Source organism: Mycobacterium sp. E787 (assembly GCF_001668725.1).
In the GTDB taxonomy this organism is placed as follows: domain Bacteria; phylum Actinomycetota; class Actinomycetes; order Mycobacteriales; family Mycobacteriaceae; genus Mycobacterium.
In genome coordinates this window covers 57,672-115,342 of sequence record NZ_LZKL01000007.1, presented here as the reverse complement: position 1 = coordinate 115,342, position 57,671 = coordinate 57,672, and the positions used below count along the sequence as shown (strand labels likewise).

Genomic DNA, 57,671 nt, shown 5'->3' with positions numbered 1-57,671 from the left:
CGATCTGCGGACCGGTGAACACGTCGAACAACTGCAGGTCCTCGAGCAGTTCGCCGGCCCCCTCGCGGACGGCGTCCGCGACCGTCTGAGCGGGGACGTGCGCGGCCACCACCAGGCTGACGTCCTGGAAGACGGCCGGAAACGGCGACACCCTGGGCGCCGGCAGCGCGTCGACGATCGGGATCGCATCGAGATTGAGCTCCATCGCGCACGTGCCCTTGGGTAGGCCCGACCGCTCGATCACGGCCGGATGCAGCTGCCCGGCGTGACCGACGCAGGTCTGTCCCACCAGCACCTCGGCGCACCGGCCCGGATGCCAGGGCAGCCGTTGGGCCGCACGGAGACGAACGTCAATCCCGCTGGCGCGCGCCACGATTCGCACCGCCTCGAAAGCGTCGGCGGCTTCGGCCCGGCGGCCGGGGCCCCAGGGCCCGCGTGGTTCGCGCAGGCCGGTCAGCACCGCGGCCACGTGCTGCGGTTGCCGCGGCAGGGACGCGTCCAACATCGCGATCTCGGTGTCGGTCGGCCGGCGGTGGACCGGGATGAGCTCGACGGCGCGGGTCTCCTCAGTGGGCTGAACCACCTGCGCCAGCGCGAACAGTGCCGCGTCGACAAGCCCTCGGGACACATTGCGGCCCAAGGCTTCCAGCAACGCGGGCAGCAAGGTTGTGGCCAGCGCCGGGCGGTCGGCTTCCAGCGGGTTGAGCACGTGCGTGGCCGCGCGCCGCGGGTCGTCGGCGGGCAGGCCCCAGAGGTCGAAGACGCCGGCGGGCAGGAAGGGCGTCGGCAGGATCTCGACATAACCCGACTGCGCCAGCGACTTGCCGATGGCGCGCCGCCGCTTCTGCGCCGCCGTGAGTCCGCGGCCGGCGGGCGCCGCCGGCAGGACCGACGGGATGGCCTCCAGCCCTTCGAGCCGCATCACCTCCTCGACCAGGTCCGCGGGCTGCAGCAGATCGGGCCGCCAGCTCGGCGGTATCACGGTCAACGCGTCGCCGTCGTCCACCACGGCGGCGCCGATCTGCGCCAGCCGCCGCGCGGTCGTGCCCGGGGGGTAGGACACCCCGGCGAACCGGTCGGGCAGGTCGGCTGCGATGCGGATCGGCGGTAGCGACCAGTCGTCGCGCGGCGGATCGCCGCGCCAGTCGGTCAGCGTCGGCGACACCGCTCCCCCGGCGATCTCGGCGAGCAACGCGGCGCAGCGGTCCAGCGCGGCCACCGAAATGGCCGGGTCCACCGCACGCTCGTAGCGGCGGGCGGCCTCGCTGGGCAGGTGCAACCTGCGCTGGGTGCGCGACACCCCGGCCGGATCCCACACCGCGGCCTCCAACAGGACGTCGGTGGAATCGGCGCGCACCTCGGTGCTGGCCGCGCCCATCACGCCGCCGATCGCCGCGGTGGCCACGTCGTCGACGATGAGCACGTCGGCCGGATCCAGCCGGCGCTCGACGTCGTCCAGCGTCACGACGGTTTCGCCGGGCCGGGCGAACCGCACCCGCAAACCCCCGGTGATGCGGTTGCGGTCGTGGGCGTGCATCGGGTGGCCGAGCTCGAGCATCACGTAGTTGGTGACGTCCACCGCCGGCGACGTCGCGCGGATGCCGGCCAGCAGCAGCCGGCGCTGCAGCCACCACGGTGACACGGCGGCGGGGTCGATTCCGGTGACCGGGCGCAGCGCGAACCGGCGCACGCCCGTCTCGGCGTCCACGGTCAGCGGCCAGGCCTCGCCCTCGACGGGCAGCGGCTTGACGTCCGCGGGATCGACGAAGTTCAAGTCATAGGCGCACGCGATCTCGCGAGCCAGCCCCCGCACCGACATGCAGTAGCCGCGGTCCGGGGTGATGGCCAGATGGAACACCACGTCGTCGAGGCCCAGGACGCCGGCGGCCTCGGTGCCCGGCGCTGCGGTCGCAGGCGGCAGCACCAGGATCCCGGAATGCTCTGCGCCCAAACCGAGTTCGGCCGCCGAGCAGATCATCCCATCGGAGGTGCGGCCGTAGGTCTTGCGGGCGGTGATGGCGAATCCGCCGGGCAGCGTGGTGCCCGGCAGCGCAACCACGACCAGCTCGCCGACGACGAAGTTGGTTGCCCCGCAGACGATTTCGCGGGGCTTATCCTCGCCGACGTCGACCAGGCAGGCCCGGATCGGCTTCTTGAATTCGGTGAGTTCCTCGATCGCGGTGACGCGCCCGACGGTCAGCGGCCCGTCGACCGGGCCCAGGGTGACCACTTCTTCGACCTCATGGCCGATGCGCACCAGCGTCTGCTCGACATCGGCGGGACCGGCGTCCCAGCCCGGGGCGCCGGCCGTGACGACCTCGCGGAGCCAACTGTAGGGAAGGCGCATCAGGCACTCACCCCGAACGGCAACGAGAACCGGACGTCGCCCTCGACCATGTCGCGCATGTCCGGGATCCCGTTGCGGAACTGCAGCGTGCGCTCCAGGCCCATGCCGAACGCGAAGCCCGAGTACACCTCGGGGTCGATTCCCGCGGCCCGCAACACGTTGGGGTGCACCATGCCGCAGCCGCCCCACTCCACCCAGTCGGCGCCGCCCTTCTTGTTGGCAAACCACACGTCGACCTCGGCGGAGGGTTCGGTGAACGGGAAGAAGTGGGGCCGGATCCGGGTGCGAGCGGTGGGCCCGAACTCGGCGCGCGCGAACGCGTCGAGGGTTCCCCGCAGGTGCGCCATCGACAGGCCCCGGTCTACGGCCAGGCCCTCGACCTGGTGGAAGACGGGGGTGTGGGTGGCATCGAGTTCGTCGGTGCGGAACGTGCGGCCGATCGAGATGATGTAGACCGGCAGCTCCCGCTCCAGCAGGGTGCGCACCTGCACCGGCGATGTGTGGGTGCGCAGCAGCTGGCGGGAATCCTCCGGTGCGATGTAGAAGGTGTCCTGCTCGCTACGGGCGGGGTGGTCGGCGGGGAAGTTGAGGGCATCGAAGTTGAACTGCTCGGTTTCGACCTCGGGGCCGTCCGCCAGCTCCCATCCCATCGCGACGAAGGTGTCGGCGATGTGCTCGGCCAAGATCGTGATCGGGTGTCGGGCACCGGGCGGCTGCCGGGTCGACGGCAACGTGACATCGATGCCCTCGGCGACCAGGACGGCGGCGTCGCGCTCGGCGCGCAGCACCGCCAGCCGTCCGTCGTAGGCGCGCTGGGCCTCGGCGCGTGCGGTGTTGACGCGCTTGCCGGCATCGGCGCGCTCGTCCTTGGGGACGCCGCCCAGCGCCTGCCGCGCCAACGCCAGCGGCGAACGGTCACCGAGGTGCTCGGTCTTGACCCGCGCCAGCGCGTCCAGATCGCCGGCGTCGTCGATGGCCCGCCGGGCGGCGGCGACCGCCTTGGCCAACGCTTCCGGCGACAGGTCGACGGGTTGATCGCCCACGCGGCGGCACTCTCCTTGCTGACGAGGCTGTTCCGAACGGCTGGATTCGCCCAGCGCAAGTGCCGATCATAAGCGATTCGGCGCACGACGCTCGGCGCGTGCTTCGGGAGTTGAGCGACGAGTCGCTAGCCGGCGACGACCGGTTGCGGGCCGGTCAGCCCGTCGTCCATCACCGGCACGACGGGCAGCGCGGCGCGTCCGGTGACGAACTGGAAGATCTTGTGGGCCGCCAGCGCGCCGAACACACCGAACACCGGCGCGGCGGCCATGGTGCCCCAGTGGTGCGCCAGCATCAGAAATCCGAACCCGGACGACGCCGCCAGCATCAGGCACCGCACCGGCGTCCACCGGATGGGCTGCCGGAACCGCGCGGACACCAGCACACCCAGCACAACGGCCACGGTGTGACCCGCATCGGTGAAATCGCCGCCGATGATCGCGGAGGACAGGCCCGCCGCCACCCACCAGCCGACCCACGCGGCGCGCCAGCGTTGCGGGATCACCGCCGTCATCGCGCCGAGCACCGCGAGCGCGCCATAGCTCATCCCGACATCGCTGGCCCGGGTGATCGACGCCGGCATCCAGCCGAACTCCACCGCCGCGGCCAGCGCGGCGGCGACCACCAGCGTCGCGCCGATGTGGCCGACGAGGAACGCCACCACCAGCCGGATGGTGCGCAGATGCAGCTCCGCCAACGCGAGCAGGCAGGTCAGAAACGGCAGCCAGAAATACAGCGGTCCGGCGTCGACGACCAGCGCGCTGCCCAGCAAGGTGCCGATGTGACCGTGGGCCAGGTTGTGCAGGTTGGTGCTGGCGCGCTGAACAAGCACGTCATGCGCGTGCGGGCCGAGCGCCAGGATGGCGCAGCTGATGGCGAACAGCAGCGCCACATACCCCACCGTGAACTGGACCCGGGCGAGCCGGGAAAGGATGCCCCCAATCATTGGGATCCATTATGCGGGCTAATTTGTTTCGGCAGTGTGATCAAAGGCTGTTAACTCCTTAAGAGTCTTCAGGCGGTATATCCCCAGGTCGGCGGGGACGCCAGCGGTCTTGCCCGCGAACACGGGCCTGCGCGCACGCTTGGCGACGATGCCCAACGCGTCCAGCTCGGTCTGCGGTATCAGGTCCAACGTCGAGCTCGACACCATGATTCCACCCTTGGTGGCGCGTTCCATGACCCGCGCGGCGATGTTGACGTCGACGCCGAGCCAGTCCGCGGCCATCCGCTGGGGACGGCCGGTGTGGATCCCGACCCGCATCCGCGGGGTGTAGCCGGCGACCTCGACCGATTTCAGCGCCTCCTTGGCGGTCAGCACCGCCCGCAGCGCCACGGTCGGATCCCGGAACACGGCCATCAGCCCGTCGCCCATGCGTTTCACGATGTGGCCACCGGCGTCCAGGAGCGGCGGCTCGACGGCCCGCGCCACCTGCCTCAGCAGCACCAGGGCCGCGTCGTCGCCCGCGTGCAACGACCACGTCGAGAAGCCCACCAGGTCGGTGAACACCAGCGTCACCTCGGGGTTTGCCGGCCGCCGGGAAACCGCCTCGGTCAGCGCCTGCCACACCTGCAGCACGCCGAGGCTGACTTCGCGCGAAACCGCGTCCCGGTCCCCCAGCAGCCGGTCGGCGGCTCGCGCCGCGGCGCGCGGACCGCCCTCGCCCGCGGTCGACAGCGGGTCACCGAACTCCGGATCGCCCGGCAACAGCCGTCGCGCGCGCCGCACGAACGAGACCACCCCGGGGCTGTGGTTGGTGCTGCGGAGCCACCGCGCGGGTGACCGCCTGCCCTCGTCGGGCGACGCCACCGCAGTGAGTGCCTGTTCGGACTCGCCGGACTCCGTGTCCCGATGCCCAACGTCCACGTGGCCAGGGTATGCGGTACACGCGGGCCGGGCAGCCCCGGTGACGGCGGATGCCGCAGGTTACGGGTTGGGGTTCCAGGTCACGTTGGGGAAGACCGGGCCCAAAAAGCCGGTCCCCGGCAACGATATTTCCAAACCGTTGAAGTTGTACGCCAGGCTGGTGAATCCGAAGGGGAAGAAGCTTCCGGTCGCATCGACGGTGGTCCAACCGAACGGCCAGGACTCAAAGATGTGCCCGAAGTAGGTGCCGTCGCCGGCAATGCCCGAGATCGCGTTGCCCGACGCGAGCACGGGCGAACCAAACGGCGTGTTGAGGTTGACGCCGACAGTTCCGGTTACGGCAAAGCCACCGTCGGCAAAGGCGACCTGGCCGAAACCCCCCGTCACGTCAAAGGGGCCGACCGGAAAGTTGAAATTGGACCCCTGGAAACTGGGCGTGATCGTGTCGGCGGCATTGGCGGCGGCCCCCTGGCCGGTGCCCAACACGGAGTGGCCGAGCAGCGCCTGCGCCGGCGTATTCACCGCGTTGATCAGTGTTTGCCGTGCATTCGCCAACTCGGTGTTGACGTACTGCGCGGCCCCGCCATTCAACAAATTCACGAACTCATCGTGAAACGTCGCCGCCTTGGCGCTGAGTGCTTGAAATTGCTGGCCGTGCGAACCCAGCAGCGCCGAAATCGCCGACGAGACCTCGTCAGCGGCCGGCGCCGCGATCGCGGTGGTCTGGCTGGCCGCGGCCGCATTCGCGTCGCGCAGCGCCGTCCCCAAGTTCTGCAAATTCCCACTCGCCGCGGACACGATTTCAGGCATTACGGTCACTGACGACATTGGCGTGCCTCCCTGGTCGAATTTCCACAAAACCGACCGCCGAATGAGCGGCGAGAAGCAAAGCCTAACAGTCGCCCAGCGGTCTGAAAATGCGCAATCTCACTGCGTCCGCGCCGCTTGTCGAAACGGCGTCGGGTGCGCCAGCGACGAGCGCGGTAACGCAAAAGTTGCGACTCGACAACGTCCCCCGGCGCGGCCGCCGAAATTCTAGACAACGCGCGTTGTCAGAGCTTATCGTGAGCGCAGTGACGCGCAGTGAGGCGCAGGAGGCCGAGATGACTGCGATAGCAACGACATCCGCCGATCCGCTAGGACCGGACTCGCTCACATGGAAGTACTTCGGCGACCTCCGCACCGGAATGATGGGCGTCTGGATCGGCGCGATCCAGAACATGTATCCCGAACTGGGCGCCGGCGTGGAGGAGCATTCCATCCTGCTGCGCGAGCCCCTGCAGCGCGTGGCCCGGTCGGTGTACCCGATCATGGGCGTGGTCTACGACGGCGACCGCGCGGCCCAGACCGGCCAGCAGATCAAGGGCTACCACCGCACCATCAAGGGCGTCGACGCCGCGGGCCGGCGGTATCACGCCCTGAACCCGGAGACCTTCTACTGGGCGCACGCCACGTTCTTCATGCTCATCATCAAGGTGGCCGATTACTTCTGCGGGGGCCTCACCGAGGCCGAGAAGCGGCAGCTCTTCGACGAGCACGTCCAGTGGTACCGGATGTACGGCATGAGCATGCGGCCGGTCCCCCGGTCGTGGGAGGAATTCCAGGAGTACTGGGACCGGGTCTGCCGCGACGAGCTGGAGATCAACCAGGCGACGCTGGACATCTTCAGGATCCGGATTCCCAAACCCAGGTTCGTGCTGATGCCGACGCCGGTCTGGGACCAGTTGTTCAGGCCGCTGGTGGCGGGCCAGCGCTGGATCGCGGCGGGGTTGTTCGAGCCCGCGGTGCGAGAGAAGGCGGGACTGCACTGGACGGCGGGCGACGAGGTGTTGCTGCGCCTGTTCGGCAAGGCCGTCGAGCTGGCCTTCCTGGCGGTTCCCGACGAGATCCGGCTGCACCCGCGGGCGCTGGCCGCCTATCGTCGCGCCGAGGGCCGGCTGCCCAGCGACGCCCCGCTGGTGGAGGCGCCGGCGTTCACGGGGCCGCCGCGCGACCGCCGCGGGCTGCCGATGCACTACTTCCCCCCGCGCTCCCACCCGATCAGCCGCTCCGCGCTCCGATCCCCGCTCGACCCGGCGAAAGCGCTCATGGAGCGCGCCGGCTCGCTGGTGCACGGCACGCTCTCGCTGGCGGGTCTGCGCCCGGCCCGGGGCCGCGTCAGGGCCGCCTGAGCAGACCCAGAGCCTGCGCGCTCTGATACAGGCAGATCGCCGCGGCGGCGGCGACGTTCAGGCTCTCGGCGCCCCCGGACATCGGGATGCACACGCGCTCATCCGCTGTCGCCGCGATGTCCGCCGCCAACCCGTGCGCCTCGGCGCCGAACAACCAGGCCGTCGGCGCGGTCAGGCAAACCTCGTCGAGGCGGGTCGCCCCGTCGATCGTGCCGGCCAGCACCCGCAGCCCGGCGGCGCGCAAGGCGGCGACGGCGGCGGGGACGTCGGGCGCGGCCGCGACCGGGACGGAGAAGATGCTGCCCGCCGACGCGCGCAGGCACTTGCCGTTGAACGGGTCGACGCTGTGCCCACCGAGGATCACCGCGCCCGCGCCCATGGCGTCCGCGATCCGGATCAGCGTGCCCGCGTTGCCCGGCTCACCGATCTCGACGGGCACCACGACCAACCGCGGCGGGCCCGCGAGCACGTCCTCGAGCCGGGTCACCGGCATGTCGCACACCGCGACCAACCCGGACGGGGTCACGGTGTCCGACAGCGCCTTCGCGGCCCGCTCGGTGACCAGATGGACCGGGCACTCCTGGGCGGCCAGCAGGGCGGCGTGCCGCTGCGCCGCGGCTTCGGTGACGAACACATCGCGCACCAACCCGCGCGCCGCCGCCGCCCCGACCAGGTTGGGACCCTCGGCGAGGAATCGTCCCGCCCGCCGGCGGCCGACGTGCCGATGCAGTTTGACCGCCGCGGCCACCCGGGCCGAGCGTTCGGTGAGCGCCGACGGCATCGCCGTGCGTTAAGCGGCTTCTCCCGAATCCGACGGGGCGTTGACGTCGTCGGGCAGGGCCGCCCGGGCGACCTCGACCAGCGCGGTGAACGCCGCCGGATCGGTGATCGCGATGTCGGCGAGGTTCTTGCGGTCCACCTCGACGCCGGCGGCCTTGAGGCCCTGGATCAGCCGGTTATAGGTGATGTCGTTGGCGCGGGCGGCCGCGTTGATGCGCGAGATCCACAACTTGCGGAACTCGCCCTTGCGCGCACGGCGGTCGCGGTAGGCGTAGTTCAGCGAATGCAGCTGCTGCTCTTTGGCTTTGCGGTAGAGCCGGGATCGCTGGCCGCGATAGCCTTTCGAGGCCTTCAGGACGCTGCGCCTCTTCTTGTGGGCGTTGACCGCCCGCTTCACGCGTGCCATTGGATGTTCCTACTCTCGTTCAGGCAGTGAATGTTTCAGGGTCTGGAGCGGCCACTCAGCCGTTGAGCAGCTTGTTGACGCGCTTGGTGTCGTTGGCTGCCACCACGGTGCGGCCGTCGAGCCGCCGGGTGCGCTTGGTGGGCTTGTGCTCGAGCAGGTGGCGCCGATTCGCCTTCTGGCGCACGATCTTTCCGCTTCCGGTGCGCCTGAACCGCTTGGAGGCCCCGCTGTGTGTCTTGGCCTTGGGCATGTTTCCTCTACTACTTTCTCGGACGGGTCTCTCGTCCTGGCTCGTACTGCTTGTCCTGCTCGTGCTGTCAGGTCAGTTGGGCGACGGATTCGTCTCCGCCGCTGCGTCGGAGTCCGCCGCCGCACTGCCCGCCGGTCCCTCGGGATGCCGCGCCCTGGCGCGCGTCTTCGCGCCGCGGTGCGGTGCCAGCACCATCGTCATGTTGCGGCCGTCCTGCTTGGCGGACGTCTCGACGAATCCGTAATCGGCGACGTCGGCGCCCAGCCGCTGCAGCAATCGGTAGCCCAGCTCGGGCCGCGACTGCTCACGTCCACGGAACATGATGGTGACCTTGACCTTCGATCCCGCCTCCAGAAAGCGGATCACGTGGCCCTTCTTGGTCTCGTAATCGTGATCGTCGATTTTGGGTCGCAGCTTTTGTTCTTTGACGACGGTCTGCTGCTGGTTCCGGCGGGATTCGCGCGCCTTTTGCGCCGCCTCGTACTTGAACTTGCCGTAATCCATGATTTTGCAGACCGGCGGCCTGGCGTTCGGGGCAACTTCGACGAGATCGAGATCGGCGTCCGCGGCGACGCGCAGTGCGTCTTCGATGCGCACTATGCCTACCTGCTCCCCTCCCGGGCCGATCAATCGGACTTCAGGTACGCGGATGCGCTCGTTGACGCGGGTCTCAGTGCTGATGGGGCCTCCCTTGTTGGGCTTCTGGTTCTCCGGTGGCGGCCACCGCCCACGCCCGTCGGAGATTCAGCGGCGGAAACACCACACCACCAGCAAAAAAGCCCCGCACACGCAGGGCCCAATGCCGACCGATCACGGCTTGAACGCGTCAAGCCGACCGCGTTATCCGCGGAACGGGCATCGACGATGCCCGTGACCGGACCGTGTCGCCGGGGACGGGCGCAAGACCTGTCTCGTGGCTAGCGGTGGGAGTGGGACTCCACTTACTGTTCCCCGGCGTTCACCGGGATGGTCGCAGCCCATAGTTTAGCAGCCATCTGGCGTCTTCCAGCACGTCCGCGGACGGCGCGCACGCGCGCGGGGTGCGAAGCTCCGGCAAACCGGGTAACTCCCCCCGGTGGCTCTTGGCGCTTCGTCAGGATTTTCATGGTTTGAAGGCATATCCTCGCGGTCTGTGACTGTAGCTACGTCCCGCTTCGGCCCGCGTTCGGGCAGCCAGCCGAACTCCCGGTATCGGTGGGTACCGGCGGCCGCGGGCTGGACGGTCGGCATCATCGCCACCCTGTCGCTGGTCGCGAGCGTGTCGCCGCTGGTCCGGTGGTTGATCAAGGTCCCGCGCGAATTCATCAACGACTATCTGTTCAACTTCCCCGACACCAGCATCGCGTGGTCGTTCGTGCTGGCGTTGCTGGCCGCGGCCCTGACCGCGCGCAAACGCATCGCCTGGGTGCTGCTGCTCGGCAACATGATCCTCGCCGCCGCGCTGAACGCCGCCGACATCGCCGCGGGGGACAACACCCCGGCCGAGTCCTTCGGCGAGAACCTCGGTTTCGCCGTGCACATCGTGGCGATCGTGCTGCTGCTCCTGTCCTATCGCCAGTTCTGGGCCAAGGTCCGCAGGGCCGCACTGTTCAAGGCGGCCGCGGTCCTGGTCACCGGGTGGGTGATCGGCATCCTGGTCTCCTGGGGTCTGGTCGAGATGTTCCCGGGCACCCTGGCGCCGGACTCCCGCTTCTGGTACGTGGTCAACCGGGTCGTCGGGTTCTCCATCGTCGACCCCGACGCCTTCACCGGACGCCCGCACGTCCTGCTCAACGCCGTCTTCGGGCTGTTGGGCGCGCTCGCACTGATCGCGGCGACGATCGTGCTGTTCCAGTCGCAGCGCGCCGACAACGCGCTCACCGGCGAGGACGAATCGGCGATCCGCGGGCTGCTCGAGCTGTACGGCAAGAACGACTCCCTGGGCTACTTCGCCACCCGCCGCGACAAGTCGGTGGTGTTCGCGCACAGCGGCCGGGCCGCCGTCACCTACCGCGTCGAGGTCGGCGTCTGCCTGGCCAGCGGCGACCCGGTGGGCGATCCGAGGGCGTGGCCGCAGGCCATCGACGCGTGGCTGGGGCTGTGCCAAACCTACGGCTGGGCGCCCGGGGTGATGGGCGCGAGTTCCCAGGGCGCCCAGGCCTATCGCGAGGCCGGCCTCAACGCCCTGGAGTTGGGCGACGAGGCCATCCTGCGGGCGGCCGACTTCAAGCTGTCCGGCCCCGACATGCGCGGGGTGCGCCAGGCGGTGACGCGGGCCCGCAGGGCCGGGCTGACGGTGCGCATCCGTCGGCACCGCGACATCTCCGCCGACGAGATGGCCGACACCATTGCGCGCGCCGACGCCTGGCGCGACACCCAGACCGAACGCGGCTTTTCGATGGCGCTCGGCCGGCTCGGCGATCCCGCCGACGGCGACTGCCTGCTGGTCGAGGCGCTGGACCGCGACGGCCAGGTGGTCGCGATGCTGTCGCTGGTTCCCTGGGGAAGCACCGGCGTCTCGCTCGACCTGATGCGCCGTTCCCCGCAATCTCCCAACGGCACGATCGAGCTGATGGTCAGCGAGCTCGCCCTGAACGCGGAAACCCTTGGCATCATCAGGATTTCGCTGAACTTCGCCATGTTCCGGTCCGCGTTCGAACAGGGCGCCCAACTCGGTGCCGGACCGGTCGCCCGGTTGTGGCGCGGATTCCTGCTGTTCTTCTCGCGGTGGTGGCAGCTGGAGACGCTGTACCGCTCCAACATGAAGTACCAACCCGATTGGGTTCCGCGCTACGCCTGCTACGAGGACGCCCGGCTGATCCCGCGGGTCGGCGTCGCCTCGGCCCTCGCCGAGGGATTCCTCGTGTTCCCATTCAGCCGGCGCAGGACGCACACCGGGCATCACCCCGCCGTGCCGGCCAGGCTGGCCGAGTCCGGGCTGTTGCATCACGACGGGTCGGCGCCCGACGTCAGCGGGCTGCAGCGCGGGGCCACCGCCGCGGAGGAAGAGGAGTCGAGGTCCCGCCTTCCCGAGCAGGTGCGGGTGCGTCTGGCCAAGCTGAAAATCTTGCAGCGCAACGGCGTTGACGCCTACCCGGTGGGATCCCCGCCCAGCCACACGATCGCCGGCGCGCTGGATGCCGACGACCAGGAGACCGTGTCGGTGGCCGGGCGCATCTTGCGGATACGCGACTACGGCGGCGTGCTGTTCGCCCAGGTGCGGGACTGGTCGGGCGAAATGCAGGTGTTGCTGGACAATTCGCACCTGGAGCACGGCCGCACCGCCGACTTCACCGCAGCGATCGATCTCGGTGACCTGGTCGAGATGACGGGGCACATGGGCTACAGCAAGAACGGCACCCGCTCGCTGATCGTGCGTGACTGGCGGATGATCGGTAAGTGCTTGCGGCCGTTGCCCAATAAGTGGAAGGGGCTGACCGACCCCGAGGCACGGGTACGCACGCGATATGTCGACCTGGCCGTCAACCCGGAGTCGCGCGACCTGATCACGGCCCGCAGCAGCGTGTTGCGCTCGATCCGGGAAACGTTGTTCGCCAACGGATTCATCGAGGTCGAGACGCCGATCCTGCAGCAGATCCACGGTGGGGCCACGGCGCGGCCGTTCGTCACCCACATCAACACCTATGACATGGACCTGTTCCTGCGCATCGCGCCGGAGCTGTACCTGAAGCGGCTGTGCGTCGGCGGCGTGGAGCGCGTGTTCGAGTTGGGCCGCGCGTTCCGCAACGAGGGCGTCGACTTCAGCCATAATCCCGAGTTCACCCTGCTGGAGGCCTACCAGGCACACGCCGACTACAAGACGTGGATCGACGGAGCGCGCGAGCTCATCCAGAACGCGGCGCAGGCCGCCAACGGCGAGCAGACCGTGCTGCGGCCCGGCGCCGACGGGCGCCTCGAGCATGTCGACATCTCCGGCGTCTGGCCGGTGAAGACGGTGTACGACGCGGTATCGGAAGCGCTCGGCGAGCATGTTCATCCCGAAACCTCGCTGGCCGCCCTGCGAAAACTCTCCGACGCCGTGCACATTCCCTATCGGGCTCATTGGGATGCCGGCGCCGTCGTGTTGGAGCTCTACGAACACCTGGTGGAGGACAAGACCGAGCAACCGACCTTCTACATCGACTTCCCCACCTCGGTATCGCCGTTGACCCGGCCGCACCGCAGCCAGCCCGGCGTCGCCGAGCGGTGGGATCTCGTCGCGTGGGGCGTCGAACTCGGGACGGCCTACAGCGAGCTGACCGATCCGGTGGAGCAGCGGCGCCGCCTGCAGGAGCAGTCGCTGTTGGCCGCCGGCGGCGACCCCGAGGCGATGGAACTCGACGAAGACTTCCTGCAAGCCATGGAATACGCCATGCCGCCCACCGGCGGGATGGGCATGGGCGTCGATCGGCTCGTCATGCTCATAACCGGCCGCAGCATCCGCGAGACGCTGCCGTTCCCGCTGGCCAAGCCGCACTGAACGATCCCCGAACCCCGGTCGGCCGCGTCGCCGACATCGACCGATAATGTTCCGGGGACGTTAACAATCCATCACAATGAGTCACGTGACCGCCACCGCGCCCTCAGCGCCCCTCGGGACGGCACAGATGCTGGCGAGTGGTCACACCTCCCTGATGCACGGCTGGCTGCCCACGACGATCCAGGTCGGTGCCGCGGTGGTGCTGGCGCTGGCCGTCGGCTGGCGGTCACGGCGCTGGCGGACCGTCTGGCTGCCGCTGGCCGGCGCGGTCGGCGGTGCCGCCGCCTATGTGACGCACTGGTACATCGTCGACCGCGGCCTGGCGGACGAACCGGCGCCGCCGGCGCTGTGGTTGTGGATCGCGCTGGCCGGGCTGGCCTCGGCCGTGCTGATTCTGGGCTGGCGCGGGGCCGGGCCGTGGCGGCGCGGCGCGACCCTGCTCGCGGTGCCGCTGTGTCTGCTCTGCGCGGCGCTGACGCTCAACCTGTGGGTCGGCTACTTCCCGACCGTGCAGGCGGCGTGGAACCAACTCACTTCCGGCCCCTTGCCCGACCAGGCCGACCGGGCCACCATCGCCGCGATGGCCGCCAAGCGGGCCCGCCCACCGCACGGCAGCCTGGTCCCCGTGGTGATCCCTTCGGCCGCATCGCATTTCAAGCACCGCGGCGAATTGGTGTACCTACCGCCCGAATGGTTCACCAGGGGGTACCACCCGCTTGCGGGGGACAGCCCGCCGCCTGCGTTGCCGACCGTGATGATGATCGGCGGGCAGTTCAACACGCCCGCGGACTGGACGCGGGCGGGCAACGCCGTCAAGACCATCGACGACTTCGCGGCCACACACGCCGGCAAGGCGCCGGTGCTGGTGTTCGTCGACTCCGGAGGGGCCTTCAACAACGACACCGAATGCGTCAACGGCGTTCGCGGCAACGCGGCCGACCATCTCACCAAGGACGTTGTCCCGTATATGGTCTCGACTTTCGGTGTCAGCCCCGACCGGTCCAACTGGGGAGTCGCGGGCTGGTCGATGGGCGGGACGTGCGCTGTGGACCTGACCGTCATGCATCCCGACATGTTCAGCGCGTTCGTCGACATCGCCGGTGACTTCTACCCCAACGCGGGGACCAAGGCGCAGACCGTCGCCCGGCTGTTCGGCGGAAACGCCGAGGCGTGGGCGGCGTTCGACCCGACCACGGTGATCAACCGGCACGGCCGGTACCGCGACGTGGCCGGCTGGTTCGCGATCTCGTCGGACGGGCCGCCGGCAGCGCGCCGCGACGTGTCGGTAACCGACGCGGGCGCAATGCGTCTCGTCAGCCGTGACGCCGCGGCCAACCCGGGCAACCAGACGGCGGCCGCCTACTCGCTGTGCGCGCTCGGCCACGCCAACGGCATCGACTGCGCCGTGCTGCCCCAGCCGGGCAAGCACGACTGGCCGTTCGCGGACCGGGCTTTCGCGGCCGCGCTGCCGTGGCTGGCCGGCCGGCTCGGCACCCCCGGGGTGAAGCGGATCCCGTTGCCGGCCGTTTCCGCCCCGCCCGCGGTGCCCGGCCAGGCGGTGGTCCCGGCCGAGCGTTCCAACACCGCAAGCAGGTAGCGGGCCGTCGCTACGCGTCGCCCGCTCCCCCGCCCCACATCGAAAAACGCTGGGCAATACCGGCTTCTGGTAAGTCGATATGCCGGTATCGCACCACGATGTGGGTATATTGTCGGGCCGTGGAACTCGGCCGGCTGTTTCCGTTCGATCCGCCTCCTCCGATCGAGCCGACGTCCAAGGAACGGATCCGCGACGCCGCGCTGAGCTGCTTTGCCGATCGCGGCATCGCCGCCACGTCGCTACGCAGGATCGCCGAGACCGCGGAGGTGTCGATCGGGCTGGTCCAGCACCACTTTCGCACCAAGGCCACGCTGACCGCGGCCGTCGATCAGTACGTGCTGCAGGTGGTCGGTGAGGCCCTCGCCCCCACGGCGCTGCCCGACCCGCCGTCCGACGGGCTCAGCGAGGCCGGGCGCCGGCTGACCGCCCTGATGGTCGAACGCCCGGACGTGATGACCTATCTCGGGCGCGCGCTCGCGGAGGGCGGCGCGTTCGGGTCGATCATCTTCAGCGGTCTGGTGGGCATCAGCGCGGCCCAGCGCGAACATTTCGTCGCGCAGGGCAATACGCAACCAGACCTCGACCCGGATTGGGCGGCGATCAACGTTGTCATCCTGCGCGTCGGCGCCGTCATTCTGCATCCCTACATCGAGCTCTACTTGGGCAAATCGTTCTTCAGCGAGGCGCAGCTGCGACGCTGGGACGCCTCGGTCACCGGCCTTCTCCGGCACGGCCTGTTCCTCGACGAAGAGCAGCCCCCGAACGGCGACACCACCGGATGACGCCGCGCTCGGCGACCGCGTTATCGCCAACGTCACATTTTCCGTCCGGGCGCAACATCTGAGCAGCCGGACCACCGATCAGGTGCTATACACGAAACACCATGGACGAGCACGAGAAAACCGCGTACACCGCGCAGATTCTCGACCCCGATGAGCCCGACGACAGTTCGTTGTTGCAACGGCTCCGAGCCGACCCCACGGTGGAATTCCTCGACCACCGGGACACCCAGCTGGCCAACCTGCGCAGCCTACGGCCGGCCCCGGATGCCGCGCTCCTCGCGGAAGGCGGCCGCTGGGCGTACTACCCGTGGCGGCGCGCGGCGGTGGCGGTGCTCGGCCCGCGCGGATACCGCGCCGTTCGCCTGGACCGCAACCGCAACAACATCACGCCGCCCGAACAGGACCGGCTCGGCCGGCTGCGCATCGGCGTCGCCGGGCTCAGCGTCGGCCATGTCATCGCGCACACGCTGGCCGCCCAGGGATTGTGTGGCGGCCTTCGCCTGGCCGACTTCGACCACCTCGAACTGTCGAACCTGAATCGGGTGCCCGCCAGCGTGTTCGACATCGGCGTCAACAAGGCCTGTGTGGCCGCGCGCAGGATCGCCGAACTCGACCCGTACCTGCCGGTCGAGGTCGTCGACGCGGGACTGACTTTCGAGACCGTCGACACGTTCCTGGACGGCCTCGACATCGTGATCGAGGAATGCGATGCGCTCGACATGAAGGCCGTGCTGCGGGTCGGCGCCCGCGCCCGCCGCATCCCCGTGCTGATGGCCACCAGTGATCGCGGGCTCGTCGATGTGGAACGTTTCGACCACGAGCCGCAGCGACCGATTCTGCACGGCCTGCTCGGCGACCTCGACATCGCCTTGCTTCCCGGCATGAGCAGCCGCGAAAAGGTGCCGCACGTCCTGCGTCACCTTGAGGCCGAACGGCTTTCGCCGCGGACGGCCGCGTCGCTGGTCGAGATCGACCGCACGGTGTCGACCTGGCCCCAACTGGCCTCCGACGTCGTGCTGGGCGCGTCGGCGTTGGCGGAGGGCGTGCGCAGGATCGGGCTCGGCGAGGAGCTGCGCTCGGGCCGCACGCGCATCGACATCGCGGCGGCGCTCGACCAACTCGACGAACCCGACATGGCCCGCGGCCGTCCCGCACCGGCGGATCAGCCGGAGACGGCACAGCTGCCCGGGATACCCGGGCTCGTCGCCGCCGCCGCGATCCGCGCCCCCTCCGGGGGAAACGTGCAGCCCTGGACCGTTCGAGCCGGACCGGCCGAGGTCACCATCGACATTGCCGCGCAACACACTTCGACCATGGACGTCGCATTTCGTGCCAGCGCCGTCGCGGTCGGCGCCGCGCTCCTCAACGCCAGGATCGCCGCGGCGGCGCAGCACACCCTGGGACCGGCCACGCTCACCGAGCACGTCGATGGATCGCCATTGCGCGCCACCCTGAAACTGACCGACGGCACCGACCCCACCCTTGCCGACCTCTATCAGCCGATGCTCGAGCGCTGCACCAACCGCCGCCACGGCAGCCCCGAGCCGATCGACACCACGACCATCGAGGCGCTCACCGCCGCGGCCCAACGCGAAGGAGCCCGGCTGCGCCTGATCACCGAGCGGGGCGACATGGGCCATGCGGCAACGATTCTCGCCGCATCCGACCGGATCCGTTACCTGACTCCGCACCTGCACCAAGAGATGGTCTCTGAACTGCGCTGGCCGGGCGACGCCGACCCCGACACCGGTATCGAGGTGCGCGGCCTCGAACTCGATCCCGGGGATCTGGCACTCCTCGAGATCCTGCGCCGCACGGACGTCATGGCGCACCTCGCCCGATGGGACGCGGGCAGTGCGCTGGGTGAGGACGCACGCGACCGGGTACTGGCCAGTTCGGCGCTGGCCGTCGTCAGTGTGCCCGGACAGGAGCTGCGCGACTACGCCGCGGGAGGCGCGGCAGTCGAGCTGGTCTGGATCATCGCCCAGCAACGCGGGCTATCCATCCAGCCGGTCTCGCCGGTGTTCCTCTACGCGCGCAACCGGGCAGACTTCGACGAGCTGTCCCCCCGGTTCGCCGATCAGCTAACACAGTTGCAGCACGACTTCCGCGACCTGGCCGACATACCGCCCGACGAATCGATCGTGCTGGTATTACGGTTAACGGTCGCGCCACCAGCGTCGGTGCCGAGCCGCCGCAGCTTTGATCGGGTTCGGATGCTGAGTTGAGCGAATCATTGCTAGACGCGCTATGCAATGCGGACACCACGCACCAGTTACCGCTACGGTAAGGGGCAATGTCGGGCACTCTGGACCACCTGGTCACCGCCGCGGCCGCCGAATTGATGGCGGCCTCCGCGGCTGATTCCGCCACGATCAGCCAGCGGGTGCTCGGCTACCTGGTGAGCGAGTTGGGCGTGGACTTCAGCTTCCTGCGTCACAACGATCACACGATCCACGCCACGGTGCTGGTGGCCGAGTGGCCGCCGCGCAACGCCGACCCCGACCCGATCGGTGTGGTGTATTTCGCCGACGCCGACTCCGTCTTCGCACAAGCCGAAAATCTCAAAGTGCCCGAAGTCGTGCGTCCCGAGCCGGCCACCGCCGACTACCAACGCAACATCGACGAGGGCACCGGGTGGGGCGCTGTCTCCCTTGCCGCCGTGCCGCTGCTGTCCGGTGACGTGACGACCGGCACCCTGGCCTTCGGCAAGGTCGGCGACCGCGAATGGCTGCCGGAGGAGCTCAACGCGCTGCAGGCGATCGCCGCGCTCTTCGCTCAACTGCAGGCCCGCATCGTCGCCGAGGAGCAACTGCACTACCTCGCCGAGCACGACGACCTCACCGGGCTGCTGAACCGCCGGGCCCTCATCGCCTACCTCGACAAGCGGCTGGCCGAGGGCCAGCCGGGCGCCGTGTCGGTGGTGTTCCTCGCTCTGGACCGGTTCAAGGTGATCAACGAACGCCTCGGTCAGGATGCGGGCGACCGATTCATCGTGGCCTTCGCCGCGCTGCTGCGCGAGGCGGTCGACGTTCCCTCCGTGATCGCCCGCTTCGGCGGTGACGAGTTCGTCGTCGTCCCGGCCGCCTCGATGGACGTCGAAGCCGCCGAGGCGTTCGCTCAATCGATACACGCGCGGGTGCACCGTCAGGTCGTGATCGACGGCGAGATGCTGAGCCGCACCGTCAGCATCGGCGTCGCATCCGGTCTGCCCGGATCGGAAAGCACGTCGGATCTGCTGCGCCGGGTCGATCAGGCCACCCGCTCGGCGAAAAGCTCGGGCGGCAACAGGGTTTCGATCTTCAGTCCCGAGATGTCGCGAACGGACATGATCCGCAACGACATCGAGCTGTACCTGGAAGGGATAATCGACAGCGACAGCGACGCCTTGGTGCTGCATTACCTCCCGGAGTTCGACATGCGCACCGGCGAGATTCTCGGCGCCGAGGCGCTGATTCGTTGGCAACACCCGACACTTGGGCTGTTGATGCCGGACTCGTTCATCCAGGTGGTGGAATCGATCAACCTGGGTGCGAAGCTCGGCCGCCTGGTAATCCATTCGGCGTGCGCCCAATTCGGGCTCTGGCAATCACGCGGCGTCGGGCGCGGCGCCGTGCTGCGCATCAATGTCTCGCCCGTGCAGCTCGTGACGGAGGGCATCGTCGATACGGTCGCGACAACCCTGGAAGAGTTCGATCTCGATCCCAGCACCATATGCCTCGAGATCACCGAAAGCGTGGTGGTCCAGGACATCGACGCCACCCGGAAGACGCTGTTCGGGCTGAAGGACATCGGGGTACAGATCGCCATCGACGACTTCGGCACCGGCTACAGTGTGCTGACGTATCTGAAGTCTCTCCCCGTCGACGCACTCAAGATCGACAAGGGGTTTGTCCGCAATCTCGACACCAACGCCGGGGACCTGGCAATCGTGCGGTCGACGCTTGCGCTCGCCGACGCCTTCGGGCTCGAAGTCGTCGCCGAAGGCGTCGAAACCGTAGCCGCGGCCAAGACGTTGCTCGACCTGGGTTGCTTTCGGGCGCAAGGGTTTCTGCTGTCCCGCCCGCTGGACAGCGCGGCGATGGAGTCGCTGCTCGGCAAGGGCGTCATACCGATGGACTTCTCCAGCGCGACCGTTGCGCCGCAGACCCAACAGCCGGGGAGAAAGGGCGTTGGCTAGACCCGCAGCCGGTCGACGTCTAAGAGCGGCGTTGAAACAGGTAGTAGTACGTCGGGGTCTTCTCGTCGAGCTCCCGCTCGTCCCCGGTCGACAACAGCGTCCAGCCGGCAGCGAAGCGCCGCTCCATCTCGGGGCGGTCGATGCCCGGCACGCCGAACCTTCCGCCGGGAGGGAACGCGACGATGTACAGCCGCGCGTCGGGTGCCGCCACGGCGCTGACCTCGCGGACGTACGCCTCGCGGTCGGCGCCGCTCATGTTGTGGATGCAGCCGTTGTCGACGATCAGCTGGAAACCGCTACCGATCCCCTCGTGACTCAACCGCGTGACGTCGGCACGGGCGAAGTTGACCGATGCCCCGGCCGCGCGGGCCTTGGCGCGCGCCTTATCGAGCGGCTTCGCGACATAGTCCACCCCGGTGACCTTCCACCCGTGCTGGGCGAGGTAGACGGCGCAGTCGCCGGTACCGCACCCGACGTCGAGGGCCGAGCCGGTGGGCAGCGCCGGTGTGTTCGGGGTTCCCTCGATCAGATCCCGCAGGCCCTGCCCGATCGCATGGCCCTCCCAGGGTGTGAAGCCGATCCGGTAGAAGAGGCGAAATCGCGTGTGTCGAGAGGCCATAGCCGCAATCATGGCATTCCCGGCGACGCGCCACTCCCCGGCCCCGAAGTCCGAGACCGCATGCGCGAACGGGCTCGTCGAGAAGGGGTCGCCGGCCGATGTCACGCCTGAAGGCGTGGTGGAACGAGCCCGACCAGTACGACTGGACCACGACGTTCCTGCGCCGGCGCGGGATGTTGGGCCGGGCCCGAATGACCATGGCTCTCATCGCCGGATCGTCGGCCTTGGCGCCGCTGACCGTGTTGCCGAGCCAACACCACCCCAGCACGGCCGAGGTGGTCACCGGCGGACTGGCCGCCGCGTTCACCGTCGGCGTGACCTTGTTGTGGTTGACGCGCTGGCCGACGCGCCGGCAGTCGCAGGCCGGTGTCGCGATCGGCGCGCTGTGCGTCGCCGGGTGGAGCCTCGCGCAGCCCACGGCGGCACTTGCCGCGCTGGCTTGCACCGCCATGGCCATCACCGGGGGCTACATCGCGCTGTTCCACGGTCCCAGGCTGCTGGTCTACAACGGCGCCGTCGCGGTCGCGGTGACCACCGTGGCGGTGCTGAGGCTTGCCCGAGAGGCCAACCTGGCCAGCGCGGCCTCCGCGTTCTGGCTCAACACTTTCCTCAATTTGTGGCTGCCCCTTGGCGTTTGGGGCATCTCACGCGCGATGGGAACGTACGCTCAGCGCTCCCAACAGGATGCCCTCACCGGCCTGCTCAACCGGCGGGCGTTCACCGAGGCGGTCGGTCACCGGGTGACGGATCCGCCACCCGGGCATGACCACCTCGCGGTGGTCATGGTGGACCTCGACAACTTCAAACGCATCAACGACACCCACGGTCATTCGGCCGGCGACCGCGCCCTGCTCGCGGTCGCCGACCTGCTGCGGGAGCGCACCCCCGCCGATGCGATCCTCTGCCGCGCCGGCGGCGAAGAGTTCCTGGTCGCGCTGACCTCGGAGACCCCGGACGTGGGCCCCCTGGCCACAGGGTTCTGCACCGCTTTGGCCGAGCTCTCGCCCGGGATCACGGCCAGCATCGGCACCGCCAGCGCCGAACTGCACCTGCTCACCGGGCGCGACGTCGCCTGGTTCGTCGACGAGCTGATCGCCATTGCCGACACAGCGATGTACGCGGCCAAACGGCGCGGCGGAAACCAGGCCCAGCACGGCGTGCGGGCCTAGCGCCGGGCACCGACGCACGGCGTCAGTGACGCAGCCGGATCTTGGCCGGGATCGGGGCCGCCGCCACCATGGTGAACGGCACGGCCAGCGGGAAATCGTCTTCCAGAGAATCGATTTCGACTCGGCGGATGATGGTCGCCAACGCAAGCGTGGCTTCCAGCATCGCGAAGTGATCGCCGATGCACGAGCGCGGCCCCCCGCCGAACGGAACGTATTGCCAACGGTCCCGGCCTTGATCGCGCCCCGGCGCGAACCGGTCCGGGTCGAACCGGAGCGGATCGTCCCACAGGCTCGGGTCGGTCTGCACGGCCATTCGTCCGAACGCCAGCATCGTGCCCGCCTTCACCCGGTAGCCCGCGACCTCGACATCGCGGGTCGCCATCCGGGTTCCGGTCGGCCCGGGCGGGCACAACCGCAGCGCCTCCTGCAGAACCTGGACGGTGAAACCCAAGCGCGAAACGTCGTCAGGTGTGAGCTGGCGGCCGCCGAGCTCGGCGACCTCGGTGGTGACGCGCTCCTGCAGGTCGGGATGGCGCCCCAGCGCCCACAGCGCGTAGGTCAGAGTCGTCGCCGTCGTGTCGTGGCCGGCGAACAAAAAGATGATCATCTCGTCGCGGATTTCGGTGTCCGACAGCGACTGCCCCGTTTCCGGGTCGGTGGCGGCGATGAGCGCGTGGACCAGAGGCGCCTCCCTGTTGGGGTCGGCGCGACACGCGTGCAGAATCTCGTCGGCAAGCTCGCGAATGGTGCGGGCCGCCGCCCGGGCCCGCCGCCGCGCCGGCGTGGGCATCCACTGCGGTGCGCGCAGCGGCCGCAGGGCGCGCCGCACGGCGTAGCTCGTCGCCACTCGCAGCGGCTCGGCGATCGCGTCGGATCGCTCATCGAGGTCCAGTCCCAACACCGAGCGACCCAGCGCCCGCAGCGTCAGCGTGCGGCACTGCGCGTCGAGGTCGATCACATCACCCTCGCGCCACGTGGCACACACCGTCTCCGCAGCCTCGGCCATGTGTCCGCCGAACTGGCGGACACGCTGCCGGGTGAATACCGGCTGCAGGGTGCGCCGACGCGGCAACCATTCGGCGTGCGGCAGGACGAACAGGTTCCCGCCGAGCAGCCTGCGAAGCTCGGTGGTCACCGTGCTGGTCTTGTCGACGGAACCGTCTCTGGGGCTGACGATGTCGCGAATGCCTTGCGGTGACGTCGCCAACACGATCGGCGGAATCAGCCAGCGCGGTCCCAAAGTGACCCGGGTGACGGGTCCACCGGCGTCGCGAAGCTTGTTCGTACCGGTATGAAACTCCCGGATCGCCTTCAGGCGTTCGCGATACGGAAGCGGGTTTTTCGGGGCAAAGGGCAACGCGGAAACGTCCCGCACGGACCGCTCGGTGATGGCCACCCCTCCGACCCTAGACCGTCGGCGCGCACCGAAGGGTACTGTGACGTTCCCGACACAGCGGCGCGCAGGGCGTCGACGAGGCGTGACGGCCGACCTCGCCCAGCCGTCGAATTCCGCCGAGCGCCAAGAAGATACGTGAGTCGCCCGGGGGCCCGTTCCCCCTCATCGCGCCACCCGACGTCGTGCGAAAGGTGAATGCCCGCACCGACCCGATTTCTCCTAAGCCGAGATGCGGCAGAGAATCTCGGAGTTTTCGGCGCACATCAGCTTGAATTGTTCCGGTTCGGCGTGCGTGGCGATGGTGCGGCGGTCCCACCACATCACCTTGGTGCGATAGGCCTCGGTGGGATAGGCGGCCGCCGGTATCCGCGAGGCCACGACACCGCCTGAGGATTGCCACTGCTCCAGCACGTGAGCCGCAGCCGTGGCCATGACGAACTGGACACCCAGCAGCGTCATCATCGGCATCGCGGTGCGCGCCAGCACCCGGGACAGGGCCCGGCTGCCGTACTCGCGCGAGTCGGTCCAGGCGCTTTTGACCTCCACGACGCCGAAGGGGATGCGGTTGGTGATCATGTGGCTCAACACGGCACGGCCCGGGCTGTCTTTCCACTCCTCGAGCGCGTGGGACTCGTCGGCCGACCGCAGCGGACCAACGACGCGCGTGCCACCGACCACCCGGCCCCCCGGATCGATCGCGGCGAAGAACAGCGTCGTGTCGGCGCCGTCCCGAACCGCATCGAGGTCGAGCACCCATTCCAGCCCGTGCCGGCGGTAACTGCGCAGCGCACCATCCAGATACTGATCCCAGAGCTCGGGTTCCGCCTCCGGCGTTGACGCCGCTACCCAACAGCCCGTCGCCTGATCGCGCCAGCCCGCTCCGGCTCCCAGCGATACGCCGTCGAACCCGCTGGTCAGTTGAGCCGCTTCCATAGGTATCCCTTCACTTCTGCACCCTGCCGACCGGTCTTTTTGTGAGATGTGTCTCGAATTATTTCCTAAAATGCGCCAGCGACAAATAACCTGCGGTATTTATTATCGTCAGTGTCGTTTGTCGGGTATCCGCATCGTTAGCGTTACCGATCAGTAATCGGCAACGAATCATAAGTTTGCGCGCGCGGAGTCGGCACCGCCCGGTTTTTGGCCGGATCGCACCTGCGACGCCAGCCCCGGACTCTGTCGGCCATGGCGTGAAGCGTCGGCGTGGGTGACTCCGCGGGCGGCGCTGACCTTTCGTTGAAGCGCCCGGACCCCTTCTCATCCAGATGATTCAACCCGACGAAGGTGCTGTGTTCTACCTGTGAATTCCCCATGTAGCGGCGGTTCGGGCGCCGCGGGTTTGCTGCCGCGGCCCGAGAGAATCGCACGCTTTCGGGGCCGGCTTTCGCGGGTTCCAGGCTTGTTGGGATGCTCGCCCCGCTGGCCGCGGAGGCTCCGAATTCGAGAGCAGAGGCGATTTTATGGGACCGGGGTTGGGTAACTGGTAACTTTTTGGCAAACGCCGGTTGCCGAACTCTTCGCGAAACCCGGCCCTCAGCGCGCACTCGAGGTCGTGACGCAAGGCACGGCCGCCGCCCGACTCAGGCGCGCGATCTTCGCCCGGCACTGCAACCCATGGAGCGCCTGGACGCGCTGGGCGACCACGCCTCTGGTCTTGGTACCCATCTGGACAAGGCGCTGCAGCCATGCGGTGTGGATCGCGCTGTGGTTGACCGTCAACCCCTTCGTCTTCGGCCGGCCCGCGCACCAACGCGCCTGGTCAACCCGCGCGATGCTGGGCGAGGAATTGTGGATCGGCCGTCGCCCGCGGGACGCGGCGATGCTCGTCAGCGCGGTGGCGCGGAGGTGCGCACTGGGCGCCGCCCTGGCCGCCCGGCGCCATCGACCGGGGCCGGCGGCCGTCGCGACCGCGGCGCAGATGGTCCTGACCCTGGTGTATTGGGAGCAGATGGTGCGCTATTTCGCTCGCCGGGCGCAGTAGCGTGTCGTCATGCCCGACGAACCCATGACTCCCGCCCCCGGGTACGACGCCGCCGGCGTGCCGACCTTCGAATCCGTCCGGGAGAAGATCGAATCCCGGTTCGCCACGGCGCAGGGTGCCACCGAACTCGACGCGGACACCGCGGAGGGCCGCTCGGTCGAGGAGCAGTTCGAAGAGCGCGAGCGCGCGGCGGCCGAGCGGTTGCGGCAGATCCGGGAGTCGATGCGCTCCGACGAGCGTTGAGGTGCGCACATTCACCATCGACGAGCGCCGTAACCGCCTGGCGCGCAGGCACTTCCTTTCCGCGGGCGACCCCACGCCCATCACCGGGATGATCGCCGGGCTGGTCGGGCTGCATGCCACCGACCCCGCCACCCCGTACCTGTCGCTCTGGGCGCGCTTCCCGGGATTCCGGACCGCCGACCTCGAGCTGCAGCTGTACGAGAAACGCGCCGCGCTGCGGCATCTGGCGATGCGACGGACGCTGTGGCTGGTCAGCAGCGACGACCTGCGCTTGATTCAGTCCGCGTGCAGCGACCGGGTCGCCGACAACGAAAGCCGGAGGCTGGCCGCCGACGTGCGTAAGGCGGGCGTGGCCGCCGACGGCGAGCGCTGGCTCGACCGCGCCTGCGCCGCGGTGTTGCGCCATCTCGGTGACAGCGGGCCGGCCAGCAGCACCGAGCTGCGGGCGGCGCTGCCCGAGCTGGCCGGGACCTACGACCCGGCGCCCGGAAGGCGTTGGGGCGGCCAGGTTCCGCTCGCCCCGCGGGTGCTCACGGTGCTCTCCGCGCGGGGCGACATCGTGCGCGGGCCGAACGACGGGAGCTGGACCACGTCGCGGCCGCGCTGGAGCACCACCGGCGATTGGCTGGGCGACGTCGGCGAGCCGCTGCCGGACCGGCACGCCCGGGCCGGCCTGACCCGCCGCTGGCTGGCGACGTTCGGGCCCGCGACCGTCGCCGACATCAAGTGGTGGCTCGGCACCACGCTCACCGCGGCCCGCAACGCCCTGGCCGACATCGGGGCGGTGCAAGTCGACCTGCACGGCAGCCCCGGCTGGGCGCTGCCCGACGACCTCGATCCCGAACCCGAAGCGCCCCCATGGTGCGCCTTGCTGCCGGGGCTGGACGCCACCACCATGGGCTGGTTTCAGCGCGATTGGTACCTCGGGGAGCACCGCGCGCGGATTTTCGACCGCAACGGCAACGCCGGCCCGACGGCGTGGTGGAACGGACGCGTGGTGGGCGGCTGGTATCAAGACGACGGCGCGCGGGTCCGGCTGCAGCTGCTCGAGGATCCCGGCCGCGACGGGCGGCGCGCCCTGCAGCGCCGGGCCGACGAGCTCACCGCGTGGCTGGACGGGGTGCGCATCAGTCCCCGCTTTCCGTCGCCGCTGTCGAAGGCCCGTGCGACGCCGGGATGATCGCGCACCCTGAACGTCGCTCAGGCGGTGACCTTGCGGCGCCGGGTCGACCGCCGCGGCGCGGGGGCACGCCCGACGACCTCGGCGAGGAACTTGCCCGTGTAGCTTTCGGGCACCGCGGCGACGTCCTCCGGGGTGCCTTCGGCGACAACGGTTCCGCCCTCGGCGCCGCCCTCGGGGCCCATGTCGACGATCCAGTCCGACGTCTTGATCACGTCCAGGTTGTGTTCGATGACGATGACCGTATTGCCTTTGTCGACAAGGCCGTTGATCACCTTGAGCAGCTTGCGGATGTCGTCGAAGTGCAGCCCGGTGGTGGGTTCGTCGAGGATGTAGATCGTCCGCCCGGTCGAGCGCTTCTGCAGTTCGGCGGCCAGCTTGACGCGCTGCGCCTCGCCGCCGGACAGCGTCGGCGCGGGCTGCCCGAGCCGGACGTAGCCCAGCCCGACGTCGACGAGTGTGCGCAGGTAGCGGTGGATGCCGCTGATCGGCTCGAAGAACTCCGCCGCCTCCTCGATCGACATGTCCAGCACCTCGGAGATGGTCTTGCCCTTGTAGTGCACCTCCAGCGTTTCCCGGTTGTACCGGGCGCCGTGGCAGACCTCGCACGGGACGTACACGTCGGGCAGGAAGTTCATCTCGATCTTGATGGTGCCGTCGCCCGTGCACGCCTCGCAGCGACCGCCCTTGACGTTGAACGAGAACCGGCCCGGCTGATACCCGCGGACCTTGGCCTCGGTGGTCGCCGCGAACAGCGTGCGGATCTTGTCGAACACTCCGGTATAGGTGGCCGGGTTGGACCGCGGCGTACGGCCGATCGGCGACTGGTCGACCCGCACCAGCTTGTCCAGGTGGTCCAGGCCCGTGACCCGGGTGTGCCGGCCCGGCACCTGCCGGGCGCCGTTGAGCCGGTTGGCCAGCACCGCGGCCAGGATGTCGTTGACCAGCGTCGACTTTCCCGAGCCCGACACGCCCGTCACCGCGGTCAGCACCCCGAGCGGGAACGACACGTCGATGCCGCGCAGGTTGTGCTCCCGGGCGCCGACGACGGTGAGTTGGCGCTTGTGGTTGACGGGCCGCCGGATCGCCGGCAGCTCGATGCTCTCCTTGCCCGACAGGTAGGCGCCGGTGATCGAGTCCTCGTTGGCCAGCAGCTCGGCATACGTTCCGCTGTGCACGATCTGGCCGCCGTGCTCGCCGGCCCGCGGCCCGATGTCGACGATCCAGTCGGCGTGCTCGATGGTGTCCTCGTCGTGCTCGACGACGATCAGGGTGTTCCCCAAATCCCTGAGCCGCGTCAGGGTTTCGATGAGCCGACGGTTGTCGCGCTGGTGCAGCCCGATGGAGGGCTCGTCGAGCACGTAGAGCACGCCCACCAGGCCGGAGCCGATCTGGGTGGCCAGTCGGATGCGTTGCGCCTCACCGCCGGACAGCGTGGCCGCCGCCCGCGACAGCGACAGGTAGTCCAACCCGACGTCGAGCAGGAACCCCAGCCGCGACTGGATCTCCTTGAGCACCTGTCCGGCGATCGCCTGCTCCCGCGTCCCCAGGGTGAGCGCGTTCAGGAAGTCCGAGCAGTCCGAAATGGACAGCTCACACACCTCGGCGATGGACTTCTTGCCGCGGCCCCCCGCCGCCAGCGACACCGCCAGGATCTCCGGCTTGAGCCGGGTGCCCTCGCACACCGGGCAGGGCACGTCGCGCATGAAGCCCTCGTAGCGCTCCTTCATCTGCTCGGATTCGGTCTGCGCCATCTTGCGCTGCAGGAACGCCAGCACGCCCTCGAAATCGGCGTAGTACGACCGGGTGCGGCCGTAGCGGTTGCGATACCGCACGTGCACCTGGTGGTCGGAGCCCTCGAGGATCGCCTTGCGGGCCTTGGCCGGCAGCTTGCGCCACGGCGTGTCGACGTCGAAGCCGAGCTCGTCGCCCAGCCCGGCCATCATGCGGGTGAAGTACTCCGCGGTGTGGCCCGTCGACCACGGCGCCACCGCGCCTTCGGCCAGCGTGCGCTCCGGGTCGGGCACCACCAGGTCGGGGTCGACCTCCTTGCGGATACCCAGGCCGGTGCACTCCGGGCACGCGCCATAGGGCGAGTTGAACGAGAAGGACCGCGGCTCGAGGTCGTCGACCGCCAGCGCGTGCCCGTTGGGGCAGGCCAGCTTCTCGGAGAACCGCTGCTCGCGGTTGTGGGCGTCGTGGTCGTGATCGACGAACTCCAGCACCACAATGCCGTCGGCCAGGTTCAGCGCGGTCTCCACCGAGTCGGTGAGCCGCTGCTTGGCGCTGGCCTTGACCGTCAGGCGATCGACCACCACCTCGATGTCGTGCTTTTCCTGCTTCTTCAGCTTGGGCGGATCGGTCAGCGAGTGCACCACGCCGTCGACCCGCACCCGGCTGTAGCCCTGGGCGTTGAGCTTCTCGAACAAGTCGGCGAACTCGCCCTTGCGGGTGCGCACCACCGGGGCCAGCACCTGAAAGCGGGTGCCCTCCGGCATCGCCAGCACCTGGTCGACGATTTGCTGGGGCGTCTGGCGGGCGATCCGCTCGCCGCAGACCGGGCAGTGCGGCGTGCCTGCGCGCGCGTAGAGCAACCGCAGGTAGTCGTACACCTCGGTGATCGTCCCGACGGTCGACCGCGGGTTGCGGTTGGTCGACTTCTGGTCGATCGAGACCGCCGGGGACAGCCCCTCGATGAAGTCGACGTCGGGCTTGTCCATCTGCCCCAGGAACTGGCGGGCGTAGGCCGACAGCGACTCGACGTAGCGGCGCTGGCCCTCGGCGAAGATGGTGTCGAACGCCAGCGACGACTTGCCCGACCCGGATAGCCCCGTGAACACGATCAACGCATCGCGCGGCAGGTCGAGATCGACGCCCCGCAGGTTGTGCTCACGGGCGCCCTTGACGATGAGGCGGTCAGCCAACGGTGCCTCTTTCAGTGAATGCTTCGGGTATTACAGCCGTTGATGCGCACGGCGCATTCCATGCTATGTGTCCGTACCGACAAGCAACCCGTGACCAGTAACGTGGCCGCTATGACTGCCTCGGTTGTGCCCGACGATAACTACACCGGACACGTCGACCCCGGTACCGCGGCCCGCCGGACCCTACCCGGCGCCACGATTCTAAAGGCGTCGGTGGGCCCGATGGACAATAACGCCTATCTCGTGACATGTTCCGCGACCGGCGAAACCCTGCTGATCGACGCCGCGAACGACGCCGACGTCCTCCTCGGCCTGATCCGGGAGTACGCGCCGAAGCTGTCGCTGATCGTGACCAGCCATCAGCACTTCGACCACTGGCAGGCGCTGGAGGCCGTCGCCGCGGCCACCGGCGCCCCGACCGCCGCCAACGAGATCGACGCCGGCCCGCTGCCGGTCAACCCGGACCGTTTGCTGGCCGGTGGGGACACCGTGCGGATCGGTGAGCTGACATTCGACGTCATCCACCTGCGCGGGCACACGCCCGGGTCGATCGCCCTGGCCCTCGACGGACCCGCGACCGGCGGCGTCACGCAGCTGTTCACCGGCGACTGCCTGTTCCCGGGCGGGGTCGGCAAGACGTGGCAGGCCGGTGATTTCGCCCAGCTGCTCGACGACGTCACCACGCGGGTGTTCGAGGTGTACGACGACGCCACCGTCATCTATCCCGGCCACGGCGACGACACGGTGCTGGGCGCGGAGCGCCCGCACCTGGCCGAATGGCGCGAACGCGGCTGGTAGACCGCGGCCTTTCGGCGGCGAGTGTGCACTCACGGCTTTGCGTGTGCACTGGCGGCGCGATTTCGGCAACTTGTGCGCACTGGGCGCACACCCAAAGCCCACAATGCACACTCAAACGCCGGTGCGACCAGCACGCAGCATGGCGCGAACGCGGCTGGTAGGTCAGTTCGTGGTGTGCACGATCAGCACGTCGACTTTGGCGCGGCGTGAGACGTTGGCCGGCACGGATCCCAGCAGCCGGCCCGCGATCGTGCTCAGGCCGACATTGCCGACGACCAGCAGGTCGGCCTTCTCGTCCTCGGCCAGCTTGACCAGCGCGTCGACCGGGGCGCCGACCACCGAGCGCTCCTCCACGTTCTTGGCGCCCGCCTTGTGCGCCCGTTCCTTGGCGTCCTGCAGGATCGCGTAAATCGGGGCCGTGCCGGACACCTTGTAGCTCTCGGACCCCAGCGCGTCGGCGGCCCGGGTGTCCTCGTGCTGCGGCAGGTACGCCGAGGCGATGATCAGCTTGGCGTCGTCCCCGGCAATCTGCGCAGCCCTGTCCACCGCGCGAAACGATGAATCCGAGCCGTCCGTCCCGACCACCACGGTCCGATAGGCGCTCATTTACCCTCCCAGTTTCGGTTGGTCAGCCAACCCAAGACAGTATCGTGTTTGCCGGATAAACAGGGATTGGAATTGCCGCTCAGCGTGGCGTGGCGCACACGGCAATTGCGGGGCCACGCTGCACGAACGAACGATTTGCCGCACTTTTGAAACCACCGATCTGCCCGGCCGCGGCGGAAAGCGTTGCATTTCCGACTATTTCGACGAATTGCCGTGCCGGCGGGTGAATGCGCCGTTGTGGCACCGGTCGCAGCGACCGGGAACTCGTGGTGAGCCCGTTCGTCCGGTGCGACCTACAGTGACAAGCATCATGTCCATGTCCACCGCCGAACAGCACGCCTCCGAGGCCTCCGGCGTCGCCGAGCGGCGGGAGCCCGCGCGGTCGCGCGGCAGGGTGCTCGATCCGTGGCTGATCGCGGCGTTCGCCACAGTGGTCAGCGCCGCCTGGGCCGGTAGGCCGTCGTTGTGGTTCGACGAGGGAGCCACCATTTCGGCTTCGGCCAGCCGGACGTTGCCGGAGCTGTGGAAGCTGCTGGGGCATATCGACGCCGTTCACGGACTGTATTACCTGCTGATGCACGGCTGGTTCGCGATGTTTCCGCCGACCGAATTCTGGTCGCGGGCGCCGAGCGCCCTGGCGGTCGGGGCCGCCGCCGCCGGTGTCACGGTGTTCACCAAGCAGTTCGTCCCCGGACGGGCCACCGCGGTGTGCGCGGGGGCGGTGTTCGCCATCCTGCCGCGGACCACCTGGGCGGGCATGGAAGCGCGCTCGTATGCGTTCGCCGCCGCCGCGGCCATCTGGCTGACGGTCTTGCTGGTCGCCGCCGTCCGGCGGAGCACGCCGCGCTGGTGGGTGTGCTACGCGCTGACGCTGATGCTGTCGGTCCTGCTGAACCTCAACCTCGTGCTGCTGGTGCCGGTGTACGCCGTGCTGGTGCCGCTGCTGGCGCCGAAGGGCTCCCGCAGGTCTCCCGTCATCCGATGGGCCGCCAGCACGGCGGTCGCGGTCGGGGCCATGACGCCGTTCATCCTGTTCGCCCACGGCCAGGTATTCCAGGTCAACTGGATCTACCCGGTCAGCTGGCACTACGCCTTCGACATCATCCAGAGGCAATACTTCGACCACAGCGTTCCGTTCGCCATCCTCACGGGTGTCCTCGTCGTCGCCGCGGTGGTGGCCCGGCTCAGGGGCGCGCGCGGCCCGGGCGGCGACACCCGCAGCCTGCTGATCATCGGCGTGGCCTGGATCGTCCTGCCCACGGCCCTGGTGGTCGCCTACTCGGCCCTCGGCGAACCGATCTACTACCCGCGCTACCTGATCTTCACCGCTCCCGCCGCTGCGGTCGTCATGGCCGTCTGCATCGTGACCATCGCCCGCACGCCGTGGCCGATCGCGGCCGCAGTGCTGTTGTTCGCCGCGGCGGCGCTGCCCAACTACCTGTTCATCCAGCGCTGGCCTTACGCCAAGGAGGGCTGGGACTACAGCCAGGTCGCCGACCTGATCAGCTCCCACGCCGCGCCCGGCGACTGCCTGATGGTGGACAACACCGTGCCCTGGCGGCCCGGACCGATCCGCGCGCTGCTGGCCACGCGGCCCGCCGCCTTCAAATCGCTGATCGACGTCGAGCGCGGCGCTTACGGACCCAAGGTCGGCTGGCTGTGGGACGGCCACGTCGCGGTGTGGCTGACCACGGCCAAGATCAACAAGTGCACCACCATCTGGACGATCACCAACAAAGACACCTCGTTGCCCGATCACCAGGCCGGACAATCGGGACAAGCACTGCCGCCGGGAACCGCCTTCGGGCGCGCCCCCGCGTACCGGTTTCCGGGCTACCTGGGCTTCCACATCGTGGAGCGTTGGCAGTTCCACTACTCGCAGGTCGTCAAGTTGACGCGATGACCGGCGCGTAGAAGCGCCATCCGTGGGTAGTTGACGGGCATGCAGGTTTTGCTGGCCGGTCCGCTGCTCGGGGGTGACGTGCAGGGCGCGCGTCACGTCGTCGAGCTGCTGGCCGCCTTCGGGCTGACGGCGCTGATCGGCCTGGAACGAACCATCCAGGGCAAGAGCGCGGGCCTGCGGACCCAGACGATCGTCGGCACGTCGTCGGCGTTGATCATGCTGGTCAGCAAATTCGGCTTCTTCGATATCGTGCACGAAGGCACCGTCACGCTCGACCCGTCCCGCGTCGCGGCCCAAATCGTCTCGGGCGTGGGCTTTTTGGGCGCCGGCATCATCATCACCCGGCGCGGCGCGGTGCACGGGCTCACCACCGCGGCCGCGGTGTGGGAATCGGCCGCGATCGGGATGGCGGTCGGCGCCGGTCTGCTGCTGCTGGCCGTCGCCGTCGTGGCCCTGCACTTCGTCAGCGCGCTCGCGTTCAGCGCCGTCGAGCGTCAGCTCACCGCCCGGCTGCGCGGGACCCGCCGGCTGACCATCATCTACGAAAACGGCCGGGGAGTGCTGCGGGAGTTGCTGCGGATCTGCGGGCAGCGCGACTGGCAGCTCACCGAGCTCGACGCCGACGCCCACGACATCGACGACGGCGAGGTCAGGGTGACGATGACCCTCTCCGGCGCCAGGATGGGCAGCGCCTCCGACGTCTTCGCCGAGGTCGACGGGGTGGTCGCCATCCTCCGCGGCGGCGAAGAACCCGACTGAGCTCAGCGGTTGGCCCGGGTGGCGCGATAGGAAGCCACCACACCGGCCGCGGTCAACGCGGTGAACACGGCGAACAACCAGCGGGCCGCGGCCGCGTCGCCGCCCCGGGCCGTATTGACCACCACGCCGGCCACCCCGGCGCCGAACGCCCCGGAGACCAGCTGCACCGTGTTGATCGCCGCGGCCGCCGCGACGCCCTCGGTCGGGTCGTCGACGGAATCCATTGCGCGCACCGACAAATGGGGCCAGGCCATCCCGATCCCGATCCCCGCCACGAGCAACGCCAGCGTCCAGGCCGCGACGGTCCCGGCCGACGCGTTGCCGCGCTGGGTGAGCGCGCCCAGCGCCAGGCCCGACGCCACCACCACCGGCGCGAGCGCGATCACCCGCCGAATCGCCCGCGGGTTCTCCAGCGACGCGCTGACGATCTCGGAGACCGTCCAGCCCACCGCCAGCGCCGCACCCAGGAAACCGGCCGCCACCGGCGTCAGGTGTGCCAACCGCTGACCGAACAGCGGCACGTAGGTGTCCACCATCGCCCCCACCATCAGCAGGCCCATCGTCAGGTAGATCCACTTCAACGGCCCGGGCCCGAAGACGCTGGGCGGCAACACCGCCGCACGCGCCCGCCGGTCCACGATCGCGAACAGTCCGGCCAGCAGGACGCTCGCGGCGAGCAGCCCCGCGGTCGCGGCGAGGTTGTGCGGGATCTGGGCGACGCTGACGGCCAGCGCCGCCGCGCCGATCAGCAGCAACGACCACACCGGCACCCGCAGCGCCGGCGTCTCGGCGCCCGTGCCGCCGCGGCCCGCCGGCAACGCGACCGGGACCAGCAGGGCCATCAGCGCCGTCAGGACCGCCATCGCGACGAACGCCCACCGCCACAGCCCGAACTGCGCGAACAGCCCACCCGTCGCGGGCCCGACCACCGTCGCGACCCCCCACATCGCCGACACCAGGGCGGAGGCCCGGGTCCACAGCGAGCGGGGCAGCGCCGCGTTGATCACCGCGTAGCCGAGGCCGGCGAGCAGCCCACCGGCCACGCCCTGCAGCGCGCGCGCCGCGATCAGGACCTCCATGGACGGCGCCGCTCCGCACGCCAGGCTGGAGGCGCCGAACACGGCCAGGCCGATCAGGTACGACGGGCGGGCCCCGACGCGCACCAGCATCGGGTTGACCATCGTCGCGGCCACCACCGACCCGACCAGGTACAGCGTCGTGACCCACGCGTAGAGGCGGCTGCCGCCGATCTCGGCGACGGTGTTCGGGAGCAGGCTGATCGTGAGGAACTCGTTGGTGGCGTACAGCGCGACGCCACCCGCCAGCACGACCGACGTCCCCAGGTGCCGGGCGCCCAGCAGCTCGCGCCAGCTGCCGGTGACATTGGCGGTGCGCGTCACTTCAGGCCGGCGGCGTCCATCCCGCGCAGTTCCTTTTTGAGGTCGGCGATCTCGTCGCGGAACCGCGCCGCCAGCTCGAACTGCAGGTCACGGGCGGCGGCCATCATCTGCGCGGTCAGGTCCTTGATCAGGTCGGCCAGTTCGGCGCGGGGCATGTTCGACGTGTCGCGACCCTCGAACACGCCGGCGCTCACCGCGCGGCCGGGTTCACCCTGGGCGCGGCGGCCGCGGGACATGCTGCGCCCGGAGCCGATTTCGACGGTCTCGGAATCGTCGGCCTCGCGGTAGACCTGGTCGAGGATGTCGGCGATCTTCTTGCGCAGCGGCTGCGGGTCGATGCCGTTGGCCTCGTTGTAGGCGATCTGCTTGGCCCGGCGCCGTTCGGTCTCGTCGATGGCCTCCTTCATCGAGTCGGTCATCGAGTCGGCGTACATGTGCACCTCGCCGGACACGTTGCGGGCGGCGCGGCCGATGGTCTGGATCAGGCTCCGCGTCGACCGCAGGAAGCCCTCCTTGTCGGCGTCGAGGATCGCCACCAGCGACACCTCCGGCAGGTCCAGGCCCTCGCGCAGCAGGTTGATGCCGACGAGCACGTCGTACTCGCCCAGCCGCAGCTGGCGCAGCAGCTCCACCCGGCGCAGGGTGTCGACCTCGGAGTGCAGGTAACGCACCCTGATGCCCATCTCCAGCAGGTAGTCGGTGAGGTCCTCGGCCATCTTCTTGGTCAGCGTCGTCACCAGGACGCGCTCGTCGGCGTCGGCGCGCTTGCGGATCTCCCCGATCAGGTCGTCGATCTGGCCCTTGGTCGGCTTGACCACGACCTTCGGGTCCACCAGGCCGGTCGGGCGGATCACCTGCTCGACGAACTCGCCGCCGGACTGGCTGAGCTCATAGGGGCCGGGGGTCGCCGACAGGTACACCGTCTGCCCGATCCGGTCGGCGAACTCCTCCCAGGTGAGGGGCCGGTTGTCGCACGCCGACGGCAGCCGGAACCCGTACTCGACCAGGTTGCGCTTGCGCGACATGTCGCCCTCGTACATGCCGCCGATCTGGGGCACCGTGACGTGCGACTCGTCGATGACGAGCAGGAAGTCCTCCGGAAAGTAGTCGAGCAGGGTGGCCGGTGGGGAGCCGGGCCCGCGGCCGTCGATGTGCCGGGAGTAGTTCTCGATGCCCGAGCAGAACCCGACCTGGCGCATCATCTCGATGTCGTAGTTCGTGCGCATCCGCAGCCGCTGGGCCTCCAAAAGCTTGCCCTGGCTTTCGAATTCGGCGAGCCGCTCGGCGAGCTCCTCCTCGATGGTGGAGATCGCGTGCGCCATCCGCTCGGGGCCGGCCACGTAGTGGGTGGCGGGGAAGATCCGCAGCGAGTCGACCTGGCGGATCACCTCGCCGGTCAGCGGGTGCAGGTAGTACAGCGCCTCGATCTCGTCGCCGAAGAACTCGATGCGCACCGCGAGCTCCTCGTAGGACGGGATGATCTCCACGGTGTCGCCGCGCACCCGGAACGAGCCGCGGGTGAAGGACAGGTCGTTGCGGGTGTACTGCACGTCGACCAGCAGCCGCAGCAACCCGTCCCGGGGCACCTCGCTGCCCACCCGCAGCTCGACGGAGCGGTCCAGGTAGGACTGCGGGGTGCCCAGACCGTAGATGCACGACACCGAGGCCACCACCACCACATCGCGCCGCGACAGCAGCGACGACGTCGCGGAGTGCCGCAGCCGCTCCACGTCGTCGTTGATCGAGCTGTCCTTCTCGATGTAGGTGTCGGTCTGCGCGATGTACGCCTCCGGCTGGTAGTAGTCGTAGTACGACACGAAGTACTCGACGGCGTTGTGCGGCAACATCTCTCGCAGCTCGTTGGCCAGCTGGGCGGCCAGCGTCTTGTTGGGCGCCATCACCAGCGTGGGGCGCTGCAGCCGCTCGATGAGCCACGCGGTGGTGGCCGACTTTCCGGTGCCGGTGGCGCCGAGCAGCACCACGTCCCGCTCCCCCGCCCGGATCCGGCGCTCCAGCTCGTCGATGGCCGCGGGCTGGTCGCCGGCGGGTGCGTGCGGGCTGACGACCTCGAAGTGGCCGCCGGCGCGCACCAACCCCGCCACCTCCTCGGCGGCGGGGCGGTATTCCGAATGCGCGACTACCGGGTGTTCAGTGGCGAAGGCCATGCCCCCAGGGTAGAGGCGGGCACCGACAAGTGTCCGGCCGTCGACCCCCCGAGCGTGCGCAGAATGACACCTCGCACGGCGTGTCACCGTGCAGACACGCACCCTCGCGAGCAGAGAAGCTACCCCGCCGGCCTGGTCCAGGTACGGGTGACCGGATCGCACTGCAGCAGGTGGCCGTCGTTGGAGGTGGTCATCGCGAACACCGAGGTGTTCGGCCGGTCGCAGGAGCTCCCGGAGGCGTGCACGCCCATCGTGATGGGCGCCTTGGACCAGGTGTTGCCCTCGCAGACGACCTGCTCGTTGTTGGTGGGGTCGTAGGCGAGCTTGTCGACGTCGCTGCACACCCCGCCGAGCACGGGCGGCGCCGGGCGGGACGGGGCCGAGGTGTTGACGACCTGAGTGGGGTCGGCCAGCGGCACGCTCGGCGGGGCGTCGCCGACCCGGGTGGCGACGACGGGTACCCGCACCACCGCGCCCTGCGCGCCGCACTCGTTGGACAGAGCGGTTTGCGTCACCGTGCCGCGCAGCGTGCCGTCGGCTTGCGGCGCCAACGACCCGGCGACGCTTTCCTGCTGGGTGGCCTGCCCCTGCCCGTTCGGCGGGGTGCAGCCCGCCCGCTCCTGCAGAAGCCCGCCCTGCCAATAGCCGCCGACGAAGCGCAGCGAGTACGTGTGACCGCCGTCGGTGGTGCTGGCCACCTGGTGGTTGGCGTCGTCGAGTTGTGTCCCGGTGGCCGCGCACCCGTTCGTCGTGCACACCGAGCGGAACGCCCACCAGCTCGTGGTCGGGCCGTCGTGGCGGATCGGAATGCCGTTGGTGGTCTGCTTGCTGCGGTCGTAGGTCAACTGGTAGGTGCCGTTGAGCGCCGGCCCGCCGGGCCTCGCGGGCGCGGCGCTGGGCGCCGGGACGGACGGTCTGGACGCGAGCGCCGGGACGTTGGGCGCGGGGCTGTCCGGCTGGAACGAGTACAGGGCCGACCAGGTCGCCGCGATCGCGATCAGCACCGCGCAGAGCAGCGCGGTAGCCCACCGGGCACGCGACGAGAACCGCCGGGTCAGCGCAGCGACGAGACCGCGGGGACCGCGCCGGCGGGGCGGCGTCAGCACGGCGGGGCGGGGCTGGGCGTCGTCGCCGTCCCCGGTGGCGTTCGCGTCGAAGACCCGCTCGCTGAGGGCGGTGGCGAACCCGCGGCACCGCTCGAACCGGTCCTGGGGTTGTTTGGCCAGGGCCTTGAAGAAGACGTCGTCGAGGTGCGCCAGCTCGGGGCGGTAATCGCTGAGCCGAGGCGGATCCTCGTGCAGATGCTGGCTGATCACCGCGATCGGGTTGGAGTGCTGGAAGGGCGGCGCGCCGGTGAGCAGATGAAAAGCCGTGGCGGCCAAGGCATATTGGTCGGCCCGGCCGTCGATGTTGGAACCCGTCAGCTGTTCGGGCGCGGCGTAGGCCACGGTTCCCACCGCCACGTTCGTCTCGGTGATACCGCTGATGTTGGCCAGGTGGCGCGCCACGCCGAAATCCGCCAACAGGATTCGCCGTTCCCCGTACTCGGGGTGAGTGAGCAGGATGTTGGCGGGTTTGACGTCGCGGTGCAGCAGGCCGCGATCGTGCGCGTAGTCGAGCGCACCGGCGACGGCCTGCACGATGGCGCACACCTCGTCGATCGGCATCCCGTCCGGGTGGCGCTCCTTGACCAGCCGGGCGGCGTCCGTGCCCTCGACGTAGTCCATGGAAATCCAGAGCTGGCCGTCGAATTCGCCGCGATCGTGGACGCCGACGATGTGCGGGTGCCACAGCGTCGCCGCGAGGTCGGCCTCCCGGTTGAACCTCTCCCGGAATTCCTGGTCCGCGGTGACCGCCTCGGCGAGCACCTTGATCACGTCGCGACGCGGCAACCGCGGATGCAGCGCCAGGTAGACCTCGGCCATCCCGCCGGCGCCGAGCTGCCGCAGGACCGTGTAGCCGGCGAACGGTGCGCCGCTGCTCAGGGCGAGGCGTGATCCACTGACCTCGGCCGGGGACTCCGCGGCGGGCGCGGCGTTCGGGGCCGAGCCGACGGGAGGAATGCGGCGAAGCAGGTGCGCGACGGTCGCCGAGGGGATCGACTCAAAGCCCGCGCGCAGCGCCTCGCGCGCCAATCGCGGGTTGCTCAGCAGCCGTCGCCCGGCATCGATCCGCCGGGTGGTGCCCCTGTTTTCGTCCGTCAATCGTTGCCCCCTGGTGTGTCGGCACTGCCTCGAGCTGCGCCGGACGCAACTCCGTTAACTCCCCTCACGCTGGAATCATGCCGGATATCCGTGGGCGATAGGTCTCAGCAAGCTATGAAACAGCTTTGAGTGGCCGAACCGAAATAAAGCCAAATCACAGGCGGGTCCCATAGAGACCATTCGAGCCGCGCACCGATACTTGATTATGTGACCCGACCCGCCCCGCCTGTCCTGACAATCCGGCACGACGGGTCCCAACGCTCGTTCGCGGCGGGCCACGAGGTCGTCGTCGGCCGCGACGCGCACGCCGACATGCGGATTGCGGATCCGCGGATCTCCCGCGCGCACCTGATCGTGCGGTTCGACCAGGGCCGGTGGCTCGCGATCGACAACGGCTCGCTGAACGGCACCTACGTCAACGGCTACCGGATGCCGGTCATCGACATCCACGACGGCCAGAGCATCAACGTCGGCAATCCGCAGGGCCCGCGGCTGACCTTCGCGATAGGGCCCCAGCAGGGCCACGCCAACCAGCCACCCCGGCCGCGGCCGGCACGTGATTCCGGCCCGCCCACGCTGGCGTGGTCGGTGCTGCCGGAGAAGACCAACCCCACCGCACCCGTGCGCGGCCAGACCGGCAGCCAGCCCCGCAGCCAACCCGTTCACCCGGGGCCGCCGCGGCCGATGCCGCCCCCGGCGCCGCCAAGGCAACCGGCCGGGCTGCCCCCGCAGCCGCCGCCGCCCCCGCCGAGGCAGCCGGTATCACAGCCCCGGCAGGCGTCACCGCCGCTGCGGGTCCCGCCGCCCGACCCGCTGACGGTCGTTCACGCCCGCACTGCCCCGCCCGAAGCGCCGGCGCCCGCGGACTCGACGGTGATCAACACGAAGACGGCCGACGTGTCGAACCTGGCCACCCGCTTCGTGAAGTTGCTGTCGCCCCGCCTGTCGGCCGCCGCGGGCACGGCCGGCGCCAAGACGATCGGCCGCGCCGCCGAGAGCGACATCGTCGTCTCCGACGTGCTGGCGTCGCGTCACCACGCGACGCTGGTGCACACCCCGCTGGGCACCGAGATCCGGGACAACAGCATCAACGGGACGTTCGTCAACGGCACCCGGGTCGGGTCGGCGATCCTGAGCGACGACGACGTCGTCACCATCGGCAACGTCGACCTGGTGTTTCGCGACGGCACCCTGGTCGAGCGCAGCGCGGCCGCGGCCCGCACCGGTGGGCTCGAGGTGCACAACGTCCGCTACGTCGTCGACAACGGCAAACAACTGCTCGACGACATCTCGCTGACCGCCCGCCCGGGCACCCTCACCGCCGTGATCGGCGGCTCGGGCGCCGGCAAGAGCACGCTGGCCAGGCTGATCGCCGGTTACACCACCCCGACGTCGGGCTCGGTCACCTTCGAGGGCCACAACATCCACGCCGACTACGCGTCGCTGCGCAGCCGGATCGGCATGGTCCCGCAGGACGACGTCGTGCACCGCCAACTGACCGTCAACCAGGCACTCGGCTACGCCGCCGAACTGCGGCTGCCGCCCGACACCAGCAAGGCCGACCGTGCCAAGGTCGTCGCCCAGGTCCTCGACGAACTCGACCTGACCAAGCACGCCGACACCCGCGTCGACAAGCTCTCCGGCGGCCAGCGCAAACGCGCCTCGGTGGCGCTCGAGCTGCTCACCGGGCCGTCGCTGCTGATCCTCGACGAACCCACGTCGGGCCTCGACCCCGCGCTGGACCACCAGGTCATGACGATGCTGCGCCAGCTCGCCGACGCCGGCCGCGTGGTCATCGTGGTGACGCACATGCTGTCCTACCTCGATGTCTGCGACCAGCTGCTGCTCGTCGCGCCGGGCGGCAAGACCGCCTACTTCGGCCCGCCGGACCAGATCGGTGAGGCGATGGGCACCACCAACTGGGCCAAGATCTTCACCAAGGTGGGCGCCGACCCGGAAGAGGCCAACCGGCGGTTCCTGGAGCGGGCCGAGGGCCAGAAGCGGCCGCAGAAGCTGATGCCGGACAAGACCGACGAACCGGGGGCGCTGGGCGAACCGGTGCACACCAGCGTGCGGCGCCAGATTTCCACCGTCGCGCGCCGGCAGGTGCGCCTGGTCGTCGCCGACCGGGCCTACTTCATCTTCCTGGCGCTGTTGCCGTTCATCCTGGGGTCGCTGTCGCTGACCGTGCCGGGCGGCAACGGCTTCCGCGCGCCGGGCCCGAACGCCGGAACACCCGACGAAGCCGCGCAGATCCTGGCCCTGCTGCTGCCCGCCGCGGCGTTCATGGGCACCGCGCTGACGATCCGCGACCTGGTCGGCGAGCGCGCCATCTTCCAGCGCGAGCAGGCCGTCGGCCTGTCGACCACCGCCTACCTGCTCGCCAAGACCGCGGTGTTCTGCGGGTTCGCCATACTGCAATCGGCGATCATCACCGCGATCGTGGTGGTGGGCAAGAGCACCCCTACCCGTGGCGGGGTCCTGTTCGGGCATTCGACCCTCGGGGCCACCGCCGAACTGTTCGTCACCGTCGCGGCGACCTGTGTCGCCTCGGCGATCCTCGGGCTGGCCATCTCGTCGCTGGTCCGGTCCAGCGAGCAGATCATGCCGCTGTTCGTGGTGACCGTGATGGCCCAACTGGTGCTGTGCGGCGGCATGGTCCCGGTGACGGGCCGGCTCGGGCTCGACCAGCTGTCCTTCACGATGCCCGCGCGGTGGGGTTACGCTGCGGCGGCGTCGACGGTCGACCTGCGCAACCTGGTGCCCGGCGCGCTGGTGTCCCAGGACCGGTTCTGGGAGCACACGTCGAAGATATGGCTGTTCGACATCGGCATGCTGGCCGCCCTGTCGGTGTTCTACGCCGGCTTCGTGCGATGGAAAATCCGGTTACGCCGATAGGGTGGGACCATCCATCCGCCGAAGCACGAGACATTCGACCTGGTCGACCGCACCAACACCGATCCGAAGGGCATCGTGCGGGCCGTCGACGAATACATCGTGCGGCCGTGGGGCCTCTACCTGGCCCGTCCCACCCCGGGCCGCGCCCAGTTCCATTACCTCGAGTCCTGGCTGCTGCCCTCGCTGGGCTTGCGCGCCACCGTCTTTCATTTCAATCCGGGCCATGACCGCGACCACGACTACTACCTCGATGTGGGCGAATACACACCAGGGCCCCGCGCGTGGCGTTCGGAGGACCACTACCTCGACATCGAGCTCCGCACCGGAACCGGGGCGGCACTGGCCGACGTCGATGAGCTGCTCGACGCCGTCCGGCACGGCCTGCTGACGCCCGACGTCGCCGAACGGGCGGTGCGGCGCGCCGTGGCGGCCGTCGACGGCCTGGCCCGCAACGGCTACGACCTGTCCCGGTGGCTGGCCACCGAGGGCATGGAGCTCAGCTGGCATGGGAGATAGCCGTTTCCGGTCCGTTTCCGGGCCGTTTCCGCATATTACCGACGGGTATCCCTTCGGAATGCGCTTGAGCTTGACCGACTACCGGCGGAGACGCCGGTCCGGCGGCCAACCGTGTTTCCTCATCGAGCACGACACGGCCGGCGGCGACCACTACGACCTTCGCCTAGAGATCGACGGCGTGCTGGTGTCCTGGGCGATACCCAAGGACGGCCGGATGGCCCGCCGCACACCGGATCACCCGCTCGACGACGCCGCGAGTGCCGCCGTCGTCGCCGACAGCGGCACCTATGCCAATGTGACCCAATACGAGATGGCCGAATGCCTTGAGTGCGGACACCTTTCGTTCCAGCTGCGCGGCGAGAAGCTGCGCTGCTGCTACTCGCTCACCCGGGTCCGCGAAGGCGAGGAGGAGACCTGGCTGCTGATCAGGCGCAGGGACGGCGACGCCGACGCGCAATGTGATCCGGCCTACCTGGACGCCGCGGCGGACGGCTCGTCATGACCGGCCTCGCCGCGCTGCCGGCGCCGGTGCGCGCGGCCCTGCACGACGAGCCGGTGCCGGACTGGCGGGCCCCCACGCTGGCCACCCTGACCGAGAAGCGGTTCTCCGATCCCGCCTGGATCTTCGAGCGCAAATTCGACGGAATGCGCTGCCTGGCGTTCCGCGACGGCGACAACGTGCGACTGCTGTCGCGAAACCGCCAGCCGCTCAACGGCACCTACCCCGAACTCGTCGACGCGCTCGGCGCCCAGCACACGAACCGGTTCGTGGTCGACGGCGAGGTGGTGGCGTTCGAGGGCCGCCGCACCAGCTTCGCCAGGCTGCAGGCCCGCCTCGGCATCACCGACCCCGAGGTGGCGCGGGCCTCGCCGGTGCGGGTGTTCTATTACCTGTTCGACCTGCTGCACGTCGACGGCGAGTCCACCGTCGACGTGCCGCTGCTGTGGCGTAAACGGCTGCTGCGCAAGGCTATCGACTTCGCCGATCCGCTGCGGTTCACGGCCCACCGCGTCGGCGACGGCATCGCGGCCTACCGGGCCGCCTGCGAACGCGGCGACGAAGGGGTGATCGCCAAACTCGCCGACTCCAGGTACGACGGCCGCCGCTCGCCGAATTGGTTGAAGTTCAAGTGCGTTCGCGATCAGGAGTTCGTGGTAGGCGGCTACACCGCACCCAAGGGCAGCCGCATCGAATTGGGCGCGCTGCTGCTGGGCTACCACGACGGACGCGACCTGGTGTACGCCGGCAAGGTGGGAACCGGGTTCGACGAGGCCACCCTGCGCCGCCTGCACCAGCGGTTGACACCCATCGAGCAAGACGCCGCACCCTTCACCCGCGGGCTGGTGCGCGAGAACGGCGCCCGCTGGGTGCGACCGGAGCTGGTGGTCCAGATCGGGTTCACGGAGTGGACGCGCGACGGCAAACTGCGCCATCCGCGCTACCTCGGCCTGCGCACCGACAAGGAGCCGGCCGACGTCGTCCGCGAGACGCCGCGATGACCCGCATCGCCGTCGAAGTCACCCACCCCGACCGGGTGGTCTTTCCCGATCCGGGAATCACCAAGGGTGAGCTGGTCGACTACTACGGCGAGGTGGCCGGCGCCATGCTGCCGCACCTCAAGGGCCGGGCGCTCACCGTGCAACGGTTCCCGCGCGGCATCGGCGAACCAGGCTGGGTGCAACAGGATTTCGCCGACTCGCTGCCCGACTGGATGGGCCGCGTCGAAGTCGCCAAGGAGGGCGGCGGCACGGTGGTGCACCCGGTGGCCGAACGCCCGGAGGCGCTGCGCTGGCTGGCCAACCAGAACTGCGTCACGCTGCACGTGTGGCAGTCGCGGCGGGACCGGTTGCATCGGCCCGACCGGCTGGTCTTCGACCTCGACCCCGCCGACAGCGACTTCGCGGTGGTGCGGGCAACCGCCCGCGCGGTCGCCGGGGTCCTCGACGACCTGGGGCTGCCGTGTTACCTGCAGACCACCGGTTCGCGCGGGCTGCACGTGGTGGTGCCGCTGCGCCCCGACGCCGATTTCGACACCGCCCGGCAATTCGCCCGCGACGTGGCCGAGGTGGTGGCGGCCGACGACGCCGCACACCGCACCGTGGAAGCGCGCAAGGACAAGCGGGGCGACCGGGTGTACCTCGACATCATGCGGAATGCCTACGCGCAGACCGCGGTTGCCCCGTACTCGGTCCGGGCCCGCCGGGGCGCGCCGGTGGCGACCCCGCTGCAGTGGGACGAATTGGACGTCCGCGGCTTGCGCGCGGACCGGTTCACGATCCGTGACATTCCCAAACGGCTTGCCGGGCAACCCGATCCGTGGGCCGGCATGCACCGGCACGCCCGCTCGCTGGCCGCCCCCGCGCGGCGCCTGGCGAAGCTCCGCGGATGAGCCGCACGGCTTGGCCTCGCACGACGCCGGGCGTAATCTCGGCAACATGAGCCCCAGCAAGCACTGGTGGATGCCGATCGCCGCCCTGACCGTGATCGCGGCCGGCTCCCAGCTAAGCCCGGCGACCGCGCGGGCGGACCTGCACAACATCACCTACCGCGCCAGGGTCGACGCGGTGACCACAGGCAGCCAGGCCACCTTCGTGATCAACGGCGGCCAGACCAACACCACCAACCTGCCGTCGATGCCCGGCAACGTGTTCGAGGCCAACACGGTGTTGCCCGATCCGCAGCAGGCCGGCATGCGGATCGTGCTGCATTTCCCCTACTCGGCCAACGTGCACTGCGAGATCGACGTCGACGACAACGTATTCACCCAGGTCGACCAGGTGGTGCGGCCGGCACCTGGAAACCCGGGGCCCACCAACGGTGTGCTGGGTTGCGGCGCACCGTTGCCCGGGTAGCTCGGAGTGAGCGCGGCGGGCTGGCGGCCCACGAGACATAAATGCTTGCGACGCGCTTCGGCGTGTCGTGTGCGACGTTTACGTGTCGCGATCACTCCCACCGCAGGTTACGGCCGCCATCCGGTCGAGTCGGCCCATTCCCACGCCCGCCGGTAGGCGCCGGGGTACCACGGTTCCTTGGCCGCGACGTACGGCGAGGTGTCGCCGCCCGCCCCCTCTTCGGCAGCGCGCTTGACGGCCAGGTAGTCGGCGCGCGCGTCGGGGTTCGCCCTCAGCCAGTCGACGAACAGCAAGGCGAACTGCTGGTTGGGCCAGCCGGCCACCCGGACATGCACGTTGGTCGGACGGCCCGGATCCGCGGAGGCATGAATCCGCTTGTGCCACAGGCTTACATCGTCGCTGTGGTCGTAGCGGTCGTCGGTGCTGCGGGCGTCGTCCTTGGCGACATCGAAGGTGAGGCGCTCGATGCGCGGGTAGCCGGCGGCCAGCAGCGGCTCGGCGAGTTCGTCGGCAACCGCCAGTGATTCGACGGTGATCTGCACGTCGATGACGTCTTTGGCGAAGAAGTCCGGAACGGCGGTCGAGCCGATGTGATCCACCCGAAGCGCCCGGTGGCCGCAGGCCGTTTGCAACCGGTTGACGATGCGCCGCGCCTGGTCGGGCCAGCTCGGGTCGGGAGGCACCAGTCGCGCGGGCGCGCGGGCGATCTGACGTTCGGTGAGGTTGTGGGCGAACGGCACGATCCGGTTGTCCCACACCTCGTGGGCGCGCTTCACCAGGTCCTCGGGGCTGCCGGAGTTGTCCAGCCAGATGTCGGCGACCGCACGGCGCTGCTCGTCGGAGGCCTGCGCGGCGATCCGGGCGCGGGCGTCCTCTTCCGGCATGCCGCGCTGATCGACGAGGCGCCGCACGCGCACCTCGACGTCGGCATGCACCACCACCACGAGCGGGAACAGCGGCGCCATCCCGGACTCCACCAGCAGCGGAATGTCCTCCACCACAACGGAATCGTCCGGGACCGACGCGATGATCTCGGCGCGCCGCTTACCCACCAGTGGGTGGACGATCCCGTTCAGCCGCTGGCGCGCCTCGTCGTCGCGAAAAGCCTTGGCGGCCAACGCCGGACGATCCAGCGACCCGTCGGGCAGCAGGATGTCGTCGCCGAACGCCTCGACGAGCGCCTCGAGGCCCTCGGTCCCCGGCCGGACCACCTCGCGCGCGATGACGTCGCCGTCGACGATGACCGCACCGCGTTTGGCGAAGGCGGCCGACAGCGCCGACTTGCCGGCGCCGATGCCACCGGTCAACCCGATGCGAAGCATCTAGCTGAACGAGTTACGCGTTGCCGGCGAGCTTTTCCCGCAGGGCCGCCAACTGGGCGTCGCTGGCCAGCGAGCCACCGGCCGCCTTCTCCTGCGGCGCACCGTTGCCGGGCGACTGCTCCCCACCGCCGTGCCCGGCGGCCTCGGCCGCCGCGAACTTCTCCATCTGCGCGGTGTGCATCTTGTGCCGGCGCTCGGCCTCGGCGTAGCGGGCCTCCCATTCGGCGCGCTGCTTGTCGAAACCTTCCATCCACTCGTTGGTTTCGGCGTCGAAGCCCTCGGGGAAGATGTAGTTGCCCTGCTCGTCGTAGCTGTCGGCCATGCCGTACTTGGCCGGGTCGAATTCCTCGGTGTAGTCCTCGTTGGCCTGCTTGAGCGACAACGAGATCCGGCGGCGCTCCAGGTCGATGTCGATGACCTTGACCATCGCGTCGTCGCCGACGGCGACGACCTGGTCGGGCACCTCTACGTGGCGCTCGGCCAGCTCGGAAATGTGCACCAGGCCCTCGATGCCCTCCTCGACGCGCACGAACGCGCCGAAGGGAACCAGCTTGGTGACCTTGCCCGGCACGATCTGGCCGATGGCGTGGGTGCGGGCGAAGTGGCGCCACGGGTCTTCCTGGGTTGCCTTGAGCGACAACGAAACCCGCTCGCGGTCCATGTCGACGTCGAGCACCTCGACGGTGACCTCGTCGCCCACCTGGACCACCTCGGACGGGTGGTCGATGTGCTTCCAGGACAACTCGGAGACGTGCACCAGACCGTCGACGCCGCCGAGGTCGACGAACGCGCCGAAGTTGACGATCGAGGAGACCACACCCTTGCGGATGCTGCCCTTCTGCAGCTGGTTGAGGAACTCGCTGCGCACCTCGGACTGCGTCTGCTCCAGCCAGGCCCGCCGGGACAGCACCACGTTGTTGCGGTTCTTGTCCAGCTCGATGATCTTGGCTTCGATCTCCTTGCCGATGTACGGCTGCAAATCGCGGACCCGGCGCATCTCGACCAGCGAGGCGGGCAGGAAGCCGCGCAAACCGATGTCGAGGATCAGGCCACCCTTGACCACCTCGATGACCGTGCCCTTGACGGCCTCGTCCTTCTCCTTGAGTGCCTCGATGGTGCCCCAGGCGCGCTCGTACTGCGCGCGCTTCTTGGACAGGATCAGGCGGCCCTCTTTGTCCTCCTTGGTGAGAACCAGGGCCTCGACCTCATCGCCGACGGAAACGACCTCGTTGGGGTCGACGTCGTGCTTGATGGAGAGCTCGCGGGCGGGGATGACCCCTTCGGTCTTGTAGCCGATGTCGAGGAGCACCTCGTCCCGGTCCACTTTGACGATCGTGCCCTCGACGATGTCGCCATCGTTGAAGTACTTGATCGTTTTGTCTATTGCGGCGAGAAAGTCCTCGCTCGAGCCGATGTCGTTGACGGCTACTTGCGGCGAGGTGACGGTGGGACTCGGCATGTTGTTGGGTTGCTCCGGACAGGTGAGGTCGTAGGGACAAAATCGGGATTTACCTAGTCGAGGCTACTCGACAGGGCACACGCTGGACAAACCAGGCCGACGCGAGCACTGCGGCGCGACCTCGTAAATTGTCGACCTCAGGGTAACGCCACGGCAAACTTTCGGCCGATATTTCCCCCAACGCGACGCACAATTGGACGGGCTCCAATGTGCCGTTAATGGGCGGCGGCGTCCCAAGAGCGCCCGTAACCCACCGAAACCTCCAGCGGGACGTCCAGCGGGTAGGCAGCGCCCATCTTGGCGCGGGCCAACGCCTCGACCCGCTCCCGCTCGCCCGGCGCGATCTCGAACAACAGCTCGTCGTGTACCTGCAGCAGCATCCGCGACGCCAGCCCCGCCTCCTTGATCGCCTTGCCGACCTCGATCATCGCCACCTTGATGATGTCGGCCGCGCTGCCCTGGATCGGCGCGTTGAGCGCCGCCCGCTCGGCGGCCTCCCGCACCTGACGGTTGCTGCTGTCCAGCTCCGGCAGATAGCGGCGGCGGCCCAGCACCGTCGAGGTGTAGCCGTCCTTGCGGGCCTGCTCCACGACGTCCATCAGGTAGTCGCGCACCCCGCCGAAGCGGGCGAAGTAGGCGTCCATCTGCTCCTTCGCCTCTTCGGTGGAGATCTTCAGCTGTTGCGACAGCCCGTAGGCGCTCAACCCGTACGCCAGCCCGTAAGACATCGCCTTGACCCGGCGGCGCAGCTCGGGGGTGACCTCCTCGATGGGCACGCCGAACGCCCGCGATGCGACGAACGAATGCAGGTCCTCCCCGGTGTTGAACGCCTCGATGAGGCCCTCGTCGCGGGACAGGTGGGCCATGATCCGCATCTCGATCTGGCTGTAGTCCGCCGTCATCAGCTCTTCGTAGCCCTTGCCGACCACGAACGCGTCCCGGATCTGGCGGCCGGCGTCGGTGCGGATCGGGATGTTCTGCAGGTTGGGTTCGGTCGACGACAGCCTGCCGGTGGCCGCGATCGTCTGGTTGAAGGTGGTGTGGATGCGGCCGTCGGCGGCCACCGAGTTCAGCAACCCGTCGACGGTCACCTTCAGCCGGGTGACGTCGCGGTGGGTCAGCAGGTGCTGCAGGAACGGGTGCCCGGTCTTGTCGAACAGCGACTGCAGGGCGTCCGCGTCGGTGGTGTAGCCGGTCTTGGTGCGCTTGGTCTTCGGCATGCCGAGCTCGTCGAACAGCACCACCTGCAGCTGCTTGGGCGAGCCGAGGTTGATCTGCTTGCCGATCACGGCGTAGGCCGCCTCGGCGGCGTCGCGGATCTCGTCGGCGAACTGGCTTTGCAGCTCGCCCAGCAGCTGGAGATCGACGGCGATGCCCGCGCTTTCCATGCCGGCCAGCACCTGCTGGACGGGCAACTCCATCTCGCCCAGCAGGGCGCTGGAGTCGATGCGGTCCAGCTCGGCGTCCAGCGCGTCGGCCAGGTCCACCACGGCCCGGGCCCGCAGAATCAGCGTCTGGACGGCCTGCTCGTCGGTGCCCTCGATGTCATCGAGCAGTGAAAGCTGTTGCTGCTCAGTGGATTCCGCGCGCAGCTCGCGGCGAAGGTAGCGCAGCGAGAGGTCGTCGAGGGTGAAGCTGCGCTGCCCCGGCCGCACCAGGTACGCCGCCAGCGCGGTGTCGGAGGTGACGCCGTTCAGCGTCCAGCCGCGGCCGGCCAGATCGTGGATGGCCAGCTTGGCCTCGTGCAGCGCCTTGGGTTTCTCCGGGTCGGCCAGCCAGGCCGCCAGCGCGGCGTCGTCCTCGGGGGTCAGCGTCGCGGTGTCGACGTAGGCGCCAATGGCGACACCGCCGTCGGCGGCGGCGATGCCCAGCCCGGTCGCGTCCCCGCCGTGCGGCAGGTGCGTGCCCGCCACGGCCAGCCCGGCCCGCCGCCCGTCGCCGGCGTGCTCGGCCAGCCACTGCGCGACCGTGCCGGGCTCCAGCGCGCCGCCGCGCACGTCGAAACCCTCGTCGACCTCGGGCTCGACGGCCACCAGGGTCTCGAACAACCGGTCGCGCAACACCCGGAACTCCAGGTCGTCGAAGAGCCGGTGGATCTGGTCACGGTCCCAGGGCTGCAGCCGCAGCGTGTCCGGCGTCTGGGCCAGCGGCACATCCTTGACGAGGTCGGTGAGCTCGCGGTTGCGAATGACGCTGGCCAGGTTGGCCCGCAGCGCGTCGCCGACCTTGCCGCGCACCGAGTCGACGTTGTCGACCAGACCCTGCAGCGAGCCGTATTCGGCGATCCACTTGGACGCCGTCTTCTCCCCCACCCCGGGGATGCCGGGCAGGTTGTCGCTGGGATCGCCGCGCAGCGCGGCGAAGTCCGGGTACTGCCGGGGGGTCAGCCCGTATTTTTCGACCACCGCCTCGGGGGTGAACCGGGTCAGCTCGCTGACGCCCTTGCGCGGGTACAAGACAGTCACATCGTCGCTGACCAGTTGCAGCGAGTCGCGGTCGCCGCTCACCACCAGCACGCGGTAGCCCTCGTTTTCGGCCTGGGTGGCCAGCGTCGCGATCAGGTCGTCGGCCTCGAAGCCCTGCTCGGAGAGCACCGTGATGCCCAGCGCGTTCAGCACTTCCTTGGTGATGTCGATCTGGCCGTGGAACTCGTCGGGGGTCGACGACCGATTGGCCTTGTATTCCGGGTAGCGCTCGGAGCGGAAGGTCTGCCGGGACACGTCGAACGCCGCGGCGATGTGCGTGGGGGCCTCGTCGCGCAGCAGGTTGATCAGCATGGCGGTGAAGCCGTAGACCGCGTTGGTGGTCAGCCCGCCACGGGTCTTGAAGTTCTCGGCGGGCAGTGCGTAGAACGCCCGGAACGCCAGCGAATTGCCGTCCAGCAGCATCAGTGTCGGTTTGGTTTGTTCCTCGGTTTTCTGAGGGGTGGCGGCGGGCACGGCATTCACTCTAGGCACCCGGTACGACGGACCGGCCCCCGATGGCCCGCCGGGAAACTGCAACACGTTTCAGTTTCGGGTGGGGGCTGGGTAGTCTGGCGAAGTGCCAGAGGTCACCAGCCAACAACCCGCGATCGACGGATGGTTCGCCACCGACTCGACCGGCAGCCCGCACCTGGTCGGCAGCAAGTGCCCCGAGTGCGGCACGTATGTCTTCCCGCCGCGCGAGAACAACTGCCCCAACCCGGCCTGCGCCAACGACACGCTGACATCCGTCGCGCTGTCAACGCGCGGAACGCTGTGGAGCTACACCGAAAACCGTTACGCGCCACCGCCGCCGTACCCCTCCCCGGACCCCTTCGAGCCGTTCGCCGTCGCCGCGGTGCAGCTGGCCGAGGAGGGCCTGATCGTGCTCGGCAAGGTGGTCGAGGGCACGCTGGCCGCCGACCTCAAGGTCGGCATGGAGATGGAGCTGACCACCATGCCGCTGTTCGTTGACGACGACGGCGTCGAGCGCATCGTGCACGCGTGGAAGGTGGCGTCATGACTCCGGAACCGCTGTACATCCTCGGCGCCGGCATGCACCCCTGGGGCAAGTGGGGCCGGGACTTCACCGAGTACGGCGTCGTCGCCGCGCGCGCCGCGCTGGCCGAGGCCGGACTGGACTGGAGCCAGATCCAGCTGGTCGCCGGCGCGGACACCATCCGCAACGGCTACCCCGGTTTCGTCGCCGGCGCGACGTTCGCGCAGAAGCTGGGCTGGAACGGCATTCCGGTCAGCTCGAGCTACGCCGCGTGCGCCAGCGGCTCACAGGCCCTGCAGAGCGCCCGCGCCCAGATCCTGGCCGGGTTCTGCGACGTCGCGCTGGTGATCGGCGCCGACACCACGCCGAAGGGCTTCTTCGCGCCCGTCGGCGGCGAGCGCCGCAACGACCCCGACTGGCAGCGCTTCCATCTCATCGGTGCCACCAACACGGTGTACTTCGCGCTGCTGGCGCGGCGGCGGATGGACCTCTACGGCGCCACGCTCGAGGACTTCGCGCAGGTGAAGGTGAAGAACTCCAGGCACGGGCTGAACAACCCGAACGCCCGCTACCGCAAGGAGAACTCGATCGAGGACGTGCTGGCCAGCCCCGTGGTCTCCGACCCGCTGCGGCTGCTGGACATCTGCGCGACCTCCGATGGCGCGGCGGCGCTGATCGTGGCGAGTGCTGACTTCGCGCGTAAGCATCTCGGCTCGCTCGACGGCGTGCCGTCGGTGCGCGCGGTCAGCACGGTGACCCCGCGCTACCCCCAGCACCTACCCGAATTGCCCGACATCGCAACGGATTCCACCGCGGCGGTGCCCGCACCCGAGCGGGTGTTCAAGGATCAGATCCTCGACGCCGCCTACGCCGAGGCGGGCATCGGGCCGGAGGACCTCAGCCTGGCCGAGGTCTACGACCTGTCCACCGCGCTGGAGCTCGACTGGTACGAGCACCTGGGGCTGTGCGCCAAGGGCGAGGCCGAGGGGCTGCTGCGCAGCGGTGCCACTGCGATCGGCGGCCGGGTCCCGGTCAACCCGTCGGGCGGACTGGCCTGCTTCGGCGAGGCCATCCCGGCCCAGGCCATCGCGCAGGTCTGCGAGCTGACCTGGCAGCTGCGCGGTCAGGCCACCGGTCGGCAGGTTGAGAACGCCACGGTGGGCGTCACCGCCAACCAGGGCCTGTTCGGGCACGGCTCGTCGGTGATCGTGGCCCGCTAGAGCCGCGCCTTACGCCGAGACTGCAACCAGAGCGTCGAATCGCCCAAATTCGCGATCTGAGCGCAGGCTCGACGCGCGGGCGCTACTCGGAAGCGGCGTCCTTCGGGGCATCCCCGAGGGTCTCCAGCACAACCTCGGCCACACGCTTCATGGTGGTGCGCCGATCCATGGCCGCCCGCTGAATCCACTTGAACGCCTCGGGCTCCGTCATGCCCTGCTTGGTCTGCAGCAGGCCTTTGGCGCGCTCGACGACCTTACGGGTCTCCAGCCGGTCGGACAGCGTCGCGACCTCGCGTTCCAGCTCGCTGATCTCGGCGAACCGGCTGACAGCCAGCTCGATGGCCGGGATCAGGTCGCTGATGGTGAACGGCTTCACCAGGTAGGCCATGGCGCCGGCGTCGCGGGCGCGTTCGACCAGGTCGCGCTGGCTGAACGCGGTCAGCACCACGATCGGCGCGATGCGCTTGCTGGCGATCTCCGAGGCGGCATCGATCCCGTCACGCCGCGGCATCTTCACGTCCATGATCACCAGGTCGGGCTTGTGGCGCTCGGCCAGCTCGACGGCCTCCTGGCCGTCACCGGCCTCGCCGACGATCTCGTACCCCTCCTCTCGGAGCATCTCGGCGAGGTCCAGCCGGATGAGCGCTTCGTCTTCCGCGATCAGTACCCGGCGCCGCGCTGCGGCGCCGGTGTCGGTCGTGGGGCCTGTCATGACGGACATTGTGTCGTGCACCCCCGCGACCAGCGAACTCGGGGGCGGTCAGAGTCGACGGGAGCACCGATCCTCTATGGTGGGAGGCTGCCCGCCCTCGTATCCCAACTGGCAGAGGAAACGGACTCAAAACCCGTCCAGTGTGGGTTCGAATCCCACCGAGGGCACCACTAACCCCGGTCAGGGTGAATATCGCCCCCGCGTGCCCAGGGGTCTCGGCTTCCAGCAACGCGCCGGCGCCCGGGCGCAGCGCGCCGGCAGCCTCCCGATGACTTGAGATTTCTATGAAATCATCGAGTTTGTTTGATCGGGCTTTACCGGCCCGTTAGCATGAAATCCGCTGGTTACCATATCCGTCGGTCCAGTGGTGGTTAGCGGAAAAGCAGCGATGTCCTATGTAATCGCAGCACCCGAGATGATGGCGGCGGCCGCAACAAGTCTGGCGGCTGTTCGCTCGACACTGAGCGTGGCCCACTCGGCAGCGGCAACCCCGACCGCCGCAGTGTTGCCCGCGGCCGCCGATGAGGTGTCGGTGGGCATCGCCCACCTGTTCTCGGGATACGCCCAGGAATATCAGGCACAGGCAGCGCGAGCGGCGGCGTTCCATGAGCATTTGCTACAGCACTTGACTGCCAGTGCGCACTGGTACGCGGCCGCTGAGGCCGCCAACACCGCGTCGTTGCTGCACTCTGATGCGACGGCGGCGCCCTCCGCCGGTGGTATCGCCGCCGCGCCGGGCGCATTGATCGATATGTTAACCAGCGCTAACGCCGCGTTGGGCCAATTGCTCAATCAGATACCGAACTTTTGGAGCGGCCTCGCGGATGTAGCATTGCTCGCAGTTATCGTATCTTTGTTACCAGCGTTAGCACTATTCACGCTGGTGGGCGTGATCCTTTCAGCACTATGGCATGTTCCGTTCGAATTGTTTGGTGTGTTGATCTGGCCCTGACCGCAGCGAGACTTTCCAGATCTTCGATCACATTCGGAAGCCTTGCCAGGCCAGCGCGTCGGCCGTTCAACCGCACGGCGCCGGGTTCTAAGCATCAGTCGCGCAACGCCTTTGGCCGACTTCACCTCTGCTTGCCGGTCAACGTCGTCGCGCCGGCCCGCTCGATCATGACGGCGTGAGGAGCGGTAATGCCAGAACCCGCCAAGCGGGCCACGATCTGGTGCCGACCGTATACGCGCTATTTGTTTTCATCCGCGGTTTCGGCACGAATGGTGACGGGGGAACGGTCACGGGTTTCTCCGGTTGGCGTAACCAGCACCGCTTTTCATTTGATCCGCCACCGCAGCCGCAAGAATTATCGCCACTCCCAGCGAAAGCAGTTTCATCCTGCGGGACTGGCGCGTTACGGCTAGTCCCCCATCGGCGACGCCGCGACGGAGGACGTCTTTATTGCAGGGAACCGGGCAACCGTAAGCCGATGGAAGCGGAGCCATTCAGGCGGCGACTTTTCCTGGCGGCAAAGTCATACCGCTCCGATGTGGGTTCGAAACCCACCGAGGGCATCCCCGGTAGATGCTCTACACCATCGGCCACGGCGCCAAAACCGCCGAGGAGATCACTGCGGCGCTGCGCCAGCACAACATCACGCTGCTGGTCGACGTGCGCAGTTTCCCCGGCTCGCGGCGCAACCCAGACGTGTCGAAGGACGCGATGCCGGAATGGCTAGGCGCCGCGGGGATCGCCTACCGCCACGAACCCGATCTCGGTGGGCGGCGCAAGCCGCCGAGCGACCCGGTGCCCCGCGACCAGTGGTGGGAAAACGCATCCTTCGCCAACTACGCGGCCCATACCCGAACGCCCGGCTTCCGGGCGGCGTACCGGCGGCTGCTGGGCGAGGCGGAGGGCGGCGACGTCGCCGTGATGTGTGGGGAACCGATGTGGTGGCGTTGCCACCGGCGGATGATCGCCGACCTGGCCACCCGCGACGGCCACCCGGTGCGGCACATCATGCCCAACGGCTCGCTGGCACCGCACCACCCGTCGGACTGGCTCACGGGTGATGTCGACTAGGCGCGATCGCAAGCGCGGCGCAGCCGGGCGCCGCGGATCGCAACCATTCGACTAGGCGCGATCGCAAGCGCGGCGCAGCCGGGCGCCGCGGATCGCAACCATTCGACTAGGCATGATCGCAAGCGCGGCGCAGCCGGGCGCCGCGGATCGCAACCATTCGACTAGGCACCCGACAAATAGCGAGGTCACCCGTTACTCTTGGTCGTGGTGGCCAAGAAATGCGGGGCCCCACCCCGGAAACATGGCTCGTCGGATCGCCCGGACTGCGTGGCCGCGGTGCGGGAGCAGACGCGTGACCGCAATCTGCACTACGCCGCCAGCGCGGCGCGCCGGGGACGGGTGCTGTCCATCGCCGCCGGGCTGGCGGTGCTGATCCTCGCCACCTTCGTGTGCATGCAGGTCGCCACGGGGTCGTGGTCCTGGCGCATCAACTCGATCAACATCGGCGCCGCCGTCGTCTTCGCGACCATCCCGTGGCTGCGGCGATTCGGGGAATTGGTTGCGCCGGTTACGTTTATCTGCGCGGCCTACGTGTCGATCGTCGCCAGCTGCATGGCGGTGGGCACCGGTGCGGGCGGCCAGTACTTCTTCCTGGTCGGCGCGTGCCTGGTGGTACTGCTGGTGGGGATCGAACACATCCTGCTGGCGGCAGCTCTCGCGGCGGTCGCCGCCGGTCTGACCATCGCGGTGGAATTCCTCGTTCCGCGCGAAACCGGCGTTCAGCCGGCGTGGGCCACGTCGATGGGCTTCGTCGTCACCACCGTGTCGGCGGTGGTGATGGTGGTGGTGACGATGTGGTACGCCCTGCGGGACACCGCGCGCGCCGAGGCCGTGATCGAAGCTCAATACGAGCGCTCGGAGACGCTGCTCGAAAACATGTTGCCCGCCAGCATCGCCGAGCGGCTCAAGGAGCCTGGCCGCGGCATCATCGCCGACAAATATGACGACGCCTCAGTCCTGTTCGCCGACATGGTGGGGTTCACCGAGCGTGCCAGCAGCACCCCGCCCGCCGACCTGGTGCGCTTCCTCGACCGCTTGTACGGCGCTTTCGACGCGCTCGTCGACAAGCACGGCCTCGAGAAAATCAAGGTGAGCGGCGACTCGTACATGGTGGTCAGCGGCGTCCCGCACCCCCGGCCCGACCATGCCCAGGCGCTGGCGGATTTCGCGCTCGACATGGCCAATGTCGCTGCGGGACTGAAGGATCCGCGCGGCGAGCCGGTCCCGCTCCGAGTGGGGATGGCGTGCGGGCCCGTTGCCGCGGGCGTGGTGGGTTCGCGACGGTTCTTCTACGACGTGTGGGGCGACGCCGTCAATGTCGCCTCCCGGATGGAAGCCACCGACTCGGCGGGACGGGTTCAAGTGCCCGAGGCGATGTACCTGCGCCTCAAAGACGAGTTCGTACTGCAGGAGCGCGGCCGCATCGAAGTCAAGGGGAAGGGGCTCATGCGCACGTGGTATCTGATCGGCCGCAAGGCAACCGAGGAATCTCCAGACCTGCGCTCGGAGGCACCGCGCACGGCGCACGTCTGAGCCGAAAGTCCCTATCCGCGGCACCGCCGGTCATGTCAGACTGCTGCCATGCAAACCACTCCGGGCACCGTCGCGGCTCCAAGCTTGTTGCCGCACTTATGGAAATCGACGCTGGTCTCGGGAACTCTGTCGCTGATCGTGGGCGCCGTGATCCTTGCGTGGCCCGGAATTTCCATCCTGGTCGCCGCCGTCGCGTTCGGCGTTTATCTGCTCATCACCGGTGTCACGCAGGTGGTCTTCGCGTTCTGCCTGCACGTGTCGGCGGGCGGCCGGATCCTGCTGTTCATCAGCGGGGCGGCGTCACTCATCCTGGCGGTCTTGGCGTTTCGCCATTTCGGCGAGGGCTACGCAGTCTTGTTGCTGGCCATCTGGATTGGCATCGGCTTCATCTTCCGCGGCGTCGCCACGACGGTTTCGGCCATCAGCGACCCGGCGCTGCCGGGACG

Annotated in this window: 46 protein-coding genes and 1 tRNA gene (2 of these 47 cut by a window edge); 26 read left to right on the top strand and 21 right to left on the bottom strand. The window is 69.0% G+C overall.

The features are described 5' to 3' along the window. From pheT to A5705_RS00520, 5 genes are all read right to left on the bottom strand, one after another. Positions 1 to 2,347, bottom strand: the 5' portion of a protein-coding gene (gene pheT / locus A5705_RS00540) for a phenylalanine--tRNA ligase subunit beta (protein ID WP_068274489.1). Its footprint begins 140 nt before the window's first position; 2,347 of the gene's 2,487 nt are visible here — the first part of the coding sequence; it begins with the start codon at positions 2,345 to 2,347; the stop codon falls past the left edge of the window. Next, positions 2,347 to 3,390 (bottom strand): phenylalanine--tRNA ligase subunit alpha, encoded by a 1,044-nt coding sequence (pheS, locus tag A5705_RS00535; RefSeq protein ID WP_067878590.1) that lies wholly within the window; start codon positions 3,388 to 3,390, stop codon positions 2,347 to 2,349. Before pheS ends, pheT begins: the two co-directional genes overlap by 1 nt. Positions 3,391 to 3,515: 125 nt before the next feature. Next, positions 3,516 to 4,334, bottom strand: coding sequence for a rhomboid-like protein (locus tag A5705_RS00530; protein WP_067878587.1), 819 nt, complete (start codon positions 4,332 to 4,334; stop codon positions 3,516 to 3,518). Positions 4,335 to 4,352: 18 nt separating this feature from the next. Beyond that, positions 4,353 to 5,198: an adenylate/guanylate cyclase domain-containing protein gene (locus tag A5705_RS00525; protein ID WP_369829579.1), complete on the bottom strand. Its 846-nt coding sequence runs from the start codon at positions 5,196 to 5,198 to the stop codon at positions 4,353 to 4,355. A 117-nt stretch (positions 5,199 to 5,315) separates the two neighbouring features. Beyond that, positions 5,316 to 6,113, bottom strand: coding sequence for a PE family protein (locus A5705_RS00520; RefSeq protein WP_231982338.1), 798 nt, complete (start codon positions 6,111 to 6,113; stop codon positions 5,316 to 5,318). 245 nt (positions 6,114 to 6,358) lie between these two features. On the opposite strand from A5705_RS00520, the gene A5705_RS00515 reads away from it, so the two are divergent. Next, on the top strand, positions 6,359 to 7,426 hold the full coding sequence (locus A5705_RS00515) for an oxygenase MpaB family protein (RefSeq protein ID WP_067879169.1): 1,068 nt from the start codon (positions 6,359 to 6,361) through the stop codon (positions 7,424 to 7,426). On the opposite strand, the gene A5705_RS00510 is transcribed toward A5705_RS00515, so the two are convergent. From A5705_RS00510 to infC, 4 genes are all read right to left on the bottom strand, one after another. Next, positions 7,413 to 8,207, bottom strand: coding sequence for an RNA methyltransferase (locus A5705_RS00510; RefSeq protein WP_067878578.1), 795 nt, complete (start codon positions 8,205 to 8,207; stop codon positions 7,413 to 7,415). The two genes, A5705_RS00515 and A5705_RS00510, sit on opposite strands and share 14 nt — an antisense overlap. Before the next feature lie 9 nt (positions 8,208 to 8,216). Further along, complete coding sequence (rplT, locus tag A5705_RS00505) at positions 8,217 to 8,612, bottom strand: 50S ribosomal protein L20 (RefSeq protein ID WP_067878574.1); 396 nt, start codon at positions 8,610 to 8,612, stop codon at positions 8,217 to 8,219. 55 nt (positions 8,613 to 8,667) lie between these two features. Continuing rightward, positions 8,668 to 8,862 carry a 50S ribosomal protein L35 gene (rpmI, locus tag A5705_RS00500; protein ID WP_066911302.1) on the bottom strand — a complete coding sequence of 65 codons (195 nt, stop codon included), beginning with the start codon at positions 8,860 to 8,862 and terminating at the stop codon, positions 8,668 to 8,670. Between the two features lie 72 nt (positions 8,863 to 8,934). Beyond that, positions 8,935 to 9,543: a translation initiation factor IF-3 gene (gene infC / locus A5705_RS00495; RefSeq protein ID WP_082956203.1), complete on the bottom strand. Its 609-nt coding sequence runs from the start codon at positions 9,541 to 9,543 to the stop codon at positions 8,935 to 8,937. Between the two features lie 451 nt (positions 9,544 to 9,994). Between infC and lysX the strand changes: the two genes are divergently transcribed. From lysX to A5705_RS00470, 5 genes are all read left to right on the top strand, one after another. Next, a complete protein-coding gene (lysX, locus tag A5705_RS00490; RefSeq protein ID WP_197521219.1) occupies positions 9,995 to 13,321 on the top strand; it encodes a bifunctional lysylphosphatidylglycerol synthetase/lysine--tRNA ligase LysX in 3,327 nt (1,108 codons plus the stop codon). A gap of 76 nt (positions 13,322 to 13,397) precedes the next feature. After that, entirely contained in the window at positions 13,398 to 14,918 is a 1,521-nt protein-coding gene (locus tag A5705_RS00485; RefSeq protein ID WP_197521218.1) for an alpha/beta hydrolase family protein, read from the top strand. 98 nt (positions 14,919 to 15,016) lie between these two features. Continuing rightward, positions 15,017 to 15,700 carry a TetR/AcrR family transcriptional regulator gene (locus A5705_RS00480; RefSeq protein WP_067878566.1) on the top strand — a complete coding sequence of 228 codons (684 nt, stop codon included), beginning with the start codon at positions 15,017 to 15,019 and terminating at the stop codon, positions 15,698 to 15,700. A 101-nt stretch (positions 15,701 to 15,801) separates the two neighbouring features. Further along, positions 15,802 to 17,928 carry an Rv1355c family protein gene (locus A5705_RS00475; protein ID WP_068274477.1) on the top strand — a complete coding sequence of 709 codons (2,127 nt, stop codon included), beginning with the start codon at positions 15,802 to 15,804 and terminating at the stop codon, positions 17,926 to 17,928. 68 nt (positions 17,929 to 17,996) lie between these two features. Beyond that, on the top strand, positions 17,997 to 19,880 hold the full coding sequence (locus A5705_RS00470; protein ID WP_068274476.1) for a bifunctional diguanylate cyclase/phosphodiesterase: 1,884 nt from the start codon (positions 17,997 to 17,999) through the stop codon (positions 19,878 to 19,880). Between the two features lie 19 nt (positions 19,881 to 19,899). Here the strand turns inward: A5705_RS00470 and A5705_RS00465 are convergent, their stop codons facing one another. Beyond that, positions 19,900 to 20,499: a class I SAM-dependent methyltransferase gene (locus tag A5705_RS00465; protein ID WP_068274528.1), complete on the bottom strand. Its 600-nt coding sequence runs from the start codon at positions 20,497 to 20,499 to the stop codon at positions 19,900 to 19,902. 98 nt (positions 20,500 to 20,597) lie between these two features. Between A5705_RS00465 and A5705_RS00460 the strand changes: the two genes are divergently transcribed. Beyond that, positions 20,598 to 21,668 carry a diguanylate cyclase gene (locus tag A5705_RS00460; RefSeq protein WP_068274473.1) on the top strand — a complete coding sequence of 357 codons (1,071 nt, stop codon included), beginning with the start codon at positions 20,598 to 20,600 and terminating at the stop codon, positions 21,666 to 21,668. Between the two features lie 22 nt (positions 21,669 to 21,690). On the opposite strand, the gene A5705_RS00455 is transcribed toward A5705_RS00460, so the two are convergent. Together A5705_RS00455 and A5705_RS00450 are read right to left on the bottom strand one after the other, a co-directional pair. Beyond that, positions 21,691 to 23,058, bottom strand: a complete 1,368-nt coding sequence (locus tag A5705_RS00455) for a cytochrome P450 (protein WP_369829578.1) — start codon at positions 23,056 to 23,058, stop codon at positions 21,691 to 21,693. Positions 23,059 to 23,283: 225 nt separating this feature from the next. Then, entirely contained in the window at positions 23,284 to 23,997 is a 714-nt protein-coding gene (locus tag A5705_RS00450; RefSeq protein WP_068274467.1) for a hypothetical protein, read from the bottom strand. Positions 23,998 to 24,616: 619 nt separating this feature from the next. On the opposite strand from A5705_RS00450, the gene A5705_RS00445 reads away from it, so the two are divergent. The 3 genes from A5705_RS00445 to A5705_RS00435 are packed head-to-tail and all read left to right on the top strand — an operon-like array spanning position 24,617 to position 26,468. Next, complete coding sequence (locus A5705_RS00445; protein WP_231982337.1) at positions 24,617 to 25,045, top strand: DUF6653 family protein; 429 nt, start codon at positions 24,617 to 24,619, stop codon at positions 25,043 to 25,045. A gap of 9 nt (positions 25,046 to 25,054) precedes the next feature. Then, positions 25,055 to 25,288: a hypothetical protein gene (locus A5705_RS00440; protein ID WP_067878544.1), complete on the top strand. Its 234-nt coding sequence runs from the start codon at positions 25,055 to 25,057 to the stop codon at positions 25,286 to 25,288. 1 nt (position 25,289) lies between these two features. Continuing rightward, positions 25,290 to 26,468, top strand: a complete 1,179-nt coding sequence (locus tag A5705_RS00435) for a winged helix DNA-binding domain-containing protein (protein WP_068274464.1) — start codon at positions 25,290 to 25,292, stop codon at positions 26,466 to 26,468. 20 nt (positions 26,469 to 26,488) lie between these two features. Here A5705_RS00435 and uvrA read toward each other — a convergent pair whose 3' ends face one another. Continuing rightward, on the bottom strand, positions 26,489 to 29,392 hold the full coding sequence (uvrA, locus tag A5705_RS00430; protein WP_068274450.1) for an excinuclease ABC subunit UvrA: 2,904 nt from the start codon (positions 29,390 to 29,392) through the stop codon (positions 26,489 to 26,491). A 111-nt stretch (positions 29,393 to 29,503) separates the two neighbouring features. Here uvrA and A5705_RS00425 point away from each other — a divergent pair, with 111 nt between their 5' ends. Then, positions 29,504 to 30,190 (top strand): MBL fold metallo-hydrolase, encoded by a 687-nt coding sequence (locus tag A5705_RS00425; protein ID WP_067878536.1) that lies wholly within the window; start codon positions 29,504 to 29,506, stop codon positions 30,188 to 30,190. 162 nt (positions 30,191 to 30,352) lie between these two features. On the opposite strand, the gene A5705_RS00420 is transcribed toward A5705_RS00425, so the two are convergent. Then, positions 30,353 to 30,796, bottom strand: a complete 444-nt coding sequence (locus A5705_RS00420; RefSeq protein ID WP_067878533.1) for a universal stress protein — start codon at positions 30,794 to 30,796, stop codon at positions 30,353 to 30,355. 310 nt (positions 30,797 to 31,106) lie between these two features. Here A5705_RS00420 and A5705_RS00415 point away from each other — a divergent pair, with 310 nt between their 5' ends. Further along, positions 31,107 to 32,699: a hypothetical protein gene (locus A5705_RS00415; protein ID WP_067878529.1), complete on the top strand. Its 1,593-nt coding sequence runs from the start codon at positions 31,107 to 31,109 to the stop codon at positions 32,697 to 32,699. 39 nt (positions 32,700 to 32,738) lie between these two features. Then, positions 32,739 to 33,458, top strand: coding sequence for an MgtC/SapB family protein (locus A5705_RS00410; protein ID WP_067878526.1), 720 nt, complete (start codon positions 32,739 to 32,741; stop codon positions 33,456 to 33,458). A 2-nt stretch (positions 33,459 to 33,460) separates the two neighbouring features. On the opposite strand, the gene A5705_RS00405 is transcribed toward A5705_RS00410, so the two are convergent. From A5705_RS00405 to A5705_RS00395, 3 genes are all read right to left on the bottom strand, one after another. Next, positions 33,461 to 34,858, bottom strand: coding sequence for an MFS transporter (locus tag A5705_RS00405; RefSeq protein WP_068274448.1), 1,398 nt, complete (start codon positions 34,856 to 34,858; stop codon positions 33,461 to 33,463). Continuing rightward, complete coding sequence (uvrB, locus tag A5705_RS00400; RefSeq protein ID WP_068274446.1) at positions 34,855 to 37,023, bottom strand: excinuclease ABC subunit UvrB; 2,169 nt, start codon at positions 37,021 to 37,023, stop codon at positions 34,855 to 34,857. The genes A5705_RS00405 and uvrB overlap by 4 nt, the downstream gene beginning before the upstream one ends. 119 nt (positions 37,024 to 37,142) lie before the next feature. After that, positions 37,143 to 39,227 carry a serine/threonine-protein kinase gene (locus tag A5705_RS00395; protein ID WP_068274444.1) on the bottom strand — a complete coding sequence of 695 codons (2,085 nt, stop codon included), beginning with the start codon at positions 39,225 to 39,227 and terminating at the stop codon, positions 37,143 to 37,145. A 207-nt stretch (positions 39,228 to 39,434) separates the two neighbouring features. On the opposite strand from A5705_RS00395, the gene A5705_RS00390 reads away from it, so the two are divergent. The 6 genes from A5705_RS00390 (at position 39,435) to A5705_RS00365 (ending at position 45,494) form a co-directional block, all read left to right on the top strand. Beyond that, on the top strand, positions 39,435 to 42,125 hold the full coding sequence (locus A5705_RS00390; protein WP_082956202.1) for an ATP-binding cassette domain-containing protein: 2,691 nt from the start codon (positions 39,435 to 39,437) through the stop codon (positions 42,123 to 42,125). A gap of 75 nt (positions 42,126 to 42,200) precedes the next feature. After that, complete coding sequence (locus A5705_RS00385; protein ID WP_068274443.1) at positions 42,201 to 42,641, top strand: DUF402 domain-containing protein; 441 nt, start codon at positions 42,201 to 42,203, stop codon at positions 42,639 to 42,641. 58 nt (positions 42,642 to 42,699) lie between these two features. Beyond that, positions 42,700 to 43,143 (top strand): DNA polymerase ligase N-terminal domain-containing protein, encoded by a 444-nt coding sequence (locus A5705_RS00380; RefSeq protein WP_068274442.1) that lies wholly within the window; start codon positions 42,700 to 42,702, stop codon positions 43,141 to 43,143. Then, the gene (gene ligD, locus A5705_RS00375; protein WP_068274440.1) at positions 43,140 to 44,141 is read left to right on the top strand and encodes a non-homologous end-joining DNA ligase; all 1,002 of its coding nucleotides are present in this window, start codon (positions 43,140 to 43,142) and stop codon (positions 44,139 to 44,141) included. Before A5705_RS00380 ends, ligD (A5705_RS00375) begins: the two co-directional genes overlap by 4 nt. Then, the gene (gene ligD, locus A5705_RS00370) at positions 44,138 to 45,031 is read left to right on the top strand and encodes a non-homologous end-joining DNA ligase (protein WP_068274438.1); all 894 of its coding nucleotides are present in this window, start codon (positions 44,138 to 44,140) and stop codon (positions 45,029 to 45,031) included. Before ligD (A5705_RS00375) ends, ligD (A5705_RS00370) begins: the two co-directional genes overlap by 4 nt. A 46-nt stretch (positions 45,032 to 45,077) precedes the next feature. Then, the gene (locus tag A5705_RS00365; RefSeq protein ID WP_067878502.1) at positions 45,078 to 45,494 is read left to right on the top strand and encodes a hypothetical protein; all 417 of its coding nucleotides are present in this window, start codon (positions 45,078 to 45,080) and stop codon (positions 45,492 to 45,494) included. A 107-nt stretch (positions 45,495 to 45,601) separates the two neighbouring features. On the opposite strand, the gene coaE is transcribed toward A5705_RS00365, so the two are convergent. The 3 genes from coaE to polA form a co-directional block, all read right to left on the bottom strand. Continuing rightward, entirely contained in the window at positions 45,602 to 46,816 is a 1,215-nt protein-coding gene (gene coaE / locus A5705_RS00360) for a dephospho-CoA kinase (RefSeq protein WP_068274435.1), read from the bottom strand. A 13-nt stretch (positions 46,817 to 46,829) separates the two neighbouring features. After that, the gene (rpsA, locus tag A5705_RS00355; RefSeq protein ID WP_068274432.1) at positions 46,830 to 48,275 is read right to left on the bottom strand and encodes a 30S ribosomal protein S1; all 1,446 of its coding nucleotides are present in this window, start codon (positions 48,273 to 48,275) and stop codon (positions 46,830 to 46,832) included. A 215-nt stretch (positions 48,276 to 48,490) separates the two neighbouring features. Next, entirely contained in the window at positions 48,491 to 51,163 is a 2,673-nt protein-coding gene (polA, locus tag A5705_RS00350) for a DNA polymerase I (protein ID WP_068274519.1), read from the bottom strand. A 154-nt stretch (positions 51,164 to 51,317) separates the two neighbouring features. Here polA and A5705_RS00345 point away from each other — a divergent pair, with 154 nt between their 5' ends. Then, a complete protein-coding gene (locus tag A5705_RS00345; protein ID WP_067878494.1) occupies positions 51,318 to 51,761 on the top strand; it encodes a Zn-ribbon domain-containing OB-fold protein in 444 nt (147 codons plus the stop codon). After that, positions 51,758 to 52,957 (top strand): lipid-transfer protein, encoded by a 1,200-nt coding sequence (locus A5705_RS00340; protein ID WP_067878489.1) that lies wholly within the window; start codon positions 51,758 to 51,760, stop codon positions 52,955 to 52,957. Before A5705_RS00345 ends, A5705_RS00340 begins: the two co-directional genes overlap by 4 nt. An 82-nt stretch (positions 52,958 to 53,039) precedes the next feature. Here the strand turns inward: A5705_RS00340 and A5705_RS00335 are convergent, their stop codons facing one another. Further along, complete coding sequence (locus A5705_RS00335; RefSeq protein WP_067879142.1) at positions 53,040 to 53,669, bottom strand: ANTAR domain-containing response regulator; 630 nt, start codon at positions 53,667 to 53,669, stop codon at positions 53,040 to 53,042. A gap of 93 nt (positions 53,670 to 53,762) precedes the next feature. Between A5705_RS00335 and A5705_RS00330 the strand changes: the two genes are divergently transcribed. The 5 genes from A5705_RS00330 to A5705_RS00310 all read left to right on the top strand — a co-directional run. Further along, positions 53,763 to 53,839: transfer RNA gene (locus A5705_RS00330), tRNA-Leu, on the top strand. Between the two features lie 218 nt (positions 53,840 to 54,057). After that, positions 54,058 to 54,621: a PE family protein gene (locus A5705_RS00325; RefSeq protein ID WP_082956200.1), complete on the top strand. Its 564-nt coding sequence runs from the start codon at positions 54,058 to 54,060 to the stop codon at positions 54,619 to 54,621. 573 nt (positions 54,622 to 55,194) lie between these two features. Then, the gene (locus A5705_RS00320; protein ID WP_067878482.1) at positions 55,195 to 55,692 is read left to right on the top strand and encodes a DUF488 family protein; all 498 of its coding nucleotides are present in this window, start codon (positions 55,195 to 55,197) and stop codon (positions 55,690 to 55,692) included. Positions 55,693 to 55,896: 204 nt separating this feature from the next. Then, positions 55,897 to 57,225 (top strand): adenylate/guanylate cyclase domain-containing protein, encoded by a 1,329-nt coding sequence (locus tag A5705_RS00315; protein WP_068274516.1) that lies wholly within the window; start codon positions 55,897 to 55,899, stop codon positions 57,223 to 57,225. Positions 57,226 to 57,273: 48 nt separating this feature from the next. Beyond that, on the top strand, positions 57,274 to 57,671 hold the 5' portion of the coding sequence (locus A5705_RS00310; RefSeq protein ID WP_156762976.1) for an HdeD family acid-resistance protein. It continues 199 nt past the right edge of the window; the window shows 398 of its 597 coding nt (coding positions 1–398); the start codon lies at positions 57,274 to 57,276; its stop codon lies beyond the right edge, outside the window.

Excerpts from the sequence above, each read along its gene's own strand:
- A5705_RS00530 (WP_067878587.1), bottom strand. The coding sequence starts at position 4,334 with ATGATTGGGGGCATCCTTTCCCGGCTCGCCCGGGTCCAGTTCACGGTG.
- A5705_RS00515 (WP_067879169.1), top strand. The coding sequence starts at position 6,359 with ATGACTGCGATAGCAACGACATCCGCCGATCCGCTAGGACCGGACTCG.
- A5705_RS00510 (WP_067878578.1), bottom strand. The coding sequence starts at position 8,207 with ATGCCGTCGGCGCTCACCGAACGCTCGGCCCGGGTGGCCGCGGCGGTC.
- rplT (WP_067878574.1), bottom strand. The coding sequence starts at position 8,612 with ATGGCACGCGTGAAGCGGGCGGTCAACGCCCACAAGAAGAGGCGCAGC.
- rpmI (WP_066911302.1), bottom strand. The coding sequence starts at position 8,862 with ATGCCCAAGGCCAAGACACACAGCGGGGCCTCCAAGCGGTTCAGGCGC.
- A5705_RS00485 (WP_197521218.1), top strand. The coding sequence starts at position 13,398 with ATGAGTCACGTGACCGCCACCGCGCCCTCAGCGCCCCTCGGGACGGCA.
- A5705_RS00480 (WP_067878566.1), top strand. The coding sequence starts at position 15,017 with ATGTGGGTATATTGTCGGGCCGTGGAACTCGGCCGGCTGTTTCCGTTC.
- A5705_RS00475 (WP_068274477.1), top strand. The coding sequence starts at position 15,802 with ATGGACGAGCACGAGAAAACCGCGTACACCGCGCAGATTCTCGACCCC.
- A5705_RS00470 (WP_068274476.1), top strand. The coding sequence starts at position 17,997 with ATGTCGGGCACTCTGGACCACCTGGTCACCGCCGCGGCCGCCGAATTG.
- A5705_RS00465 (WP_068274528.1), bottom strand. The coding sequence starts at position 20,499 with ATGGCCTCTCGACACACGCGATTTCGCCTCTTCTACCGGATCGGCTTC.
- A5705_RS00460 (WP_068274473.1), top strand. The coding sequence starts at position 20,598 with ATGTCACGCCTGAAGGCGTGGTGGAACGAGCCCGACCAGTACGACTGG.
- A5705_RS00450 (WP_068274467.1), bottom strand. The coding sequence starts at position 23,997 with ATGGAAGCGGCTCAACTGACCAGCGGGTTCGACGGCGTATCGCTGGGA.
- A5705_RS00440 (WP_067878544.1), top strand. The coding sequence starts at position 25,055 with ATGCCCGACGAACCCATGACTCCCGCCCCCGGGTACGACGCCGCCGGC.
- A5705_RS00425 (WP_067878536.1), top strand. The coding sequence starts at position 29,504 with ATGACTGCCTCGGTTGTGCCCGACGATAACTACACCGGACACGTCGAC.
- A5705_RS00420 (WP_067878533.1), bottom strand. The coding sequence starts at position 30,796 with ATGAGCGCCTATCGGACCGTGGTGGTCGGGACGGACGGCTCGGATTCA.
- A5705_RS00415 (WP_067878529.1), top strand. The coding sequence starts at position 31,107 with ATGTCCATGTCCACCGCCGAACAGCACGCCTCCGAGGCCTCCGGCGTC.
- A5705_RS00410 (WP_067878526.1), top strand. The coding sequence starts at position 32,739 with ATGCAGGTTTTGCTGGCCGGTCCGCTGCTCGGGGGTGACGTGCAGGGC.
- uvrB (WP_068274446.1), bottom strand. The coding sequence starts at position 37,023 with ATGGCCTTCGCCACTGAACACCCGGTAGTCGCGCATTCGGAATACCGC.
- A5705_RS00380 (WP_068274442.1), top strand. The coding sequence starts at position 42,700 with ATGCGCTTGAGCTTGACCGACTACCGGCGGAGACGCCGGTCCGGCGGC.
- ligD (WP_068274440.1), top strand. The coding sequence starts at position 43,140 with ATGACCGGCCTCGCCGCGCTGCCGGCGCCGGTGCGCGCGGCCCTGCAC.
- ligD (WP_068274438.1), top strand. The coding sequence starts at position 44,138 with ATGACCCGCATCGCCGTCGAAGTCACCCACCCCGACCGGGTGGTCTTT.
- A5705_RS00365 (WP_067878502.1), top strand. The coding sequence starts at position 45,078 with ATGAGCCCCAGCAAGCACTGGTGGATGCCGATCGCCGCCCTGACCGTG.
- coaE (WP_068274435.1), bottom strand. The coding sequence starts at position 46,816 with ATGCTTCGCATCGGGTTGACCGGTGGCATCGGCGCCGGCAAGTCGGCG.
- rpsA (WP_068274432.1), bottom strand. The coding sequence starts at position 48,275 with ATGCCGAGTCCCACCGTCACCTCGCCGCAAGTAGCCGTCAACGACATC.
- polA (WP_068274519.1), bottom strand. The coding sequence starts at position 51,163 with ATGCTGCTGGACGGCAATTCGCTGGCGTTCCGGGCGTTCTACGCACTG.
- A5705_RS00340 (WP_067878489.1), top strand. The coding sequence starts at position 51,758 with ATGACTCCGGAACCGCTGTACATCCTCGGCGCCGGCATGCACCCCTGG.
- A5705_RS00335 (WP_067879142.1), bottom strand. The coding sequence starts at position 53,669 with ATGACAGGCCCCACGACCGACACCGGCGCCGCAGCGCGGCGCCGGGTA.
- A5705_RS00325 (WP_082956200.1), top strand. The coding sequence starts at position 54,058 with ATGTCCTATGTAATCGCAGCACCCGAGATGATGGCGGCGGCCGCAACA.
- A5705_RS00320 (WP_067878482.1), top strand. The coding sequence starts at position 55,195 with ATGCTCTACACCATCGGCCACGGCGCCAAAACCGCCGAGGAGATCACT.